The sequence below is a fragment of the Clostridium sp. E02 genome (assembly GCF_003833015.1).
GTDB lineage: Bacteria > Bacillota > Clostridia > Lachnospirales > Lachnospiraceae > Lacrimispora.
Genome location: NZ_RJLQ01000004.1, coordinates 115,343 through 173,013, shown reverse-complemented (window position 1 = coordinate 173,013; position 57,671 = coordinate 115,343). Strand labels below are relative to the sequence as shown.

The following is a 57,671-nucleotide window of genomic DNA, read 5'->3' as shown; positions in this document are numbered from 1 at the left end:
CTAGTATTCATGGCGAGCGAAAAGCAGAAAGGAATCAGCAAATAAACGCTGATCCCTTTCTTTTTTTAATATCCCAAATGAAAAAATCAAGGAGTTATATCCCTGGCCCGATCTGCTCTGCCTCTGTAGTCTCTGTTTCTGTTTCTGTCTCTGATTCAGTTTCAGGAACTGTTTCAGGGACTGTTTCTTCTGGCATTACTGTGGTATTTCTCTGGATTATGGCAGGTTTTCCTTTGTAACTACTATTATGAAGGGGTTCTTCCTTTATGATGGTATCTCCCTTTCTGGTGATGCGGTAACTTTTATACACACTTCCTGTTGATCCTTTATGAATCACTTTTTCTGTTCCATATAAAAGGGCAGGATTTTCTTCGTAAACAGGAGGCAGTGGATCTGCATCTCTTACTTTTTTTGAAACAATCTCCACCTTCTGGCCCTGATCCAATAGAGGGATGCCTACAAGCGAGAGGTTCAGTTTATTTCCTTTCAATGCCGCTCTTACGACGATATTATCCTGGCTGGTATTGATAAATTTAAGATCCGGGCCTGCATATCCATCAAAACTCACCATGGCATCTTGTCCTTTTTTTACATAAGATGGAGCAAAGCTATGGGAATTGCGCTCCGTCGTTTTAAATCCACCTTCAATGACTGCATGATATAACGTAGTGGAGACCTGACATACCCCACCCCCAGGCTCTTCAATTAAGACTCCGTTGCGGTAGGCGCCCGCAGGCTGATACCCCTTATCTTTGGTCCGGTTGCCCGTAACATGATTAAACGAAAATTCTTCTCCTGGTTTTACTATAAGACCATTCATTGCGTCCACGGCAAGGCTTATATTTTTGTTTCTATTTTTGTTGTTCGTCGTCGTCGTGGAAAAGGTACCAATTACTTGATATTGTTCTTTCGCCTGTGTCTTCGTTCGTTTGGGCGGAAGTTTTGTAAATTCCGCTGAGATCTCACGTTGAAGATCTTCTTCTTTGACCGCATTCATCACCTGAGCGATTAGCTTTTCCTGATTAAGAACTCGCCCATATTGTTCTTTCGTATAATGATAAACGCCTGTATCCGGATCAAATGAGTCCAGTTGGGAATTTTTTTCTGGCTGATCCCAGCGTTTTGCCAGTTCAGCTACCTGCTTTTTTAACGGCTCTTTAAGAACCAATCGATCAATTGTATATTTTTGCACCTGATCCGGGGGAGTCTGCGTTAGCTGCGTTTGAATCTCCTTTAACTGCCCACTCAAAAGGTTATCAAGACTCACCACTTCCGATCCATCGCTAACTGCCAGCCCCCACTGATACCTCTCTTCAATGGTCTCTTCTGCTTCTTTTATCGTTAACCCCGTAAGATTTGTCTGTTCGATCTTTGCAGAGACAAGCGTCTTATTTTCCGTATTTTCCTCGACACCTGCCTCCGCTTCCATTCCCGTTGCCCCTTTTAAAAAATCGGACGGCGGAGAGGCGAATAGCCGAGAACCAAGTACCCAGACGATTGACAGGGCCGATAACAGCATAACTCCGCTAACAATTCTTCTGTTTCTTTTTCGGATCCGTTCTCTTTTTGCCCTGTATGTTTTCATACGATCAGTTTCTCTCTCCTTTCATCGTTTGTTCAATAATACTTTTCATAGTATCCTCTGAAAGCTGTCCGCTTGCATATCCAAAAACATTCCCATCCCGATCAATCATAAAGGTGGTTGGATAGGAATAAATTCCATATGCTGAAAATAACGCTGCATCGGTATCCATTAAAACCGGATACGTATATTCGTTTTCTTTCAAAAAGTCTTTGATGCCTTGTTCATCTTTTTCATTTCCATAATTAGGCGCTGCAATCCCTAGTACGATTAAACCATCATCCCCATCCGTATCATACGTTTCATATACTTTCTGGATATCCGGCATCTCTGCCCGGCAAGGTGGGCACCAGGTTGCCCAAAAGTTTAGAAAAATTGTCTTTCCTTTATAATCGGAGAGAGTATGGGTCTTTCCAAATTGATCCGTAAGTGTAAAATCAACTGCCGGCAATGGCTCATCTGGATTTTTCTCTTCCGTACTACCTTCTACTTCTGCTGTGGATTCCGGAACCACTACCTCTTGATCCACTGGATCATTCTTTGCATCTTTCTCTTCGTCTTTCGTTTCATTTACGGTAGGATTCGAAATGGAGGACAAATAACCAGTGAAGGCATTCATTTTACCGGTGAACATTAAAAATCCCATGAATATCATTAATATTCCGCCAAGTTTCACTGCATTCTTTGTTACATTCCGATGTTTCTTAAAGAATTCCAAAACCGTTGTAGTAAAGAATCCAACCGCCAGAAATGGAAGAATAAAACCAAGTGTGTACACCCCAATGAGTAAAAATCCCATCATTTTCGTAGAGGCGGATGCTGCCATAATAAGAACGCTTGCAAGCGCTGGTCCCACACACGGTGTCCATGCAAAGCTAAACGTAAATCCCATCAACAAGGCAGTAAACGGTGACATTGCCAGTTTATCAGAGAAATTTAGTCTGCGTTCCTTCGTAAGAAATGAGGAGGTTCCAAAAAAACCCAATTGATACAACCCAAACAAAATAACCAATATTCCACCGATTCTGGCAAACAATAGCTGATTTGAATTAAAGAATCCACCAAGTGCAGAAAAACCAAGTCCAAGCAAAAAGAATGTAAAGCTAATTCCTATTACAAAGCAGATCGTGTGAAGCATTACCTTACTACGCTTATAATAAATCCGTCCATCTTCTCCCCGTTCTCCCGTCCCACCCGACAGATACCCGATATAAAGGGGGATGAGTGGTAACACACAAGGGGAAAAGAAACTAATGATTCCCTGTAAAAACACGGTTAAAACAGGTACACTCACATCAATTGAAAATCCCAAATGAAATACCTCCTTCTAATATAAGTTCTGCTCATACGATAAGCAAATTTCTCATTGATTCTGTACTATTTTTGATTACAGTTTATAGCTGTAACTATACCATTCAGAGAAAAAGGTGTCAAGTGAATAATCCGTGAACAAATGGTTCGTCAAATTTCATTGTTTTTTGGAATGATTATACCATTCTTCGCATAGAATTTATGGTATTCACTGGAAACTTGTATAATATTAAAGGATGCGTGGATAAATTTACATAAATATACTTGTGCGAACTAAGAATTCGTCGTATACTATAGCTTAACACGAACATTTCTAAGGAGGACAAACACATGGATAGGATTAAGATGACGACCCCCATAGTCGAAATGGATGGCGATGAGATGACAAGGATTCTCTGGCAGATGATCAAGGATAATCTTCTTCATCCCTATATTGACTTAAAGACCGAATACTACGATCTGGGATTGGTTTACAGAGATGAAACAGACGATCAGATTACCATTGATTCTGCAAACGCCACAAAAAAATATAAGGTTGCCGTCAAATGCGCTACCATTACCCCCAACGCTGCCCGTGTAAAAGAATACAACTTAAAACAGATGTGGAAAAGTCCAAATGGAACCATCCGCGCACTGTTAGATGGTACGGTATTCCGCGCTCCTATTGTAGTAAAGGGGATCGAACCATGTGTTGCTAACTGGAAAAAACCCATTACAATCGCTCGTCATGCATACGGAGATGTATACAAAGGCGCGGAGATGAAGATTCCCGGTGAAGGAAAAGTAGAACTTGTTTATACGGCTGCCGATGGAACGGAGACCAGGGAACCCATTCATACGTTTGATGGCCCCGGAATCATCCAGGGAATGCATAACTTAAACGGTTCCATTGAAAGCTTTGCAAGGAGCTGCTTTAACTACGCACTAGACACCTGCCAGGATTTATGGTTTGCAACCAAAGATACCATATCCAAACAGTATGACCATACATTTAAAGATATTTTTCAAGATATTTATGATGCAGAATATGAAGATTTATTTTCAAAAGCTGGTATTACATATTTTTATACATTAATAGACGATGCTGTCGCACGTGTTATGAAATCAGAGGGCGGATATATCTGGGCATGTAAAAATTACGATGGAGACGTCATGAGTGATATGATCTCTTCCGCTTTTGGCTCTCTTGCAATGATGACTTCCGTATTAGTCTCTCCAAACGGTGACTATGAATATGAGGCCGCCCACGGTACCGTTCAGCGTCACTATTATAAACACTTAAAGGGAGAAGAAACTTCTACGAACTCCGTAGCCACAATTTTTGCCTGGACTGGAGCTCTAAGAAAACGAGGGGAATTAGACGAAAACCAAGAACTGGCTGATTTTGCGGATCGACTAGAAAAAGCCACTGTGGATACCATTGAGGCAGGTGAGATGACAAAGGACCTTGCGCTCATAACTAGCATAACCAATCCAACCGTATTAAACAGTGAAGAATTTATCAAAGCCATAGCAAAAAGACTGTAATTATAATATAGAACGAACAAAAAGAGAAAGTAGAGATTGTTTGCTTTCTTTTTTTGAATCATAGGAGGCCGGGGATGGAGTTTAAGCAAGTGGAGGTAGTTTTAAAGGACGGAACTCCCTGTTATTTAAGGAGCCCTGGACCCAATGATGGGGCATCTGTACTTCGTCTTTTAAAAAAAGTATCAGGGGAAACCAACTATTTAAGCAGATATCCAGATGAGATTAAAATATCACTCTTTCAGGAAAAACAATTTTTACACTCTCTATTACAAAGTCAGAAAGATTTGATGATCTGTACTTACGTCAGAGGAAGATTAGTGGCAAACGCCGGGATTAATCCGGTCGCAGAACACGAACGGTATGCTCACCGTGCCAATTTTGGAATCTCAATTCTAAGAAGCCATTGGGGACTTGGCATTGGTTCCAATCTTCTATCCGCCATCACAGAGGGGGCAAGGGCTATGAATTATGAGCAACTAGAACTGGAAGTCATTCAGAGCAATGAACGAGGAATCGCACTTTATAAAAAATGGGGATTTGAAATTTACGGGGCAAGAAGACACGGATTTAAGTACCGGGATGGCAGTTACGGGGACGAATACCTCATGATGCTGTCCTTAAAATAACTAAATTTTTTAAAAAAACTTCTGTTCATATCATTATCAAAATGATATAATAAGTATTATGATATAACATTTCAGTAATGGAAGGATCCTACAAATGAATATTAGACATCTTACAATCTTTAAAATGGTGTGTGAAAAAGGAAGTATTACCGGAGCTGGCAAGTCTTTATCTATGACCCAGCCCGCCATCTCACATGCCATCAATGAACTGGAGGAATCCGTTGGTTCTCCTTTGTTTGACCGTGTATCCCGTAAAGTCGTTATGAATGAAAACGGTAAGTTTTATCTCTCCAAAGTCATTCCTCTGTTAGAATTATACCAAGACCTGGAGAATTACTCCGGTCTTTTGCACTTACAAGCCCCATTGCGAATCGGATCCTGTGTCACACTTGCAAGCCATCTGCTTCCGCAGATTGTAACCAAATTTAAAACTACAAATCCCGATATTCAGGTAAACGTCACCGTAGATACATCCGAATCGATTACCACCCAACTACTGAAAAACCAACTAGATATTTGCCTGATTGAAGGTGTGATTCCAGAGGATCAGTTAGAAAGAATTCCTTTTTCTTCTTATCCTATGGCAGTGATCTGCGCGCCTGGGCACCCCTTGAGTAAAAGCAGTAGTCAGCCGGTACCACTGGACCGCTTAATCAAAGAACCTCTGCTCCTACGGGAGAAAGGCTGTACCATACGGGATTCCTTCGACTGTGCTCTGTCACTGAACAATCTAAGTGCAGAACCTCTCTGGATAAGTTCCAGTTCGGATGTCATCATAAAAGCGGTAAAAGAGCAGTTGGGAATCGGCATTATCCCAAGAATCTGGGCCGATGAATCCATAAAAAGAGGAGACGTTATTGAAATAGAAATCAAAGACCTTAATCTTAGCTGTATGAATCATGTTGTATTTCACAAAGATAAATTTCAAACAGAAGCATTTCAGGCATTTATCAATCTGGTCTTATTTGATTCATGAATCGAAAACGCGTTACCCTTCTACAACTTTAAGGGTAACGCGTTATTTTTATTCCCGCTCAGTAAGAAGCTTATCAATGGTTACAATCTTAACACAAAGAGTAAACAGTTCCATGGCTAGTCTCAAATCAGCAAGTGTGGGATAAGATGGTGCAATCCGAATGTTACTATCATGAGGATCTTTGCCATATGGATACGTAGCTCCAGCCCCAGTCATTACAAGACCTGCTTTTTTACATCTTGCCACAATGGCTTTTGCACAACCATCATTGGAATCAAAGGAGATAAAGTAACCGCCTTTGGGGCAGGTCCACTGCCCGATGCCAAGACTTCCAAGTTCCCGATCAAGTATTTCAATAACAGCTTCAAATTTCGGTCTCATGATGTCCGCATGTTTTCTCATATGCTCTACCATTCCATGAATGTTATGGAAGAATCGTACATGGCGAAGCTGGTTCACTTTATCGTGACCAATGGTCTGCATTTTTAACTGTTTCATAATATCTGAAAGGTTGTTCTGGCTAGCCGCTATGGCTGCAATCCCAGATCCCGGAAAACTTACTTTTGAAGTAGAAGCAAACTTAAACACCATATCAGGATTGCCAGCCCGCTTACATTCTGCAAGGATTTCAATCAGATGATCCTGATCATGGTCATATAAGTGATGAATGGTATACGCATTATCCCAGTAGATTCTAAAATCACTGGCAGCTGGTTTTAGACGGGCAAACCGGCGAACCGTCTCATCAGAATAAGAAATCCCCTGAGGATTGGAATACTTGGGTACGCACCAGATTCCCTTAATGCTATCATCGTTTGCAACCAGTTCTTCCACCAGATCCATATCCGGTCCTGACGGTGTCATCGGAACATTGATCATCTCAATTCCAAAATACTCACTTACGGAAAAATGTCTGTCGTATCCTGGTACTGGACAAAGGAATTTCACCTTATCAAGCTTACACCAGGGTGTGTTTCCCATAACACCTTGAGTCATGGAACGGGATACCGTATCATACATAACATTCAAGCTAGAATTTCCATAAATAATGATGTGATCCGAAGCAACTTCCATCATATCTGCAAGGAGTTCTTTCGCTTCTTTGATTCCGGCAAGTACTCCATAATTTCTGCAGTCGGTGCCATCTTCACAGGTCAAATCATCGTTGCTGCTTAACACATCCATCATTCCCATAGAAATATCAAGTTGCTCGGTACTGGGTTTTCCTCTGGACATATCAAGCTTTAGATCCTTACCCTGAAATTCCTTATATTGGGCGGAAAGTTCTTTTTTGTGTTCCAGTAATTCTTCCTTTGTCATCTCTGCATACGATTTCATCGATTTCTTCCTCCTCATATAAACTCCTTTAACCTAACAGTTCTTTCACTATCCTGTTAACTGCCCCAGGGTCGGCTTTCCCTTTCATCTTACGCATGGTCTGACCAACGAGAAAGCCCATCGCCTTCTCTTTTCCGCTGTGGTAATCACTGACTGATTGTGGATTCGCGGCAATGATTTCTTCAATCACCCCACGGAGTTCCCCTTCGTCACTCACTACCTTTAAACCCTTTTCTTCTACGTACTGTTCTGGATCCACATCCTCAGCAAAAATTTGTTCGAAAACTTCTTTCCCCACGGTTCTGTTAATGGTACCATTATCCACTAAATCAATCAATTTTGCAAGATTTTCTGGAGAAAATGTCATTTTTTCCGGTTCCATCTCATGTTCTTTTAACAGTCTCATGGCTTCTACCATTAGCCAGTTAGCGGCTTCTTTTGGTCTTTTGCAAATCTCTGTGACTGCTTCAAACACATCCGCCATATGTTTGGACCCAGTAATAATATCTGCATCATATGCAGAAAGATGATACTCTTGCTGGTACCGAGTCATTTTTTCTGTTTTTAGTTCCGGTTGATTTTCTCTGATCCTCTTAATCCATTCATCCGAGATCTCAACTGGCGGTAGGTCTGGGTCTGGAAAATAGCGGTAATCTTTGGCATCTTCCTTGGAACGCATGGCATGAGAGGCTTCTTTGTTGTCATCCCATCTCCTGGTTTCCTGTACAATTTGTTTGCCTTCCTCAATCAGTTCAATTTGGCGTTTTCTCTCCCCTTCAATGGCACGTGCAATCGCCTTAAAGGAGTTTAAGTTCTTCATCTCTGTTCTGGTACCAAATTCCTCTGCCCCCACCTCACAGACAGACAGGTTTACATCTGCTCTCATGGACCCTTCTTGAAGTTTGCAGTCGGAAGCCCCCAGATACTGAATCATCAGCCTTAATTTTTCCAGATAAGTAATTACTTCCTCTGCACTTCGCATATCCGGCTCTGAAACAATTTCAATCAATGGTACTCCACTCCGGTTAAAATCAACCAAAGAACAATCTTCCCATTCATCGTGAATTAGTTTCCCTGCATCCTCTTCCATATGAATTTCATGAATTCTAATTTTCTTCTTTCCCGACGCTACATCAATCTCCACATACCCATCATGACAGATCGGAAGATAGAGCTGAGAAATCTGGTAATTTTGGGGGTTATCTGGATAGAAATAATTCTTCCGGTCAAATTTACAGGACTGATTGATCTCACAGTTGGCCGCAAGCCCAACGGTAAGCGCATATTCCACCACCTGTTTGTTCAGAACAGGAAGAGAACCTGGCATCCCGGTACAGACCGGACACGTATGGGTGTTAGGTGCTCCACCAAATTCAGTGGAACAGGAACAGAAAATCTTTGTATTCGTGGCTAGCTCCACATGTACTTCCAAACCGATTACTGTCTCATACTGTTTGCTCATTTATTTCTCCTCCCTTCCTAAGATCGCGTCCTTTGCAAGTGCCGGCATCTGGTACCCCCGGCTTTGTTCCATAGCATATCCTGCTTTTAATATATGCTTCTCCTGAAACCAGCCACCGATAAACTGAACTCCAATTGGAAGTCCTGTCTCACTAAATCCCCAAGGGACCGTAAGCGCAGGAAGTCCAGCCAGATTAACTGAGATGGTGTAGATATCTCCCAGATACATCTTTAAAGGATCCTTTAAACTTTCTCCAAGCTTTGGAGCCGGTGCTGGAGCTGCTGGTGCCAGAATCACATCATAACGAGAAAATGCTTCGTCAAATGCCTGTTTAATCAATGCTTTTGTTTTCAATGCTTTTAGATAATAGGCATCGTAATACCCAGAGCTTAACACAAAAGAACCAAGCATGATTCTCCGTTTAACCTCCGGACCAAATCCTTCCGATCGGCTTTTTTTATACATGCCATGAAGTCCTTCGTATTCTTTTGCCCGATGGCCGTATTTCACCCCGTCAAAACGAGAAAGATTGGAACTGGCTTCTGCCGAAGCAATTACATAATAGGCAGGAATCGCATAATCCACCATTCCAAGATCAAACATTTCAACAACCGCACCTTTTTGTTTTAAAATCTCAACCGTATCCAATACTGCTTTCTTAACCGAAGGATCAATCCCTTCCACCAGGTAGTCGTTTGGTACTCCGATCCTTAAACCTTTTACCTCACCAGTAAGTGCTTCCATAAAGCTGCTATCATCTCTTTCAACTGAAGTACTGTCTTTCTCATCGTAAGAAGACAAGATCTCGAAAAGAGCTGCGCAATCGGTTACGTCCTTTGCCACTGGTCCGATCTGATCTAGGGACGATCCGTAAGCAACCAGTCCATAACGGGAGATGGATCCATACGTAGGTTTTAAACCAGTGACTCCGCAAAACGAAGCCGGCTGCCGAATCGAACCACCGGTATCGGAACCAAGCGCACAAAAACATTCTGCAGCCGCTACTGCCGCACAGGAACCACCAGAAGAGCCACCAGGCGCATGATCCAGATTCCATGGATTCTTTGTAACACCAAAAGCAGAAGTCTCGGTTGTGCTTCCCATGGCGAATTCATCCATATTTGTTTTTCCTATGATTACTGCACCTGCCTTTTTTAGGTTCTCCACTGCAGTGGCTGAATAGGTAGGAATAAAATTGGAAAGGATCTTTGAACTGCAAGTGGTTTTTACCCCTTCTGTGCAGATATTATCTTTTACCGCTATTGGCACACCTGCCAGATTTCCTGTCAGTTCCCCTGCTTCGATCTTTTTTTGTATCTGCTCCGCTTGTTTGAGGGCATCCTCTTCCTCTATCGTTACATAGCTGTTAAGAACTGGCTCCAATGTCTTTATCTGATCCAGCACGGCTCTTACCGCCTCTACTGAGGTCACTTCTTCTTCTTTTATCTTTTTCCCTAACTCTACTGCAGTAAGGGATAATATTTCTTTTGCTGTCATCTGACTCCTCCCTATTCCACCGTCTTTGGCACCTGAAACGCTCCGTCTTTGCTTTTCGGGGCATTCTTTAAGATCTGATCTCTGTCATCTCCATTTTTTACCACGTCTTCACGAAACACGTTGTGGTAAGGGAACGCATGTGACATAGGCTTTACTTCGTCTGTATCAAGCTCATTTAATTTATCAATATAATCCAGCATGCGGCCCATATCCTTCTTGGCTTGTTCTTTCTCTTTCTCATCCAGGAAAAGTTGAGCTAAAACTCCTACATACTCGATTGTCTCATCATCTATAATGTGCGCCATATCGTTTTCTCCTCTCTTTCTTTATGGTTCCAGTCTAGATACATCTCTTGGAAAGAGAGTCGTCTCTCTCACATTGGATTCATCCAAAAGACGCATGGTTAGACGTTCCAGACCGATTCCAAGTCCTCCATGAGGAGGCATTCCATATTTAAATATCATTAAATAAGAAGAAATATCGTCTGGATTCATCCCTCTTTCTTCCATCTTCTTCATAATTGCGCCATAATCATGGATACGCTGACCACCAGTGGTGATTTCAAGCCCTTTAAATAGCAGATCAAAACTTAGTGTGTACTTGGGATCTGCTGGATCATCCATGGCATAGAAAGGACGTTTCTTAGAAGGATAGTGGGTTACGAATACAAAATCACTGCCATATTCCTCTTTAAAATAACGACCGATTAAAACCTCTTCTTCCGGTTCCAAATCATAAGGATTTTTAATTTTTCGATTGTATTTTTCTGATACAAGTTTTTTTGCTTCTGCAAAATGCACTTTAGGGATGCTGGTTACTTGTGGAAGTGTGACCTTTAACATCTCTAATTCCTGTGCATACTCCTCACAGAGAAGTAAAAACGTATACTGGAGCATAGCGGTCTCCATATCCATAATATCCTCAAATCCATCAATGTATCCCATCTCAAAATCCATGCTGGTATACTCATTCAAATGTCTTGTGGTATTATGTTTTTCTGCCCGGAACACAGGTGCAACTTCAAACACCCGGTCATATACACCAACCATGGTCTGTTTATAAAACTGAGGACTCTGCCCTAATTCTGCTTTCTTATTAAAATAATCCAGTTTAAATACGTTGGAACCACCTTCTGCACCGCGAGCTACAATCTTAGGGGTGCGAATTTCCGTAAAGCTTTGAGAATGGAGAAAGTCACGGAATCCTCTTACGATTCCTTCCTGAATGCGAAACTTAGCACGCTCCAATGGATTTCTTAACGTAATGGGGCGAAGTGCCAGTTTTGTTTCTAACGATGTGTTAAGTTTCCATTTACTAATTGCAATAGGAAGTATTTCTGCTGGTTCTGAGAGAACCGTAATTTCCAGTAGACGAATTTCGAATCCGTGAGGTGCTCTCTCTTCCATCGACACCACACCAGTGATTTTAACCGCAGACTCTTCTTTTAACTGACTTAATAAAAAGTTCGTGGTTCCCTGCTCATATACGCACTGTACCAATCCCTCTGCGTTTCTTAAAATTACGAATGCAACTTCTCCCATCTTCCGGATGGTATGGACGCTGCCTTCCATCTTTATGGTTTCCCCTGCATAGGAACCTGATTCAACATCCTTGATTCCCTTTGTTTCTTTCTGCTTCACACCACTGATAAATTCCATATTTTTCTCTCCTTACCTAAATGTAATTGCTTTGATTCCGATCAAGAATTAAAATAAAAAAATCCCGTCTCGGAATACAGTTACATATTCCGGGACGGGATTTATATGGCTATAAGCTCCCGCGGTACCACCCGCATTGAGACATTAATTCTATCTCCACTCTTACATTTAACGCATGCATACGGATAAGTCTACTCAATCTGCCAGAATCTGTTCTCATTCTGGTCGCTTCGACTTACCGGCTCCGGAGTGTTCCCATAGCCAAGTCCCACATGACGGCGCTCTCAGTCGGTGACGCCCTCTTCCTGTCGAGGTCCATAGGCCAGAGTCTCTTTCTCTGCCTTTTTAATATCATTTTTTACTCTTGTAGCTTCATGATTCCCTATTTATTTCTATTATAAACAATTTATCGCTTCACTACAATGAATTTTCCTAATAATATCATAATCTTTTTTATGATGCAAGAATTATTTGAAACAAATTTATTATTTATTCTAAATCAATTAATTATATACCCACAAAAGAAGACTCTTTATGTTAACTGACCTCTTGACAAAAGTCACACTCATCCCTTAGAATAGACGGAAGATAAGGGAGTAGTCAGCACCAATTGGGTCAAATTGGTGCCTGCAAAATCAACATGCTGACAGAGAGGGTTCTGTCTGGTTTTGCTAATTTTGCCAAGTTGCAAAAAGATGAGACTTATCTGTGTGTTTTTCGTACACACAGATAAGCCTCATCTTTTTTTGTCTACTCTGGAATCAAAAAATATGAAATACGTTTCACACAGGAGGAATTTCACATGTCGTTACCAGAATTATTCATCATTGCAGTCTGTCTGTCTATGGATGCCTTTGCTGTCTCTATTTGCAAGGGACTCTGTCTTTCCAAAATGAACTGGAAAATCGCAGGCATTACAGGGCTCTACTTTGGAGGATTTCAGATGGGAATGCCACTGATCGGTTACCTTTTAGGTTACCAGTTTAAAGATGCCATCGCCTCATTTGATCATTGGATCGCCTTTCTCCTTCTTGGAATCATCGGACTTAATATGATTCGGGAATCCTTTGAACCCAAAGAAGAAGAGTGCACACACTGTTCGCTGGATCCCAAAAACATGATTCTGCTCTCCCTCGCAACCAGCATTGATGCCATGGCAGTCGGCGTCACTCTAGCCTTTTTGCAGGTGCAAATCCTACCAGCCGTATCCTTAATTGGGGTCACAACCTTATGTCTTTCCATGGCAGGTGTAAAAGTTGGCCACGTATTTGGAAGCCGTTTTCAGTCCAAAGCAGAGTTTTTTGGAGGTATGATCCTTGTTTTAATGGGAATCAAGATCCTCATAGAACATCTATTGGGAGCATAAGCACATCGTTCCTCCCCCGATCTCCATCCTCTTTTCATTGATACTGATCCATACTGGAAGGGACGAGGGATTATACACCCGATCACCATCTACCGTAATTTGCAGGGAGGTGGCTGCTCTCATATAGTCCACGATTTCAATGTTTGTTGCATACCAGATATCATCTTTCCCTCCTGCCATTTCACAAAAAGTTTCCATAAGATCCCAGTTATCATCTCGTGGAAACTCGTAACTATGTCCCCATACATACATCATATAAAGATACTGCGTCTTCGTTAGATTTATAAATTTTCTTCCATTTTCCAAAAGGTTATGATTATGATGACAAGTTGCTTTCCACTCTAGAAAATCAGAGGGCATGGAAAAATCATCGGTGCTTCCTACCACTCTGGAGTATTCAATTCCAAGACCTGGAAGGAGATCCATGATTTCCTTTGAATAGGACCCGTTCGGGTAAGACATTCCCCGAACAGGATATCCTACGGCACGCTCCAATGCTCTTCTGTCCTCTAAGACTTGAAGCGCAACCTGAGGAAGAGGACATCTGGCAATGGTAGGGTGAAGTACTGTATGGCAGGAAACCTCATGCCCCTGATATAACTCCTTCCATTCCACCGGCTTAATTCGATCCTCGCCCTCTGAAAGTCCTGAATTTAAATGAAACGTTCCCTTTATTCCATGACGGTTAAAGATAGTAACCAGTTTTCGGTCTTCCAATCTTCCATCATCATAGCTCATCGTCAAAACCTTGTTCCTTCCTCCCGGAAAACAAATATAAATATTATTTAACTCATTCTTCATAACGCTCCATCCCCCATTCCATTGTTATAATTAAGAACTGCTGCAAAGAATGCCAAAGCCATGCCCTGTCCCCAGCCCTGAATCCACTTTTTTGATATCTTCTTGTATCCATCCCGGTCCTTCATAACAGCCGTACCCCCCGAAACATCCATAAGTCTTCCATCTGGAGCCACATGGGATAATACACCCTCAATGGATTTTTCTATGTATTTAATATGGAGAGGGTTTCCCTTTAACGTCATAGCCGCAGCAATTCCTGCAGAAGCAGATAGTTCTTCATAGGATTCCTCATCATCAAGAATGGTCCTCCAAAGCCCCTCTTCTGTCTGTAAAAGCTTGAAAGCAGAAAGCTGCTCATTTAAGCTTCCCACAATTTCTAAATACTGTGGATAAAGATAGCACTCCGGTAATATCAGCCCCACCTTACTCATTGTATAGGCAGCCCAGCAGTTGGCTCTTCCCCAGTAAAAGCCTGACATATGATCCTTTGTAATATTGTTATACCCATGATACCACAGCCCAGTGTTATCATCCTGAAGGTACTGGATATGCCAGTAATATTGATCCAAAGCATCGCCAATCAATTCCTCATCCTTTGTCATCACGCCTACTCTTAACAGAAAGAATGCGGCCATAAATAAAGTATCTGCCCAACACTGCTCTGGAAAATCATTGTTGGAAGAAACCGTATGCTGGAGCACATGGTCCCCAAACCGCAAGGCATCTTTTCTCAAATACTCTACCTTAGACTGAATGATATCCTTATACTTCTCTTCTCCCGTCGCCTGATAGAGCGTAATCAGGCAATGGCCCATGGCACAGGTATTCACAGTCCACTCTGGAAGCCCTAGTTCTATTAGTTCATCAACTCGTTCCTTTAAAAATCCCAGATAACCTTCCTTTTTTGTAACCGTATACGCTTCAGCAATTCCATAATAAGCCACCCCACAGGGCCAGTCCCAAGACATATCCATCCGCTTTGTCCGTTCCACAATACGGTCCATGGCTTCTTCTAATTTATCTCTGTCATACTGTAGATTCCCCATATAAATCGTCTCCTTTTTCTTCTAGTATAAATGCTTTTACTTCACTTGCCAATAATTTAGCAAAACAATCAGCTCCTTTTCTGGATAAATGCACCAAATCCGGTACGAAAAGTTCTCTTGCTTCCTTTTCTTCCATACTTTTGCAATATTCTTTCGTCAGGTGATTCATATCTACAAAGAAAACGCCTTCTTTTTCTGCGAATTCTTTCATCTTACGGCTGTATTCCGGCAAAAGCACACCAATTTTTTTATTTTCCCCTTCCTCATTCTCTTTACAGGGGCATAAGCAAACTGGAGAAATAAGAACTGGAGTCGCTCCCCGTTTTCTGGCAGCCTCCACATACAATCTTAAATACTGGGGAAATTCACGCACTGGCACATAACGTTCTGCCTTAGCCGCATACGCATCATTATGTCCAAAACATATAAAAAGAAAATCCCCCTCTTTGATGTGTTCTTTTATATCCTCAAGACGCTCCTCATTTAGAAATGACTTCGTTGACCGCCCTGCCATGGCACAGTTATCCACGATTAAATGGCGGGTTTCATAACGCATTTCCTGTTTAAATCTGCAATCGTCTCTTGGATCTATTTGATAGCAGTTTCCTTCCTCTAAATAATCCAAAAGACGTTCTCCTAACCCGTATTTTGGTCTTTCTCCTCCTCCATAGGACTGAGTGATGGAATCTCCAGCCAGATAAATCACCGGCTTTTGCTTCATATATGGGAGCACCTGACCAAAATTCATATCCGAGCCATAGTAAAACCTGGGATAGCAGGGCTGATTGTAACAGTTATTCTGCCAGGCTACCCCACACCGGTATTGTGGATCGTGCATCAGAGTAAATAGTTTATAATTGGTTAATTCTGTATTGGTGTAAATACGGATTGCAGAGCTATCTTCGGTTCGCAAAAGAATCTCTTCCCGAAAATCCCCAAAGATATCAGCAACCAGACATGGATTTCCTTTGGTTCCATTATTGGTCCTTGTATTTTCAGGACAAAGCATCCTTCCATGGGTAAAATCATGAATTGCTCCAGTAGGTTGTTGGTTTAAATAGTCCGCTCCGTCTGTAATCTGTGTGGTTAAATCTCCTGCCCAGCGAATGGACATATTGGATCCCAATGTATCTTTCTTTAGAAGTGTTCCATGACAATCATAAGTTCCAACCCCATTGACCCAGCATTGCAGCCCTCTCACACCTGGAACCACATCTCCAATCATACAGCGGCCAAGATCCTTCTCTGCATATTCACCGAATATAACATCTCCTGTCTCCCCATCCCGAAGTGCATAACCATAGGGCGCATGGTCCGCACCTTCAAATACGTTAAATATTTCATAGCCAGGCCGGTCTGGATCAATATCCGCCACATGCATGGCATCCCCGTGACCTAGTTTTGCCTCCCGACCATCGGGAAGCTTATCCCTAGAACTGTACAGTAACGATCCATCGTGGTCGATACAGGCAGCCCCATAGACAATTTCCATAAACCCATCCCCATCTACGTCACAAGCCGCCAGAGAATGATTCCCCTGCCCTGCCAGGTCCCCATAGACCGGATTGGTTCCTTTTCCATCATGGGGATGGTCACAAAAGGGATTCTTCATGGGCACAAACCCACTGTCTGCCGACCAGATCTGTTCCCATTTATCTTCTCTAAAATCATAGGCTGCGATAGCGGTTCTGGTATAATATCCCCGGCAGACTACAAGGGATGGATGCGTTCCGTCAAGATAGGCGACTCCAGACAGAAAACGGTCTGAACGGTTACAAGGTTCGATCCGATTCATGGCATAGTCTCCCCACAAAAGTCCATCATCCACACGCTTAAATGGAAACGGTATGGTACTTAGTTCTCTTCCATCTCCTCCAAACATCGTTAAGTATTCCGGCCCCTCAAAGATAAATCCTTCCAATTCCCGAAGCTTATTTTTCGCACTTCTAGAAGGTGCATATTCATCTAAAAAATAATCCACTAGCTTTGTGGCATCTTCCTCACTCAAAGGGTAAGAGTAAATATTAGAAATTCCAAAGCACTGTTCCAGCGTATTTGGCCAGTGACGCGCTTTTACCTCTTCCTGTTCGGTCCAAGACTGAAATAATTTAACTAAATGCTTCCGATAATCCTCTGAACTGCATACATAAGAATCTTCATGACTATATCCATGCTTTAAGTCCTCCTCTGGCATGGTGACAAAGAATTCTTCCCTCTGCTCTCCCTGTTCACGATAGCACGTCATATGCGTTCCCGGAGCAGTCTTCACTGCCATTTCTGCCTTTCCGTCTCCGTTAAAATCGTAGCACATAAACTGGGTATAATGTGCTCCTGCCCGAATATTAGGGCCCATATCAAGACGCCAAAGAAGAGTTCCGTCAAGCTTATAGCAATCTAGAATGCAACGGCCTGTATACCCTTTTATGGAAACATCTTGGGAATTGGAGGGGTCCCATTTGACTATGTATTCATATTCCCCATCTCCATCCACATCTGCCACGGACATATCATTGGCAGAATAGTAAAATGTCTCCCCGCTCTGTGTCACACCTGGTTCCGGTTTGTTTAGCGGAATGTCGAAATAATCCTTCTCCCACACCTTCACGGAAGAACAACAATCATATTCCACTCCATTTATGATAGGCGCCACCCCATACTTTGACTTTTGCATTCCTTCCTTGTCAACAAAATTAGTACTGTCTGTTACCGTTGCAATTGGTACCCCGTCCCGGTAAACGATAAAATCCATTCCCGTCATACCAGTCTCATCATATCCAGTTACCTCAGAAAGGAACAGCCTCCAGCTTAAAAATATCCCTGTCTTAGTTTTAACTGCAATCAACCCACGGTTCAATCGTTCCAACTGTTCTCTCTTAATAAAATGAACGGGGGTATTATATTTCTCCATCGATAGAACTGTACCATCCTTCATAACGGAACATACATAGAAATAATGAGGGACACACGTAGATTTATGGAGTGTAAACTGCTGGCTGTCCTTTGCCGGGATTTCCTTCATAAAACGGTAATTTTCCTGTTTTCCCTCCCGGTCAGACCAGTATATCCGGGTGGTTTTGGCCCCCTTTATACGGTCCCAGGTAATGGTTACTTGATTGTTATAAATGTTCAATATCCGTATCATGTTTTCTCCAATCTGTTAAAATTATGCCTTGCGAAAACGATCCAAAGACATATCCGCCACTAATTCATCCGCCCCCTCCAAGCTTTTTGGAAGTTGATTCCGGATAAACTCCATGGCACAAATAACATTTAAACACCATTGAGCCGTAAAGTTGGTCGAAATCCAGGGGATTTCCACAAGGTCTTCCCTGTTTCCTTTCTCCGATAGCCTTACATCTTGAAAACCTTCATGATTTCCCTGACAAAGGATGGCATTCAGTAGATGGCGCCAGGTGGTTTTTGCCAGTTCCTCATCCTGTCTATACCAGGCCCCATAAGCGCCCATAGACGCGGCCATAAATGGAAGAGAAAATTGCCTTTCCCCAATGATTCCGCCAGACTCTTTTAACTGTTCTTTCCTCGAAAGATAATAGAACCTTCCATACGCTGCCAGCATTTCCTTCCATTCTTCATCCTCTAGCAAATCTGCCATCTCCATCCATACCTGCGGCGCTCCCATACAGATCTGCAGATGGGTACCGCCTGCGGCCTGTTCCCCAATATAACGCAAATGAACCGTGGCAGGGTCAAATTCAAAATCCGGACCAGACACCAGTTTTAATGGAGCTTTCTTAATATCCTCTATACCGATGGCAATTTTTTCCCGATAATGCCCATCGTTAAACCGTTCCCACTGGGTCATCCAATTGGCACAAAGAGAGGACCAGTCAGGACCACTTCTGGCATGACTTTTATAAACCATTTCTTCCTTTTCGTAAAAATCTCCAAGAGGGTCCCGGTTTAAGAAGGTCTGCTCATTGTCCTTTAGCTCGGAAAAGATATCTTCCAATCTGTAATCTCCGGTCATATAATAGTAAAACCGATGGTGAGCCGCCATGGCAATCCGGGCTTCCTTACAAGGACAGCCCCAATGACGCACATTGTGACGGGAACCAAGGCCCTTGTATTTCCCTATATGATATACATCCACTTCGGATGCATGCCTTGTCAGCTTTTCCGCCAAGGTAAATATCTCCGGCCGGCCTGACCTTAAAAATGCAAGCCACAGCCACAAAGTGGGAACCAATTCTGTGTTATCCCAGGCATAGCCCCCCATGTCATAACGCCACTGGTGCCGCTCCTTGTCATAGGTGTGCATAAAATCCCCATAATTAAAAAGCCCATACCAGTTTCTCTGTTTTACTTCTCCCTCATAGAAAGCGACTGCCCGGTCAAGCTGTTCCTCCAGCCACAGCTCCATTTCACTCTCCCTTTTTGGCAGGGACCAGTATCCAAAAGCCTTCCTCTCATGATAAAATTCCGGGGTTCCTACATACTGGGGTGGCTGATTTACTTCTTTGGAAAATCCCTTTAATTCTTCCTCAGAAGGGATTACCGCATCATAAAATCCTATGGAATATTCACTGGTAGAGGCAATCCCATAAGGGGTTGCTCCTTTATAGTCATAGCCTTCGTAGTACACCTGATTATATCCTCTGTCCGTGTAATGCCTGAAATCCATGGCCTCTGCCTCTGGGCTGTAAAGCCAGATAACCGCCTCTGCCTCATTTTTCGTAAGACTTCGGAATGTATAACCGGAAGGATACGTCTGCCAAAAGTCCCGAAGAGAAAAAGCCACACTTCCATTTTCGCTTCCAAAAGCAGCCGCTCCACTTGTTTTTATTCCATGGAGGCAATCCAGGAAACAGCAATTGGGGATAGCCGTTTTCTTTTTTATCTTAAAATGGGTTGGACTGTCCTGGCTAAAGTCATATTCATCCCAAAAAGGCATGTCAGAAAGGACCTTGTCAATGTTCTCTTTATCCGTTCCCTGTGGATGGAGCTGCTCTCCCTTCATCTGAGCCGCGTAAATAGAATCCGCTATCTTAGGTCTCCAAGTTAAAAGCTCCGCCATGGCTTCATGAAATACACCATAATCCCCTTCAAACATCACATGCCGATTGTAAAGGGCTCCCTCTAATGGTACCGATACAGACAATCCAATTCCTTTTAGAAAATCTTTTTCTTCCTCCCCATCATAAAGAAAGGTATGGGTAAACGTAAGATTCCGGCTTTCTACCCCCACACACATACGGATAAGAAAAGGAAGTTTTTTCTCCCCCGACTCCGAGACATGAATTCCCTTGTATTGAATCACCACCCGAAGGGGGCCCTCTTCTTCCAAAGTCACCTCTTCCACCACTCCAGCGTAAGGCTTTTCAATTTTCCCCTCAAGCCCATCTTTGTTTATCGGCTCTTCTAATAAAAGAACGGGGTGGGCTTTCCCGCCTCTTACAATACCATTGATCTCAAGCGTATCGAATAGATACTGACCGGACTCTGGCACATAAAAACTTAGTACTTCTGTTTCCACAATAAAGCCATCTTTTGCCTTTACTACCCGGATCGCAGAACCTGACGGTTCCTCCATACATCCATCTGCTTCTACTGGAAGCACTTCAATTTCATCCGTAAGTTTATTGGCACATGCGGTATGGGCGGTCCATTTCACCGAACCATCTGGCCAGTACGCTGTGATTCTGGACTGCATAGCGACTCTTTCATGGTCTGCATTGGTAAGAGAATATCCAGTCTCTTTTCCACATACTCCCTGCTTCCACATGCATCCCCATGTGGTATATCCTGTTTTCTTTCTATTTTCCAGATTATGCAGTTTCACGTCTTCCTCCATCTACGAAGCGGCACAGCTCTATAAGAGTGCGCCGCCTTTTTTTAACTACTTAGAAGTATCCTGCTGATACAACTCGTTGATCTCTTTTACCAGTCTGTCTCCACCCCGGTCTAGCCATTGTTTTGCTGCTGCGTCAAGACCTTTTTCATCTATCTGTCCACAGATATACTGGGTTCTGGCATCGTCAATAATCTGTTCAATATCCGTACCTACTTCTGCATTGACACCGGAATTAGCCAGATATCCAAGCGCTGGATTGTAAATAGCAACTTTTTCATTTCTTACATACGCTTCTTCCTGAGCTAAGGTAGGTTCCTCTTTTTTCAGGGCAGGTACCGTAGACGCTAATTTAGGAATATAGCAAATCCCCTGGTTTAATCCCATGCTTGGTCCCTGTTGGATATCCAGATCATTTCTTAAAACAACCTCTCCGGCATCATCAAAATCATAAGTGATTCCCTCCAAACCATAATCTGCAAGAGCCATCATCTCATCATCACACATTTTATCTAGGAAATGTAGACATTTCTTTACATCTTCTTCGCTCTTGGCTCCTGCCTTGGTAATCAGATAGTACCCATTAAATCCACTGGTTGCCAGAGTTTTTCCGTTCATCGGTCCCACCAAAGTCATGGAAGCAAACTTAGACGGATCGGTTACTGATTTCACATCATTTCTCTCATAATATCTCCAAATTCTCTTTGCCCCATCCATGACATCAATAAACGCTCCTGCTTCCCCTTTCTTACATGCATCCGCAAACGTTCCAGAATCCACGGTTGCCCAGTCCTTACGAATAAGACCGTCGTCATACATTTTTTTAATCCATTTTAACGCTTCTAAATATTCCTGTGTCTGATGGACTGGAACCATTTTCCCGTCCTGCTCTACCCATTCATTTCCACATCCAAACCACGTCTGTATAATATCAATTGGCCCTACATACTTCGTCATTTCCAGTCCAACTGTATCGTCTTTCCCATCCCCATCTGGGTCATTATAAGTGAATTTATAAAGCATGTCGTAAACATCTTCTGCTGTCTTTGGATCTTCGGTTATGCCAACCGCCTCTGCCCAGTCCGTCCGATAGGAGAAACCATAACGTCCGATTTCTCTTGCCCGGTAAATACCAATTACCTTACCGTCCACAGTCATTGCCTTTAACACCCTTCCATCTGCCTTTGACAGATTGGGATAACTGTCTGTATCTTTTAAAAACTCACTCAAATCCCAAAAAGCACCTTTCTTGGCTGCTTCTACCACATTGGCTGTTAAGGAATCCCCCTTTCCAGTAACAATCATAGGCATATTATCCTTATCCATTAAAGTAAGCCCGATTTTTTCTTTGTACGTATCATTATTTTCCCAATGCCAATCCACATGGGTACCCGTGTAATCTTCATATTTCTTGGTTACCTCATCTGAATGTTCGTTCTTTAAATCCGTTCCATAATACGATGGTGCCATAAATGTAATCGTTGGTTTTCCATCTGTTGTTACATTAGCGGCTTCCTTTTGTGCTGTTTTTTTTGAACCACCGCAAGCAGTTAAAGACAATGCCACCGCCCCAAATAATGATACTGTTAATGCTCGTTTCCAAGTTTTTTTCATGATACACTTCTCCTTTTCTAATATTAATATGATTGCTTCAGCCCTTAACCGAGCCGATCATAACCCCCTGTGTAAAGTACTTCTGTATAAATGGATAAACCACTAAGATTGGAATCGTAGCAATGACAGTCGTCGCCATCTTGACTGCTTTTTCCGGCGGCATTCCCCAAACTCCCCAATCAAATCCACTTTCCGTTGCCACAGAAGAGGTCATAAAAATAATTCTTCTTAGCACGATCTGAATCACTTCTTTGTTTTTATCCGAAATAAACATCATTGCATCGAAGTAAGCATTCCAACGGGCGACTGCATAAAATAGCGAGACACTTGCAATTACGGGCTTGGAAAGTGGTAGGATTATTTTTAAGAAAATCTGTAAATCATTCCCGCCATCCATTCTGGCTGCCTCTTCTAGTTCCACGGGAAGCCCCTGAAAATAACTCTTTATTATTATCATATTAAATGCATTCACTGCTCCAGGAAGCCATAATGACCAAAATGTATTTCTCAAATGCAATACGTTAGAAACCAGCATGTAAGTGGGAACCATCCCACCGGAAAACAGCATGGTGATAATGACCATATTGGTGAAAAATCTCCTGCCTTTAAAATAGGACCTGGAAAGGGGATAGGCTAGGGTACAGGAAAGGATCATGTTGATAAACACACCTATAATTGTTACAAACAGGGAATTAAATAGTCCATGTATGGTATCACCCGTCTTAAATATATACTGATACGCATTCAACGACAATGTATGAGGAAAAAGGAAGAATGCTCGTTCTGTCAGTTCTCTTTCCGTTGCAAAGGAACCTGCTACGATATATACAAATGGAAGCAGGGTGATTACGGCAAACACTCCGATAAAAAGGTAGATGAGAACCTGAACCAGCTGATCTGCTGGTTTTCGCTTGATTTTTATATGCTTTGTTCTTGCCATTGTTTTTTCTCCTTTTTAATAGAATCCAGACTCTCCGAAGGCTTTTGCCAACTTATTTGCTCCTAAAACCATGATCATACTGACGATTGATTTAAACATACCTGCTGCCGTTGCCAGAGAATAATCACCATTTACGACACCTCTCGTATAAATATAGGTATCAAATACATCGGAAACTGCCCGGTTCATGGAATTCTGCATCAAAAATATCTGCTCATAGCTTGTATTTAAGATTGTACCAATCTTTAAAATCAGCATGATGACAATGGTTGATCGAATGGCAGGTAAGGTAATGTGCCACATTTTATGCCATCGGTTGGCACCATCTACCTCTGCTGCTTCATAGAGCTGAACATCAACACCAGAAAGGGCTGCCAAAAAAATGATGGTGCCATATCCGGTCTCCTTCCACATACTCTGCCCTACAATCATCTGAACGAACAGCTTGGGATTGGACATGATATCCGGTGCATTCGCCTTTCCAAATAGCTCAACCAATGAGTGATAGACCAATCCATCTGTGGTGCTAAAAAGCTGGGCAGTCAGTGCTGCCACAATGACCATAGAAATAAAATGAGGAATATATACCATCGTCTGTGTAATACGCTTAAACGCTACATTCTTTACCTCATTCAAAAAAAGTGCCAGAATAATTGGAGCAGGAAAGAAAAAAATCAAACTGGCTATGGATATCGATAAGGTATTCCTAAGAACCCGCCAAAAATCTGGCCCCATAACAAATTTTTCAAAAATGCTCAATCCTACAAATGGACTATGTAAAAACGCTCCTAACATGGTATCTCCATTATAGGGACTGAAATTCTGGAACCCCATAATCAGACCACCCATGGGCAAATACCGAAATACCACCATGTAAATCACACCAGGTATAATCATGATGTACAACCACTTATGTACAGACAGGGCATGCTTCCAGGTTCCAGCCCTTGGCTTATTGCTTTGACTCTTTTCCATATGCTCTCCTTTTCATTTCTGCTCCAACCTGTCACCATTGGTAATTATGTCAGTTTTTTTAAATTTGAAGCACTGCTTTATGAGCATAGTTTATATCAATCTGCTTGTTTTTGTAAACAATCATTTTGTGACTCATTTTTATATTAAAAAACGCCTCATAATCCGCATATACTAACGGTTTTATGAGGCATAATAACTATAATTATCACTTTATTCCTTACTTGCGGTGTTCTTTGCGAAAGGATGCCGGGGTAAATCCTACTTGATTTTTGAAAAATCTTATGAAATTTTGTACATTGTGATACATTAACTTTTCTGAAATCTCAGCTACAGAATATTCTGTAGTCAAAAGCATGTATTTAGCCTGTTTCAATTTTTCTTCATTGGCCATGTCGGTAAAGGTAACTCCCTTTTCCTTCTTTAGAATCTTGCTTAAGTAGTTTGCATGATAAGACAATTGATCTGCACAATGATTTAGACTTATATTTCCCTTGCTGTCCTTGATCAGAGCCACCACCTTTTTTACGATTTCGGATTCCTTTCCTTCCTCCCTTTTTTTCTTCAATGCAGCAATCATAGGGTGGATGATCTCTTCTGTAATCGCTGATACAATTTTTTTCTTATCATAAATCTGTGGAAGAATGTTTAGTACATTATATTGTTCGCTTTCAAATACATCAGAAAGAGAGATATCAAAAGCCGAAGGAATATTGAGCATAGCAGTCAAAAGTCTGGTCAAGTAAAAACTACGTTCGATTCCAACTACATTTTTTATTTCCATCCGTTTGATAATAAGCTCCAGCAGACATGCCGTCTCTTCTTCCTTCCCGCTGATAATGGACTGAATCAACTCGTTTTCCATAATCATGTCATATACATTCCCCACTTGAGTCTTGAGCAAATAATCATCGTACAAAACCAAAGACGAGTTATTCGGGTCTTCCTGATTCGATTTATTATAAAGTGCCTCTGCACATTCCCCATATGCACGCCGCACATGATACAGCTTATGAAATGGCTGGCTGATTCCCGATGCAATAAAAAATCCATAAACTTCCCCAATATGATCTTTTAAACCTTTATAGAAAACCGCTGTCTTAGAATCCAATTCCACATCATTTTCTTCCCCTATTATGAAGATCATCTTCTCCCGGTAATATACAGGTGCAATAAAAATGTCGTTTATAATTTTCTCTGGTAAATTAGAAAGAATCCCAGCATAGCTGTCCTTCATTTTTTCCTGTTCTGATTGATCAATTTTACAAGTTATAACAATCATGCGGTAAGCAGGCCAGGAGACAATCTCCGATTTCTTTAATGCTTCCTCCCTGTTCTTCTCGTTCAATTCACCCTCAATGAGATTGGAAACCAAAAGCCGTTTCATCTGTTGCTTCTGATCTTCCACATATTGTTCCAAACTCTTAAGTGGTTTGGAAAATGCCACTGCAGTCAGCCGTACCACAAACAAAAGCAAAGCAAAACCTGCCAATACAGCAAAGGAAGCCAATACGAATACAAAAGCACCTTTCTTTACATTTTCTTCATTATAACCCACCAGATACTTAAGACCGGTTATCTCTTCTGCCTGCACACGGATATGATAGGTATCTCCCTGTCTGCTCTTAAAGACTCCAGAAGCTTCCCTTCCACTGTTTAAATAGGCATCGGTCATCTTGGCATCAGTCTCCATCAACACATTTTCTCTTCCAATGATTGCTACATCATATCCCATCTTTTTATAACTATATGACATTTGCTTTAACTTGTTTTCATCAAGCTTGATGGTAAGAAGCCAGGATAAATCGCCTATCCCCTGCTCTTTCTTTAAAACCAGGCGAAGGCCGGAGGTATCCACTGATTTGGAAGTCCGCATATTTCCCTCCATCGGCGCAGGAATGTGTGAACGATTCAACCAGTACACGGACAACAACATTTTATCCTGTTTATCCAAGAAATCTTTTGTATCCTCCTGGTTTTTCAACTGATCCATTGGAAACAGACCATAATCATTAAAGACCCAGCCATATTTTACATTTATGAGTTCATAGTCCGCGATGTATTTTTCCAAAAAATAATTTCCTTCAATGATTTTTTGGACTTTCTTTAGATTACTGTAACTGGAAAATGGCGGTGATTCCTGCCGTACCACCCAACGCACCTCCTCTCCATTTACTGCTTCAATATAATATTCTTTTAAGGATGACAAAATATTTTCGTATTCCCGGGAGATTTCATCACTGTAGGAATCCAAAGCCATCTGGTTCTTGATTTTTTCCCCTTTCATATAGAGATTGCACGACACAATTCCCATAACAATGAGCGGCAGCGTCACCAACCCCAACAATTTTAGAAACATCTGCTTTTCATAAGTCAATGAACTGATGCTCTTTAACATAATTCGTACACCTTTAAGTTCCTGTATTCAGCAACAAGTGGTGCCAATTGACGAAATCCGATTTTGCCGCCTTTTAAAACCTCTCCGTAAGTTTCTCCATCGTCATTGAATTCAAATATAAATAAATCATTCACAAAAAACTTGATTTCGTTGTGGTATTTTCGAATACATATCTTATAAAAACCATTGGCATCCGCTGCATCTGGAAGAGGATCTGCCCCCTGAGACACCAGATGAAACCCATAGCTTTTTCTTAAATTGCAGGTATGAAAAGCCCTCTCATCCGGCTCCTTTCGTCTGAAATAAGAAATATGAAAGCCATTCATATCCCCACTATGATACTGCGGATATTCCCCCGTACGTTTTAAAAGAGACGGATCAAATAAGTCCTTTCCATCCCGACCAGCAGCCGCAAAGAACAGAATGCATAATCCCTGATCGGTCACAGGCTTAAATTCCCATGTTATTTTTACATTCTCCGGAAAATCCTTAGGACACCATAAAACATAATTCGCCTTTTGCCCCAAATCATGATCCAGTGCATTTTCCAAGCACATACAGTCTTCGAAAAAGCTGATCTTCGCATTCCCTTCCATAATAAATCCATCAATATCTTCCTTTTTTGATAACGGATTCTCATAGATTAACTTTTCCTGAATCATTTTAATGTAACTGCCCGTATTCCTGTTCATTATATTCCCCTCCATAAAATATCCTTCCCTTGTACCCACAACGATACCATTATACATGTGCCCCAAACGATTCTCAACCGCTTTCCTATCTCCTCCATTTAAAATCTCCCAAACGCACAACTATATTTCTTCCTCAACTTTCCTTCTCTGTTATAATATGGTAAACTATTTTTCAGAAATACAAAGGAGGATTACCAAAGAAAATGTTGTATACTAAAAGCATAAATAATAAAAGTGTTCTCGGAATTATCCGACGCTTCTGCAATTACATTGACCCAAGACTTACCGAACACGGTTCCCATGTAGCTTACCTTGTCTTTCGCATGCTAGGTAAAACAGGGGAGTACTCAAAACCGGAACTTCGCAATATCTGTTTTGCTGCCCAGCTGCATGATATTGGTGCTTATAAGACAGAAGAGATTTCAAGAATGCTTCAATTCGAAACCAATGATGTATGGGACCATTCTTTTTACGGCTACCTTTTCATCCGGTATTTCTCTCCACTTCATGAGTTTGCTCCGGCTGTGCTTCTTCACCATACTGCATGGAAATACTTAGAACAAGAAGAAGCACTCAGTCCAAAATTAAAGAATTTATGTCAAGCGATCCATATCGCTGACCGCATTGATGTTTCCATGTCAGTGGAAAAGCATTCCTTAGTTGAGACACTTCAGTCGCTGAATAACGGAACTGGAACCATCTTTGCACCACATATGTTAGATTTGGCAAACAAACTTAATTTTAAAGAATCCATTGAAGAAGAATGGAGAAAAGATGAGGAATATTTTGACTTTTTATCAAAGCTTCCACTGTCTAGTAACGAGATAACCGAATATTTTAAAATGCTTGTCTTTATTATTGATTTTCGAAGCCATTACACGGTAACCCATACCATAGCAACCACCAGCATAAGTTATGAATTAGGACTACTGCTTTCATTAAGCGAAGAGAGCTTAAATCAAGTTCTCTGCGGTTCTCTGCTTCACGATTTGGGGAAAATAGCCATACCAGTGGAGATATTGGAATATCCGGGAAAGTTAAGTACACAGGCTATGACTATCATGCGGACTCATGTCAATCTGACCGAAAAAATATTCGGTGGGAACATTGACGAAACGATTCAAAGGATTGCCCTCCGTCACCATGAGAAATTGAATGGAACCGGATATCCCAATCAACTTACTGCGGACGATTTAACCACCGAAGAGCGGTTAGTCGCCATTGCAGATATTATCAGTGCACTAACTGGAACAAGAAGTTATAAGGGCTCATTTCCCAAAGAACGAATAGTATCCATACTCTCAAAAATGAGGGACGATGGGCTCGTAGATCCTTTCATCGTGAATCTAGCGCTCCAAAATTTGGATCATATTCTTGAGATCACGACAATTCGAAGCAAACCATTGCTTGAAATTTACGAGAAGTTAAGATCCGAATACTTATATATCTCCAAATGCAATCGATACCGTGAAAAAATCCGCTATGCCCTTTCCTTAGAACGGCCCAAAAACATGTGCTTATGGCCATAACCCGCAAAAAACCGATTGGTAATTGAAAATTCATTTATTTACCAATCGATTTTTTAAGTATTATTTTGCAACTACCCTTACAAATTTTTTCTTACCGCGTTTTACCACAACGCCTTCTCCTAAAAGCTGTTCTCTCGTAAATACTGCTTTCACATCCCTAACAGCTTCCCCGTCTATGGTTACTCCACCCTGTTCTACATTGCGTCTTCCTTCTGAACGTGTTGGCGCAAGACCAGATCTTTGGAGTATCGTTAGAATGTCAACCATTCCATCCGTGAAATCCCCTTCTTCCAATTCAATGGTGGGCATATTTACAGCATTTCCGCCAGAAAACAACTCTCGTGCTCCTTTTTTCGCTTTTTCTGCCTCTTCCTCTCCATGTACCAGTTTGGTCAATTCATAGGCAAGGATTTCCTTCGCCTGATTTAACTCACTGCCTTCCCACTGATCCATCTCATCAATTTGCGGAAGGGGAAGGAAGGTAAGCATCCGCAGGCATTTTAATACATCCCCATCTCCAACATTTCTCCAGTACTGGAAGAAATCAAACGGAGAGGTCTTTTCCGGATCCAGCCAAACTGCTCCTGACTGTGTTTTCCCCATCTTCTTTCCTTCGGAGTTTAACAAAAGGGTGATGGTCATGGCATGTGCATCTTTTCCAAGTTTTCTCCGAATCAGTTCTGTTCCTCCAAGCATATTGCTCCACTGATCATCACCACCAAACTGCATGTTACAGCCATAACGATTGAATAACTCATAAAAATCGTAACTTTGCATGATCATATAATTAAACTCCAAAAAGCTAAGTCCTTTTTCCATGCGCTGTTTATAACATTCAGCCGTAAGCATGCGATTAACTGAAAAGTGGGGACCAATCTCACGAAGGAAATCAATGTAGTTTAATTCCATCAGCCATTCCGCATTGTTTACCATAAGGGCTTTCCCTTCGGAAAAGTCAATGAATCGGCTCATCTGCTCTTTAAAACAATCACAGTTATGCTGAATCCGTTCCGTTGTCATCATCTGACGCATATCACTTCTTCCAGAAGGATCCCCAACCATACCAGTACCGCCACCAAGGAGAGCTATTGGCTTATTCCCCGCTTCCTGCAGACGTTTCATTAAACACAACGCCATAAAATGTCCCACGTGTAAACTATCTGCAGTGGGATCAAAGCCAATGTAAAAGATTGCTTTCCCTTCATTGACCATTTTACTGATCTCTTCTTCATTGGTTACCTGAGCAATCAGTCCCCGTGCCTTTAATTCTTCATAAATTTTCATTCTATTTTCTCCTTATCTAAGAACTAGTCTACGTACTTTCCTAAGATATAATCATAACCACCCGTTGAACGGGTGGTTTGCTCTACCCCTATAAGGGGTTATTACCGACGTTGGAGCCTAAAGGCTCTTTGAAAAAAATCCACAGCCGCACAAACATTTATCTACTGAGCCCAACAGGGCTCATTTTATTTGCTTTGTTTTACCGGCTCACCCGTGAACGGGTCTATGTATTCTTTTAACGTCATTTGATCATATTCTAAATCTTCTTTTAATTGATTTAGAATATATTCTTGTATCTTCTTTGCATTCTTTCCCACTGTATCTACATAATATCCACGACACCAAAAATGTCTGTTTCCATATTTGTATTTCAAATTTGCATGTCTCTCAAATATCATAAGCGTACTCTTCCCTTTTAAATATCCCATAAAACTTGATACGCTGATATTTGGTGGTATTCTCACTAACATATGAACATGATCTGGACATATTTCTGCTTCTACTATTTCCACACCTTTTCGTTTACATAACATGCTTAGAACATTTGCTATATCCTGCTTTAATTCTCCGTACGCTACCTTTCTGCGATATTTTGGCGCAAAAACTATGTGATACTTACAATTCCATTTTGAATGTGATAAACTACTTATATCCATTTGGATAACCTCCTTTGATGTGCTTGTGTGGCTGCGAACCAACACTATTATATCACTGGAGGTTTTTTACCTGAAGCTAAAGCTGCTGTGGTCACACCTGCATAGCAGGTGGTTTATTAAAAGACTGCCATACAAAAATAAACCCCGTCCTATCAAAAGGACGAGGTTATAATCTCGTGTTACCACCTTAAGTTTATAAACAGCTCACACTGTTTATCTCTTCAAGTACCCTTGGGATACTCTAGCACAATAACGGGTGCAGGAATCCGTTGCTGCCTACTGGGGACAATCCGTTCGGAGCAAAGCTCAAAGATGTATTCACAATCACGTTCCATGCGCCTCTCATCAGCCGGCTGCTTTCTGTATGGTGTAGGGACTGCTACTTCTTCTTATCATAGCATTTCACTTTGTATGAAGTTAAAAGTAGTATATGAGGTTTTTAAATATTTGTCAAGACCTTCTACTTGTTCCTTCTTACTGCGCTTTTTCTAATGCCATTGAAATTGCTTCAATCATACCTTTCGATGAGTTGGTTGCCCCAGTAACTCCATCCACATCCGTGGTCTGCTTCTTAATTACATCTGCAGTGACTGATTTTTCTGCCGTTTCATAAATTCCAGGGGTTTCCTTATGATCCGTTAAGGCAATGGAAACCACATTACCATCGGCTACCGTCACTTCTACCGTCATATCCCCATTGTTTCCTTTTCCGGTTCCCGTATAGGTTCCATCTTTATAATTCCCTTTTTCTTCCGGTTCAACCGCTTCTTCCATCTTTGATACTTTCATGGTTCGTTCCGTAAATCCACCATTCTTTTCTACATAACTTGCCGCCGAGCTTCCTGCCAAACGTCCAAACACAACGATGTCCGTCACTGCATTGCCACCGAGCCGGTTTGCACCGTGCACTCCGCCAACAACTTCACCGGCTGCAAACAATCCAGATATACCAGTCCCATCTTCCATTAAAACCTGCGTTTCTGTGTTGATTTTCACCCCACCCATGGTGTGATGAACGGCAGGTGCACACAATCCTGCATAATAAGGTGCATTGGTTAAAGGCAGTTCCATACTCTCTCTCTGAAACTCCAAATCTTCTCCATTCTCCTGATAAGATTTGTACTGTTTAAACGTTTGAGTAAGTCCCTCCTCGTCTACTGAAATGGCTTTTGCCAGTTCCTCTGGCGTATCTGCTTTTACAATAATCCCCTGATCGATGTACTTCTCAATTGCAGCAAGGCTATCTCTTACCGACTGGTCAAACACCAGATAACATTGACCACCTTCCTGATTCAAGATTGCTTCTGATACCACATCTCTGGTTTCCAGTTCATTAACAAAACGCGTTCCAAGACGGTTTATTAAAATTGCACCATTTCCGCGCACACCTTCTGTATACATGGTCGTTGTTTCTGGGTTTACCGTAGGGTGGGTTTGAATCTGATCCATGTCGACAAGCCCCGCTTTTATTTCTTCCGCCATATCGATGCCTTCCCCTGTAGCTCCCGAGTGATTGGTCGTGCAAAATCCGTTTAAATCTTCCCGGTATCGGATTACCATCTCCTGATTCGCTCCAAACCCTCCGGTCGCTAAAATTACGGCTTTGCAATTGATGGTATAAGGCTCGCCACCTCTGGTAGCTGCCAAGACACCACAAACCGCACCATTCTCATCAAGAATAATATGGTTTGCTTCTGTTTCCAGAAAAACTGGAATCTCAAGTTCTTCAAATTTAGCATTTAATGTTTTCACCAGCATCGGACCAACGGCAGAGGTATCCGATGGGCGGTGGATTCTTTTTACACTGGCACCGCCAAACTGACCCACTACAGACAAATCTCCTCCCATATCATTGACCCAGGAGACCGCATCTTTGGAATTCTCTGCAAGAATCTGAACCAATTTTTTATCGTTTCGGTTCTTTCCGCCTTTCATGGTATCTTCAATAAACAACTCCACGGAATCTTCAATTCCATCTTCCTTTTGATAAGAGGTTTCCGCCGCATTAAGTCCTCCGGTGGCACGAATGGTATTGCCGCCTGTTATCGGCATCTTTTCTAAAACGACTACATTAGAAGCTCCATTTATAGTGGCTTCTATGGCTGCCGTCATACCGGCTCCTCCTGCTCCGATGATCACGATATCCGCTTTCTGTACCTCTTTTTTTGTTTCTTTCAAATTATCATAAACTGGATTCGAACATGCTATGACTGCGATAGATGCAAGAACCATTGCCCCAAAACCGGTTAGATTTTTTTTCAAACCTCTTTGTAAATTACCATTCCTTTTCTTCATATCATTCTCCTCACTTATCCGCTGCTTGATACAGTTTTTTGGCACTACTGAAACTAAGTTCCAGTTTTGATAATAATTTATCATACTCAGTGGATTGTGAAAAGTTTAGCAACTTAAAAATTACCTTATGTAACTAAAAAAAACAGAATACCATCAAATAGTACTTTTATTTTCTCTCATTCGGGATTTGTAGCGATACATAATTTCGTCCGCGTCAAGAATCGTCTTCTGTATGTCATCTCCCATATGGTATTCTGCAATCCCATAAGCAAAGGAAAGTGATATTTCATTTAATGCTTCGCATCGTATCAATGCTTCCTTTAAGACTTTTCTTATCTCTTCTTCACACAGGCGGTTGCTCAAAAGAATAAATTCATCTCCACCATACCGGTAAATCTGCATATGCCTAGATTTGGATTTTAAGATAGATTCAGTCACTTTGCAAATGGCAGCATCTCCACTAGAATGCCCAAACTCATCATTTAGTTTCTTCAGATTATTAAGATCAATCATGGCAACGGTACAAAAGGATCGGTAATTTAATTTTTCCAGTCTTCTTTCATAGGCCAGGCGGCTATAAGACCCTGTCATGGAGTCATATAAAATCTTCTGTGTGGTTAAAAGTAAGAAATATAAGATTACGCATATTGTGGATACACACCATACGATAAAGTTTAGATGAAGTAAATTCTCTATGACAATAGCAATGATAATAATTACAAGAACAGCCGTCAAAAATACAGTTTCTTCCTTGCGGTTTGGTTTGTCCTTCTGTTTTGCTGCAAAAAAAATAAGAGTTGATAAATAGAAAACCGATACCAGCATTGGCATTAGAGACAATGGACCTTTCCCTGTTAATCCAGGATTTATGATATAAAATATCCACCCGCTCCGAATGCTGATCATACAAAAGAGCAGATTGAGGATAACAGGTAGATAAAACAAGCCTTTCAATCCTCTGATTTCTTCTGTGTCGTAGATCAAAACAAGAATAATAGGGGGGATCGGTGCAAAAGCCATACTTAGAAATGTCGTGGCTGTTTTTAACTTCCAATCCAGTTCTCCCCAGGGTGTCGCCATAAGGCATTGATCCAGCCATGTAATGGCTATCATAAAAAGTATAGTCCCTATTTCCAATAGAATTAATTGCTTGATCCGTCTTGTAAACAACTTGTCCATTAAAATCATTGCTCCAAAAACAAACAAAGTCATAATAGGAGCGTAATAGGATTGAAGTGCATTTAAAAACAATAATTTCACCTTAATATACCTCCAGAACGAAGGATGTGTACATTTACATAGCTATTTTACTTCCAATATTAGAAATAAACAAGGACATTTTACTTTTTTTTAATAATTCAACAATTATTGTATGGTTACGTGATTCTTTATCCATTTTATCGTGTTTTTTCGCGTTTTTTCATCATTTTTCTCACTAAATGTCGATGATTTTTGCAACCTAGTTTCCCATCGTCTCGAAGTAAAACAGAAACTAAACAATCTTTAAGATAGTATTTCAGAACTGGTTAAGATTCTATGGATATAATCGAACCAATACCATATAAGGAGGCAGATTATGATTGATGAAATTGTAAAATACAACGATAGCTTTGTTAACAGTGGTTTTTACAAACCGTTTGATTCGAATAAATATCCCAGGAAAAGGATTGCCATATTGACCTGTATGGACACCAGACTGGTAGAACTTCTGCCTGCCGCTTTGGGAATCCATAACGGGGATGTGAAACTAATTAAAAATGCAGGTGGTTTGATCTTAGATCCTTACGACAATACCATCCGAAGTCTTCTAATCGCCATCTTAGAGTTTGGTGTGGAGGAAGTTATGGTCATTGGACATACCGATTGTGACACAGCGGCCATAAGTGCGGACAGTATTATTACACACTTAATTCAGCGTGGAATTAAAAGAGAAACCATCCAGAACTTAAAAGAACAGGGCTTTGACTTAAAGAACTGGTTTCAGGGATTTGACGACACAAAATCTTCGGTTCACAAATCAGTTGCGATTCTAAAAGAACACCCACTCATCCCTGCTGGTGTAAAAATTCGTGGATTTGTTATGGACATATCATGTGGACGCTTAAATCCGGTTGCTTAATCTTTTATTGCATAGAAAAAACGCTTGAGATTTCTCTCAAGCATTTTTTCTATTTGGATTTATTCTTAGGATTCTATTAGATAACTAGTACGCCAAGGATTAAACCAGCAACCATACAAACTAAGCTGACGCCCCATACCCACATAAAGGAGTGTTTGATATGATCTTTGATTTGTACTCCAGCCAAACCAACACCAAGGAAAGTTGCTGGTACGACCGGGCTAATATAGGTTGCACAGTTACGGCATACAACCATAGCAATTGCCGTATGGATAGGATCAACACCAAAGCTGTTTCCTACGCTGATCAGAACTGGAAGAACTCCATAGAAATAGGAATCCGTACAGAACATTAATGTCAATGGTACAGACAGCACTCCGATGATCAGAGGGAGGAAATGTCCCATAGACTGCGGAATAAACTGAGCCAATATCGTTGCCATATGATTCATGATTTCGCTTTCTTCCAATACACCAAGGAAAACACCAGCGGCAAGGATCGTAGATGCCATCATGAGAGCAGGACCCGCATGAGACTTAATAATCTTGTTCTGCAGCTTTGCTCCTGAATAATTAACCAGTAACGAAACAACACAACCAAACATAAAGGTAAAATAAGCTGGTACCGGCAAGAATATAAGACAAACGATAATAAACAGTGTTAAAAGTATATTAAATGCAAATAATTTTGGTCTAGCCAGTTCTGCTTTTTGTTCTGCTGTTGGAGTATCCTCAAGGCCCATCGAATCATCTTCAATAACAAGATCGCTATCAATTCCAGCGCCACGTTTCTTCTCAACCATACCCCAGAAAAAAGCGGTGAATAATGCAATTACAATACCAACCAGCTGCATTGGTAAAATTCTCATCCAGAGAATATTTGCATCAATTCCTAGAACAGAAGCGGCACGCATGGTAGGTCCTCCCCAAGGGAGCAGATTCATAACACCCATGGATGTAACAATAATAAGAAGTAACGTAGTCGGTCGCATCTTTAATTTCTTATATACCGGTAGCATAGCTGGTATGGTAATTAAAAACGTAGAGGCACCGCCTCCATCCAGATGACCAATCATCGCAATGATACAGGTCATGACAGCCACACCAACGACATTATGTCCCACTTTTTTCATTAACGCATCAATAATCCGGTCAAACATACCTGCATCTGTCATAATTCCGAAAAACAGCACGGAAAAGATAAACAGAGCCGCTGTAGAATGTACCCCTGAAACCCCTTTTTTTATAAAATCCCCAACTTCACTGACTGTAAACGTTCCGGTAAGCACCAAAATCAATGCACTGACACTGGATACACCAATAAATGCCAAAGCCGGAACTGTAACATTTTTCAGCAATAAAACAATGATCATGATAATGGTTGCAAATCCTAATAATGCAAGCATTGTCTCATTCATGTTTTTTCCTCCTCTTGTTTTAATTTATGTACATAGTATAAAAGCCAAACCTTACAACCTCCTGTTTTCTCCCTTTCATTTTCTTAAGAGAAAAATGAATAATTGTTAAGATTCGGCTTTTATATCCACTTATTTCTTCCGATTTTTGATTGCGTTTAATATAGCGGCATCTGAAACTGGTTTATCAATGTAATTGTCAATAATTTTTCTTCGTTTCGCTTCAACCACTTCTTTGGTCACCCGATCCGTCATAATGATCCGTACAAGACCCGGATACAAGCCTGGAAGGGACATACAAAAATCCAGTCCACTCTTACCACTTACGTACTGTTCTGTCACGATGGCATCCACATTCTCCACTTTTAAGTACTTTCTGGCTTCCTCAAAATCCATACAATAGATACTTGGAACGTTTCGTTTGCTAAAGCTTTTCTCTAAAAGGCGAAGTACTTTCGGATTGTCATCAATGATCAAAATCCGCAGTGAATCCAAGTTTTTTCCTTCGACTATTTTATCTTCTAACTGCCCCTTTTGCTCATTTACAGGCAGGAAAATATGGAACGTACTCCCTTTCCCCTGAATGCTGTCTGCAAAAATATATCCTTTGTGAGAATGAATGATTTGTTCGACCAAAGAAAGCCCAAGGCCCGTTCCACTTCCATTTTTCTTTGTGGTAAAAAACGGATCAAAGATCTGTTTTGCTACCTCTTCATTCATTCCCTCTCCATTGTCTTCAATATCAATCCGAATAAAATGGCTCCATTCCTCTGGTACAGAAGAAAGCTTGTACTTCTTAAGTTCTATGGGGAGAACCTTTTGTACTGAGATAGAAATGATTCCTTCCTTATGTCCGATTGCATGTATGGAGTTGACACAGATATTTAAGATTACCTGATTCATCTGCGTCTCATTTCCAAGAATACATAATTTAGTTCCACTCCCCTCACTCGTCAAACGAACATGGGGAGGGCAAACCGAACTCACCATTTTTATAGCTCGTTTCAACATCTTATCCACTTGAATATTTTTAAATGCAGTTTCCAAGTTTTTTCTGCTTAAAGAAGAAATCTGCTGAATGATCTCTTTTGCCTTTGCAGAGGCTTCATATATTTCAGATGCACTGTCATAATTATTCGATTTAATTGGCAAATCTATCATCAAAAGCTCTGCATATCCCATAATAGGCGTAAGCAGATTATTAAATTCATGCGCAATTCCCCCAGTCATGGTTCCCATAACCTGCAATCTCTGTTGGTGAGCAATGGTTTCTTCACTCTGATGCAATTCCTCTAATATCTTATTCAATTCCCATAAATACGCAATCTCTTCCGAATCTTTTTTCTTCTGTACCCGTAGATCACCAATATAAAATACCATGCCAAATACCACTGCCACGATACCGAAAAAGACAAGACCCAATTTGAAAAAACCAGTTGCTACTGGAATATAAATGTCATTGTAATCGATAACGGCACTGACCACTAAAAAATCTTCTCCAATATAGGCAGGAGAATAGGAACTGATTTTTTTTACTTCCGGTACTCCCGGATCCAGCCACCAGTAAGAATAATACTCAGAGACTCCCTCTTCTCCCCGATTCTGTTTGTCAATCATCTGTTCTAAGCTTGTTAGATCCGTATTGGGAAACATTTCCTTTCTTCCGGAAATCACATTAATTCCCCACTGACTTTTCTGGGGATGAGCAAGAATAATTCCCTTTGAATCCTTAATAACCACATACCCATTGGTTCCCAGACGAATATTGGAAACCATAGATTGATAATAATTCACTTCATTGATTATAATGGAGATTGATTCCCCTTTGGGCAGTTCCTTTTTTAGAACCAGATAGATTTCTCCATTCTCCAGTTTACACTGCCGAAAACTTTCCACATTATTAATTTTCGTTATCGAGTACGTTTTTTTTACCCCATACCCATGTATGCTTTTAATCAAATGCCCCAACTCATTCTCCAGGATGACATCGTATACAAACCGGCTGTGATTTGTAACATAATCCGAAAGAATACTCCAGTCTTTGACACCAGTCTGATGATATTTTTTTTCTTCAATATCACAAATCGTATTCAAATCTGCCTGATAGCCTTCAATAAAGACCTTTAAATTCTCTCCCATGCTCTTGGTGGTTAAAACCATCTGATTTTTCTGGTTATCAATAATGGCCTCTTTGTATTCCTTCCAGATTCCAAATACTAGGAAGCTAAATATAATTAGAAGAGCAGCCATGGTGCCACAGATGAAAATTCCAGTATATTTCTTATATTCACTTGTTTTAACCCTCATTTGTCCGTTCCTCATTGACTTGTACTCCTGTTGATATTATAATAACAATTATGATCTTTTGATATGTTTTTACATAAATTATAATTGGGGGAAGCTATGTCTGATAAAGTATTAATTGTAGATGATGATCCAGCAATCTGTAAGCTGCTAGAAAAAGTCATGCACAGCAATGATCTAGAAACAACTGTGGCAGACAGCGGACTCGCCGCTCTGAATTACTTAAAAAATCACAACTATGATATGATCTTGATGGATGTTATGTTAGGCGATATGGAAGGCTTTGAGGTGATTAAGCGTCTGCGCAGTCAAGGCATTCAGACTCCTGTCATGATTGTAAGCGGTCGAAACGAAGATTACGATTCGCTCTATGGTCTATCTTTGGGAGCCGATGATTATATTACGAAACCATTCCGGCCATTGGTTTTAGGTGCGAAAGTGAAAGCTTTGATCCGTCGTAACAAAAACCAAATTCTTGACAGTTCCGATCTATTGGAATGTGGGCCTTTTACTTATAATACATCCACCATGCGTTTCTATAAAGGGGAGGCGGAGATTATCCTCTCTTCAAAAGAAAGCAGCTTGATGCTCCTTTTCTTAAAACACCCGAATCAGGTATTTACCAAAGAGATGATTTATGAGCACGTATGGGGGAATAGTGTTGCGGTAGATGATAATGCAATTATGGTCTATATCAACCGTCTAAGGGGTAAAATCGAAGAAGACCGGCAAAAGCCGGTCCATATCATAACAGTCAGAGGTTTGGGATACCGGTTTATCCCTTAGACCTCTGGCTTTTCTTATTTATCAGGTAATCGTATGTGGTTTGTGGTACCATTCCCTTTATTCGTTCAAAGTCATCCGTTTCATAGCAATTCCGTACAATCGAAGCACTAATGGCATCCGCCTGAAACTTTTTTCTCTCGATCTCTGTTACCAAAATACCAAAATCTGGAAGAATTCGTTTCATCTCCAAATTATACTGCCCTGTAACGTTACACATTGGCTCTGTCCCCACAAAGCGCCGGGTGATTCCCAGTTCAGGTGCAATTTTTTGGGCAAACAGCAATAGATCCAGACGACAATTTGCCTTTTCTGCCTGTGCTTTCTCCTTAAAAAAATAAGTCGGAAAAGTAGCAGCAGAAATCACGAAGTCGGATGCACGATGAACGATGATCCGGGATAAATCACTCACTCCACTTTTTACAAGCTGATAACGTTCCTCGGCTTCAAATAGACTGCGGTTGTCTGTAAGAACCAGCACATGCACATAATCACAGCAAGACTGGGCCTGTTCCATCAAATAACGGTGCCCATTGGTAAAAGGATTGCAGTTTACCACAATCGAACCAATTACTTTTGATGGATCTAGCGCCTCGGGTGGTGTTTCTTTCAGCAGACGCTTTATAAACTCTTTCAATCCGTTCTTTTTATTCTCCATAAAAAGAACTTCATCAGTTTTAAGAACCGTATAGAAACCAAGGTCCTCAAACATCTCCTGATTTTGGGGTTTGGTATACATGAGGATATGTGTTCTTCCATTCTCAAACTCATACTGAACCAGACTGGATAAGATCGTTGCGGATAATCCTTCTCCTCTTACGCTTTCATCCACCGCAATGCACTTTAGCACATTAAGCTGAGCAGAACCAACCGCCACGATCTTGTAATCCTCATCAAGAAGGCAAACACTGTATTCGATTCCCTCATCATAGTCCAGATGATTCCGGTGTAAAAAATCTTTTAGTCTCTCCAGATCTTTTCCTTTTAAAGGTCTTCCTTCCAGTTTGAAAAACTCCATAGATCCTCCTTATTCCTACCCGTTTATCAGTCTAGCAAGAAATATAGTTACAGCCAAAAGATCCGCACTCCCACCTGAACTTATATTCCTTTTTATAAATGCTTCATCCATTTCCTCTAGCCATTTGATGCTGTCTGGGTGATATGCCCCTCCGGAATCTAAAAATTCCTGTGCCTGCTGTTTTACATCGATTAGAACTTGAGGATTGTGCCTGGCAATTATATTAGAATCCTCCACTTGGCTCATTAGATGAAAAAGAGTTTGAAGCTTAACCAAGTTCCAATCTTTTTTCTCCTTAATGCCTTCTAATAGCACTGGTAGTGAATACAAACAAACGGAGGAATATCCACTTATGGCTTCTCCTCTTGCTCCCAAGCTTCCATAAAGGGTTAAGTTTTTCTCTCCACCCGTGGTGAATCCTTCCATCTGTTTCAATTCTTTGGTTAGTATCTCCCGTACCATCACCTGTTCAAATCCCAACAGCTGTTCCAGATTTATCCCTTGGTAGGCACGTATGCATGCGCCGGAAGCAGCACATAAAATACCAAGATTAAAAATCAGCCCCTTATGAGTATTAACTCCTTCGGTTGCCTGATACATAGCACGTTCTGCCAGAATCCCGATCCGCCTGATTCTCTCAAACAATAGGGGCGGCGCCTCCCATGTACGGAACCCTTCCAGTGCCATCGTGACAAAATAAGGTTTTAAGGCCGACGCACTTTTTTCAAAGGTATTCACATCCATATCTGTATGAGCACCATTGGAATAGGGATCCACCAGACCAGGCTTTGGGGAGGTATAAACCTCCTCCAAAAGTGCCTGGTATGCCAGATTTCCGATATAAAGTGCTGATTCTTCTGCTTGTTTTGCGGTATTCATACATGAACTGCTCCCCATGCTTTATTCTCCTAAAAACTCAAACTTTTTGATTTTGCGAACTACATCCATAATGCTTCCATCCCGGCTTTCGATAACCCCAACAACCTGATCATCAAATTGTACCCGTTCTGGCTCTCCTACGATTGAAAATGCAATATCTCTTAACTCTTCAATGGTTTTAAACGGCAGATCTACATCCTTCATACATGCAATTAAATCCTGTCTTCTGGGATTAATTGCAATTCCATAATCAGTAATAACAACATCAATGGACTCTCCCGGTGTGGTAACCGTAGTCACGTCGGTACATATCGCCGGAATTCTCCCCTGTAACAAGGGCGCAATCACGATGGTGCACTTAGCTCCTGCTGCTGTATCTGGGTGTCCACCCTGGGCTCCAGTAATCACACCGTCAGACCCTACCACTACGTTACAGTTAAAGTTTATATCCACTTCAAGAGCAGCAAGGATTACAAAATCTAACTTATTCACAACCGCACCCTTATTAAACGGATCAGCGTATTCCCCTGCACTGATTCTAAAATGTTTGGGATTCTGCACAGAAACCACCGCATTTAAATCAAAATCCTGTGTATCCAAAAGTGCATCTACCTGACCATTTTCCAAAAGATCACACATGGGTTTGGTCAATCCTCCTACACCAAAACGCATACGTACATTCCGTTCTTTCATGATCTTTGCCAATGAAACGGTAGAAGCAATCGATGCACCGCCCACACCCGTTTGATAAGAAAACCCATCCTTGAAATAAGGAGTGTTTACTACAAAATTGGTACAATAGTCTGCCATCTTAAGCTTTCTCATATCCGTGGTGGGTTTTGCAGCACCCGTTGCGATCTTATCTGGATTTCCAATTTGATCCACAACCACTACATAATCAACCTTAGTCATAGAAATATGGGCTGGAAAATTAGGAAATGGCACCAGACAATCTGTTAATGCCACAACTTTATCTGCATAATCTGCATCTACCATAGAATAGGATAGCACACCACAGTTTGATTTTCCACCGATTCCCCGGCAATTTCCATAATCATCGCAGGTAGGAGCACCAATAAATGCAATATCAATTCTTACTTCCCCTGTCTCGATGGCACGGACTCTTCCGCCGTGAGAACGCATAATGGCAAGCCCTTTTAATTTTCCTTCGGAGATTGCCTGTCCAATTTTTCCTCTTACCCCAGAAGACTGAATTCCGGTTATGGTTCCATCTTCGATGTAATCCACCAGTTGATCCTGGGCTTTTCCAAGGGAACTGGCACAAATGATAATGTCTTTAATCCCCATCTTGTGAATCTCTTCCATTACCATATTTACAACATAATCACCTTCTCTGAAATGATGGTGAAATCCTAACGTCATCCCATCACGGATTCCGCATTTTACAAGTACATCATGAATATTCTCCACCTGTTTGCTGCCTTCAGAATTAATCACGCATTTGGTGGTGGGACCATCTTTTTTATATTCGTATCCATCATAATGATGGACTCCTTTAAAAGGTTCTTTTCCTGTTCGATTTAATATTTCTTCTGGAATTTCTCTCCCTACTGCATTTTTCATATTACAAATCTCCTTTGTAGACACCGGAGGCCTTCGCCAGTTCTATGGTTCTTCTTGCTCCGTCATAGAAAGCAATATCAATCATCTTACCGTCAACGGTAAATACGCCGATCCCCAATTCTTTTTTCTCATCGATTTCTTTTACTACCTTTTCAGCAAAAGTAATGTCTTTTTGTGTCGGGGTAAAGATATCGTGAACAACAGAAATCTGACGAGGATTGACAATGGATTTTCCATCAAATCCCATTAAATGGATGTTTTCTACATCCTTTTGGAATCCATCCATATCATCAAGATCCGTATAAACGGTGTCAAAACACTGGACTTTCGCAGCTCTTGCGGCAATGATTAAATTCTGTCTTGCTCCCATAAGCTCAATTCCAGTTCCTGAAATGTGCGTCTGCAAATCTTTTGTATAATCACCACCAGATAATGCAATTCCAAAAAGGCGTTCCGATGATTCACTAATATCCAGAGCTTTCATCACCCCTCTGGCAGATTCAATGGCACACATAATAAGAGTTCTTCCCTCTGGAATCCCAAATTGTTTCTCAACTGATAAAATTTCTTCTTCCACTGCATGAACCTCTGAGGGACGCTCTGTCTTAGGGATACGAATGGCATCGCAGCCACCAGCAACAGCACAGCGGATATCTTCTTTCCAATATGGAGTATCCAGACCATTGATTCGAACCACTTTCTCACAGCCTCTATAATCAATTTCTTTTAATGCATGATAGAGTGAGAATCTGGCTACATCCTTCTGGTTTTCTGCAACCGCATCTTCCAGATCCAGAATTAGACTGTCAGGCTTATAAATATAAGGATCTTTGATCAGTCCAGGTTTCTGAGCATTTAAAAACATCATGGTTCTTCTGAGTCGTTTCTTATTTGCATTTATCATAATTCCACGCCTCCCCAAAGAATATTCTTAAACGAATCCGTGGAACGGGATAACGCTCCTTCGACACGAGCCCGAATGGTACAATCAAGCGCTCCCTTGTCAATCACCGTAATCTTAACATCATCCACTTCCATTTTTGTCAGTGTTTCCATTACCACTTTTTTAATCTGGTTTCCATATTGGTTGATAACCGCACTCTCTAACGCAAAGTCGATTTTACCATCTCCAGGCTCTACGGTCACCTGACAGTCACTAGACTCTAAAGTGCCGGCCATGGCTGGTTTTATTATCTCCATTTTGCTTGATGCCTCCCTTTTGTTTTGTATACTACCATTGTATAGGGAGAATCTTAACCCGTGAAAAATAGTACCTTAAAAATTATTAAGAATGGAATAAATTCTTCCAGGAATTTATGATAGTACCAATGCGGCTTGAAAGTTCCGAAACAGAGTGATTCCTGCTTCGTCCACATATCTTGGCATCTTTGTCACAGATCAAGCAGGTTCTTCTTCTCCCACCTACCATCAGGCGGCTTATGCCCTTCCCATCCTCACCATAAACATCTATATCATAAAGTCGTCCCAGGGGATGAGTTTCTTCCAAATGAACCGTTAATCCTTTCACCAAAACAGGATCCTTGCAATCCACTGCATATAGTTTTAGATATCCCCCTTTGTCTGTTACTGTAACCCTTTCCTTTAATAGAAGAGTTTCTTTTGATAAAAGAGTTTCAAGAGCCGTTGTTCCCTCTGTAAAAGCCAGATAAATATCCGGAGATGTTTTTTGTGGTCCTGGAATGTTCATTGCCAGGGCAACAATGGTACACCCCTTGTATTTTAGATGTAGTTCTTCCTGTATCCGAACCTTTTTATCTCGAAACTCCAGAATATCTTCCACTGTCACATTGTTTGTTAAAACCATGCTTTATCCCTTTCTCTTATAAAACTCATTCCATTAACCATATCCGTTGATGGTGTCATATTGAAAAATCTTCAAATCCAGGAATTATGGGATAAGGGGCTATATCGTTAATTGGAGCTGTCACAGTTCCTTTTATATAAGAACTAAACTCCGGACGGTAAAAATTAACTTTCGTCCGGTTCTTAATCAATCTGTCGTTTCTTCCAAGTTCTCCGATGTAATGTCCATGTCTATCGTACAGTTCTTTTCCATAAAATTTACCAAGAACCGTACCATCACAACCCACCAGATAATCTTTTTGTCTGACTCCGATGTAACGTCCACCCCAGTTCCAATATTTTAACATTCTTCCAACACCTTTCCTGTTTTCATTGGTATAATCATACACCATTTTTTTAAAAAAAGGAACACTTCACCAGACACAATGCCAAAATTTAAATGTTAACTGGATTTTTCTTTCATTTTGTTATATAATCAACTGCAAAATACGAAACAGACAAAGACACAGGAGGATATCATGGGATTTGAATATGTAAACAAACTGCCAAGCCCGGAGGAAATGAAGGAACAATTCCCCCTTCCGGCTAACCTAAACGTCATAAAAAAGGAACGGGATCAGGCAATTAGCGATGTACTTACTGGAAAAAGTGACAAATTTCTTGTTATTATTGGTCCCTGTTCTGCTGACAATGAAGATTCTGTCTGTGAGTATGTAAATCGTCTCTTAACGATTCAGGAAAAAACCAAAGATCGTCTGATTCTGATTCCCAGAATCTATACCAACAAGCCGAGAACCACTGGGGAAGGCTACAAGGGAATGTTCCACCAACCTGATCCGGAGAAGAAACCGGACATGCTAGAAGGTCTGACCGCCATTCGGAAACTGCATATGAAAGTAATGGAACAGACTGGGTTGTCCACTGCAGATGAGATGCTTTATCCTGAGAATTTAAGCTATTTAGATGATATTATTTCTTATATTGCCATAGGCGCCCGCTCCGTGGAGAATCAGCAGCATCGTCTGACTTCCAGTGCCTGTGATGTTGCAGTTGGGATGAAGAACCCCACCAGCGGAGATCTTTCTGTTATGTTAAATTCCGTGGTTGCTGCGCAACAGGCACATGATTTTACTTATCGTGGATTTGAGGTAAGAAGTCAAGGAAACCCACTGGCACACACCATTCTTCGTGGCGCTGTTAACAAACATAGTCAGTGTATCCCCAATTATCATTTTGAAGATCTTTTCCTGCTCAATGAATTGTATGCAAAACGGAACTTACAAAATCCGGCCTGCATCGTAGATGCCAATCATTCCAATTCCAACAAGAAATTCAGAGAACAAATTCGTATCTCCAAGGAAGTTCTACACAGTAGAAAATACGCTCCGGAAATCCGCACTCTGGTCAAAGGACTGATGATCGAAAGCTATTTAGAACCAGGAAATCAGAAAGTAGGAGACGGCTGTTATGGAAAATCCATCACAGACCCTTGCCTTGGCTGGGAAGATTCTGAACAGCTGATTTATGAAATTGCGGAAAATGTATAAAAATAACCAGACATGATAGCAGTATAAAGGCACAGGAAAAAATCCCTGTGCCTTTATACTGCTATCCTTGAAGAAGAGCTGAGATACAAAAATACGCAATTACGATAACACCAAGTATGATTCGGTAATAACCAAAAAATTTGAAATCATGCTGCCTGATATAACCCATTAAGAATTTGATGGAATAGATGGATACAAGAAAAGCAACGATCATCCCAAAAATAAGATAAAAAATCTGTACTCCAGTAAAATTCATCCCATACTTTACAATTTTTAATAGACTGGCTCCAAACATAACTGGAATTCCGAGAAAAAAAGAAAATTCCGCAGACGCGGTTCTAGAACAACCCAGGATCATAGCGCCTAGTATCGTAGAACCAGACCGGGAAGTTCCTGGTATCATAGCAAGACACTGAAACAAACCAATGTATAATGCAGTCCGATAGGAAATTTCCCCTACTTTTTGTACCTCAAAGATCCGGTAATGATTTTTGTTTTCGATCAGTATAAACAAAACGCCATAAATAATCAAAGCAGCCGATACAACATAGGCATTCATGGTGTACTTTTCGATTAAATCGTTAAGCAAAAGTCCAATGATGGCTGCCGGCAAACAAGCAATCACAATTTTACTCCATAAAATCATAGTGTCTTTCTTCTGTTCCATCTTTTTTCTGGAAGAAAATGGATTCAACTTTTCAAAATACAAAACAACAACAGCAAGTATGGCTCCTAGCTGTATTACCACCATAAACATATCTTTGTAAGACTGGGGTTGGTTTAGACGAATGACCTGGTCAACTAAAATCATGTGTCCAGTACTACTGATGGGAAGCCATTCCGTAAACCCCTCTACAATGCCCAGTACGATTACTTTTAAAAATTCGATGAGATTCATTTTGATTCCTCTGTTTCATTCATATTTTCTATCTGCCAGTCTATGGGCTCCACTCCATGAGACACTAAAAATGCATTTGTCTTACTAAAATGCCGGCATCCAAAAAATCCCCGGTATGCCGAAAGTGGACTCGGATGTGGAGCTTCTAAAATCAGGTGCTTGGGATTCGTAAGCATGGTCTTTTTTCTCTGCGCTGGACGTCCCCATAACAGAAAGACCATTGGGCGATCTTCTTCATTGAGAATCCGGATGGCGGCATCCGTAAATGTTTCCCACCCAATCCCTTGATGAGAATTGGCTGCGTGAGCACGTACTGTCAAAACGGTATTTAGTAACATGACTCCCTGATCTGCCCATTTTTTTAAATACCCATGACTTGGGATCTCACATCCCAAATCATCACTTAGTTCCCGATAAATGTTAACTAAAGAAGGTGGGATATCCACTTCCGGTTTTACCGAAAAGCAAAGGCCATGTGCCTGCCCTGTGTTATGATAAGGATCCTGCCCTATAATAACCACCTTTACTTTAGAAAGAGGGGTAAATAAAAATGCATTGAATATGTCATTCGAATCTGGAAATACCACATTCGTTTCGTATTCTTTCTTTACTTTTTCATAAAGTTCTCTATAATATGACTTTTTAAACTCTTCACTCAAAGGGTTCTGCCAATCGTTATCAATTGCTCCCATTGTATCTCTCCTTTGTATCATCCCGGATTTTCCCGGTTTAAATTCGTACAGGCACTCCTTTGTCTTCTAAGTACCGTTTAACCTCTATAATCTCCAGTTCCTTATAATGAAACAAAGAGGCTGCAAGAGCCGCATCTGCTCCACCTTTTGTCAGTGTTTGATAAAAATGTTCCTTGGATCCTGCTCCTCCAGAAGCAATCACTGGTACGGATACGGAATCTGAGATGAGACGGGTTAGTTCATTGTCATAACCGGATTTTGTTCCATCGCAGTCCATACTGGTCAATAAAATCTCGCCTGCCCCAAGGCGATCTGCTTCCATTGCCCATGTAAGGGCATCCAGACCAGTATCCACCCGACCTCCATTTTTAAATACGGAAAAGCCACTGCCGTCTGCTTTCCTTCTGGCATCAATCGCCACCACCACGCATTGACGTCCAAATTTATCTGCTGCTTCCCGTATCAGATCCGGAGTATTGATCGCAGAAGAATTAATCGCTATTTTATCTGCGCCTTCTCTTAGCAGCAATTTAAAATCTTGAACGGTACGGATGCCTCCTCCAACGGTAAACGGAATAAATACCTTTTCAGCCACCCGTCTTACCATATCCACCACCGTGTTCCTCTGATCAGAGGAAGCCGTGATATCAAGAAATACCAGTTCATCTGCACCAGCCTTGTCATATGCCTCTGCAATCGCAACTGGATCACCTGCATCTTTTAAGTTTACAAAATTTACACCTTTCACAACTCTGCCGTTATGTACATCCAGGCATGGAATAATTCTTTTTGTCAGCATCCGGTCCCTCCTCTAAGTCATCTGAATAAAATTCTTTAAAATTGCAAGACCTGTATCCCCGCTTTTTTCCGGATGAAACTGACAAGCAAAAAGATTTTCTCGTTCCACAGAGGCACCAATGGTCACTCCATATTCCGCAGTGGCTGCCACATCTTCTGCTACGTCTGCCTCTAAATAATATGAATGGACAAAATAGACATATGCACCAGAATCCACTCCTTTAAAAAGTCTAGCCCCTGGTTTCATGTTCAAACGGTTCCAGCCCATATGAGGTACTTTAAGTCCTAATGTATCCGGAAATTTTACAATCTTCCCAGGAAGAAGTGAAAGTCCCTTTACTCCTTGGCATTCCTCACTGCTTTCAAACAGAAGCTGAAGTCCAAGACAAATTCCAAGAAAAGGAGTTCCTCTTGATACAATCTGCAAAATCACATCTTCTAGTTGATAGTGATGGAGTTTTTCCATCGCATCTCCAAAGGAACCCACCCCTGGTAAAATGACCTTATCAGCAGATAGTAAAACATCTGGATCTCTGCTTACCACCGGTTCTTCTCCCAATGCGATCAGTGCTTTTTCTACGCTTTTTAGATTTCCAGCATCGTAGTCGATTATTCCAATCATGGCAGACACCTCTTTTCGCCTTTTCTCAACATTTTAACATATCAAGCTAGAATGTACAACGCACAATCCTCTTATAAATTCCGGAAGAATTCCACTGAATTTTCAGAAATCGACTCGGCTCTCCCCTGCAGCCCTTCTGTCAGCTGAGGATACGTCTCATGTATCCGATATAACATGGCCTTCTTATGAACAGACACTGTTTTCTCAAATGGCCATCGGATGACCGTTGGTGTTTGAAATCCTACTCCCAATTCCAAAACAAGCAGCCTTTTATTTAATGTTTTTGCAAGCCATTCCGTGTATGCCTTCCATTGGGGAAGATATCCTTCTTCAATATAGTCTTCTGCTTCTATGGTATTGCCTATTAAAGGAGCCTTACAGTGGGGACAGATATCGTCTGGGATTTCACCTTGTTCCCAGATATCCTTGGTACAGGATTTTTGGCACTGTCTCCATGTCTGATTGCCGCAAGGAGCTACAATCTTACTTGACTCTAGGGATGAAGTAAAGATGGTTCCATCTGTCACCGTAGTTATGATAAAATAGTCTTTTTTCCCGATGATCTTGTTCATCTTTTCATAAAGCCTGGGAAGATCTGGAACCAACTCAGTCTTCCACTCTTCCCCGATCCCGATTAAAAGCTTTTCGCAACTTTCTATTTCCTCTATTAACTGTACTTTATCAATCATTTGTTCTTCCTTTCTTTTTTCAATCCTAATCTATTATACAACACAGAAATATTTAAGAAAAGATGGAAATTCCAGCCTTGCGGCTTTCCTCTTATTTATGCTATACTAAATTTGCATTTGAATAAAAATAAAGGAAAACATAGATATGAAACATTTTAAAAGGCTTTCTCCCTTTTTAGGAGGGTGTGCAGCCATTGCTGTCCTGGCACTTTTGTTGGTGATTTATTCCTTTACCAAACCCGTTCCCATGGCAGGAACCAAAACCATCACCATTGATGTGATGTATGAAGATGGCACCAACGATCATTATCAGTTAACAACCGAAGCCCAGTATCTATTCGAGGCAGTGAGTGCTACCCCTAATTTAAAAATAGATGGTACTTCATCGGAAGAGTATGGACTTATGATTGATACCATTAACGGGAAAAGGGCCGATTATCAAAAAGATGGGGCATATTGGGGCATCCTTTGTGATGGAGAGCCATGCAGCTACGGAGTCAGCAAACAAGCAATTAAGGATGGAGAGAGTTATACGTTTCAATATACTCCGGTAGATAAAAACTCATGAGTTCCTTACCAAAGTTCTCTCCAAAAGATCTGGCTGTGGATGCACTGCTGTCTGCAATCCTATTCATAAGCCAGCTCGGTTTATCCTGGCTTCCAAACATAGAACTGGTATCTTTGTTTTTAATCCTATACACACTGGTATTTGAGAAACACGTATGGATGATCCTGTACGTGTTTGTTGTGATGGAAGGATTCATTTGGGGGATTGGTCTTTGGTGGTTTCCTTATCTATATGTATGGGCCATTCTTCCTGCTTGTGTGAAATTTCTATTTAAAAACAGAAAGCCCTCTGCCTACTTAGCCGCTACCGTTAGTGGGATCTTTGGTATGCTGTTTGGATTCTTTTGCTCATTGACTTATATTCTGACAGGAGGCTTACCTGCTGCATTTATCTGGTGGACGGCAGGAATTCCTTTTGACATTGTTCACGGGATCAGCAATTTTATCCTTACCCTTATCTTATTTCACCCCCTTTATCATGTACTCACTGCATTAAAACAATCTTAACGAAACAACAAAGGAGCATCTATGGAATCAGCAACCGTAAGAATCAAAAAAGGAGAAGGCCGTGCCTTAAAAGCAGGCGGCCTATGGATCTATGACAATGAGATCGATATCATAAACGGAGAGTTTAAAAATGGAGATATGGTCTTCATAGAGGATTATGATGGTTATCCACTGGGTCATGGTTTTATCAATACCAACTCTAAGATCATCATTCGAATGATGTCTCGAAAAAAAGATGCTATCATCGATGAAGCATTTATAGAAATGAGGGTCCGCAATGCCTGGGACTACCGGAAACGTACAGTTGATACCAGCTCCTGCCGGATTCTTTTTGGAGAAGCCGACTTTCTTCCCGGATTGATTATAGACAAGTTCTCTGATGTCTTAGTCGTGGAATCTCTTGCTCTTGGAATTGATCAAATGAAATCTCTGATCCTTGACAAGCTAACTATGATTTTAAAGGAAGACGGAATTATCATCCGTGGAATCTATGAGCGCAGTGATGCAAAAGTCCGACTCCAAGAAGGCATGGAACGAATAAAGGGCTTTCTTTCCGAACCCTTTGATCCAAAAGTGGAAATCGTAGAGAACGGAGTCCGTTATTATGTGAATGTTGAAGATGGACAGAAAACCGGTTTTTTTCTGGATCAAAAGTATAATCGCCTTGCCATTGGGCGCCTTTGCAAAGGCAAACGTGTCTTAGACTGTTTCACTCATACCGGTTCCTTTGCTTTAAATGCCGGAATCGCCGGGGCAAAGGAAGTACTCGGTGTGGATGCATCGGAACTTGGTATCTCTCAGGCAAGAGAAAATGCAGCACTAAATGATCTTTCCGATCAGGTCACCTTCCAATGTGCCGATGTTTTTGACCTTCTTCCTGAGTTGGAAAAAAACGGGGAAACCTTTGACGTGGTCATTCTGGATCCTCCTGCCTTTACCAAATCCAGAAACTCTGTAAAAAATGCAGTGAAGGGATACAGAGAGATTAATCTTCGTGGCTTGAAGCTGGTAAAAGACGGGGGCTACTTAGCGACCTGTTCCTGCTCTCATTTTATGACTCCTGATCTGTTTAGCAAAACCATACGGGAAGCTGCGAAAAGCGCTCACAAACGCCTCCGTCAGGTAGAGTTTCGCACCCAGTCCGCCGATCATCCCATTCTCTGGAGTGGAGATGAAACGTCCTATTATTTAAAATTCTATATTTTTCAGGTATGTGATGAGAAATAGTAAGTGAGACTAATATGTTGAATTATAGATTAAAATTGGAACTGAATTTAAAGAATAAGATGTTGTTTGCTGTAGAATACCAGTCACGTGATATCGCACTCATCTTATTTGAAGATCACCATCGCCCAGGAGAATTAATGAGGGATTTTAGTACGTTTTATCCAAATTACTATACTTCAGAAGCCGAATGGGATGATGATAGAAACTTAATTTCTACGCTTATTTTAATTTTAGAAAAGGAGACAATGAATCCGGAAATAAAGGATGATCTTGTGTGCCTTGCGGATTCGATGATTGAATATAAACCTGCTGTTAATACAAAAGTAACTTTTAGTTACGATCCAAAAGTAAATCAATATTACAGTGAAAGAAACGAACATAGGGAGCAATTTTTGCACTTTATATTATCTTTCTGTGAAAATAATGAAACCCTTCACTTTAATGAAGAATCCCTGAACCATCTCAGTCAATAAACACAGGTTGCAACATACAAAAAGGAAGCCTGCATATTCCTTCTCTGGAATACGCAGGCTTCCTTTTACGTTACGGATTAAACTGGGAGTAAACACCTCCAGGAACAACTCCACCCCGATACTTTGCCATCTCACTTACCGTAACCAACTGATACCCAGCTTCTGTTAATCTTTTTATGATTTCTGTAGCAGCTGCGCCGCTTTGCGGATAAAGTTCATGCATAAGTACGATATCGCCGTCCTTTACTCTTCCCATAACCGCCTGTATGGTCTTATCTGCATTTCTTGTCTTCCAGTCCAAAGTGTCAATGCTCCACATAATCATAGGGGCATGTACATTCCTTAACACCTTTTTATTTTTCAACCCTCCCGGAAGTCGAACAAGGGACGGTCTTACTCCACAGACAGCTTGTACTGCATCGTTGCATCGATCGATCTGACTTACGATCTGTGCATCGCTTAATTTGGTTAAATACTTGTGTTCGTATGTATGATTCCCTATCTCATGGCCTTCTGATACCATACGCCTTAATTCCGTCTTATAATAGTGCGCTCGGTTTCCTACCACAAAGAAAGTTGCCTTGCCTCCATATTGAGCCAGACTGTCCATAATCTGGTTGCCCACTGGGGCATAAGGCCCGTCATCAAACGTAAGTGCCACCATTGGTTTTGCAGGATCAACCTCATTTAATACCTCCTGTTTCCCCGTATCCACATCCCCTTCTCCCTTGGCTTCTGAGCTAGTCGCTATGTCTGGCTGTGTTTCTGCCTGTGTTTCTGCCTGCGTTTCTGGCACTTCCACATCTTTTCCAGGCTGATCGGCCACATTTCCGTTTTCATCTACCCACCTTGCTACTCCAGGTCCCAGGTCTTCATCTATCCAGCCGCTTCGTATCATAATTTCATCCTCTACTGGCGCCGGCTCTTCCGCCATGGAAGATAACGGTGCCGCAGGTACGAACGCTGTCACAAGTGCAATGGCTATAACGCCAATACTTAACTGTAATAATTTTTTCATAGACCATCTCTCCTTTCTAGTTACTACCTACTACTATACTAGAATTAAGGCATTTTGGAAAGGAGAAACGTAATTCGCACAAAAAAAGAAGCCGAACACCAGTTGATTGAATTAGCCGGTGTAACAGCCCCTTTTAATTAGATATGGTTTGCTACTTCAAATGCATCCCAAATCGCATACATAATATTAGAAACCTTTTTCGCATCTCCAAGAAGATAAATTTCAGGAACTTCGAATTCCAACTGGCGATAAAGAGAATCTTCCTCTTTGTAACCAACTGCCAGAATCACACTGTCACAGGAAAGTTTCATCACTTTGCCGTCAACAGTCACAGAAAGTTTTCCATCTTTAAATCCTTCTACTTTGGCACTGGTCAATACCTCTACGCCTTTATAAGGAACCAGCTTCTCCAACATATCCCTGTTGGCATGACACAGAGGTCCATTGACCGCCAACAGTTTATCAAGGGCTTCAATTAATGTCACTTTCTTTCCTTGCTGTGCCAGCCAAAGAGCCAATTCACAGCCGACCAAGCCTCCGCCGATAACAGCCGTTGATTCTCCACAGTCTTTTTCCTTTAATAGAACATCAACTGCTGTATAGACGCGTTCATCATCTCCAAGAGAGAATCCCTTTGGTTTGGATCCAGTTGCTACAATCACCGTATCATAACCGCCAGATAATGCATCCTCTTTCGTCACCTCCGTATTCATGTGAACCGGAATTCTTAACAAATCCATCTGGTTCTGGTACCAATTTGCCAGAGCGATATCATCTTCCTTAAAGTCCGGTGCACCTCCCGGTATTAAATTTCCACCCAGGCGATTCCCTTTCTCAAATAATTCCGGTTTGTGGCCTCTTAATGCCAGCACTCTTGCTGCTTCACAACCAGCCACACCGCCTCCAATGATCATAACTTTCTTAGGAGCAAGAATTGGTTCATATGCCATTATACGTTCTCTTGCTGCCTGAGGGTTCACCGCACAGTTAATCATGGAGTATTCCTGAATTCTTCCCATGCAACCTTCCTGACAGGAAATACAGGGGCGGATTTCTGCTCCCCTACTACGACGAAGTTTGTTCACATAGTCCGGATCCGCAAGTAAAGGTCGTCCCAGACTGATGATGTCACATTCTCCCTGATCCACGGATTCGGAGGCCATCTCAGGATTGTCCATACGACCAGCACAAAGAACTGGAACATCTACCACTTCTTTTACCATCTTACAGTATGGACGGTAAAGGCCTTTCTTTTGATACATCGGCGGATGATTCCACCACCATGCATCATAGGTTCCTACATCCGTATCCAATGCATCGTAACCATACTGAACTAAAAGTTTAGCCGCTTCCAAACCTTCTTCGATGTCACGACCTTTTTCTTCAAATTCTTCTCCTGGCAGTGCACCATCTCTCCAGTCCTTGATCATACTCTTTAAGCTGAATCGAAGGGCAACAGGGAAATCTTCCCCACAGCGGGATTTGATCTCTTCTACCACTTCCTTTGCAAATCTCAGACGATTTTCCAAAGAGCCGCCATATTCATCGGTTCTCTGATTAAACATAGAGATAGCAAACTGATCAAGGAGGTATCCTTCATGAACCGCATGAACTTCAATTCCATCAAATCCACCTCGTTTTGCATTGTAAGCTCCGTCTCCGAATGATTTTATAATGCTTTTGATTTCCTCTTTTGTCAATGGACGACACATCTTGTCCAACCATCGATGTGGGATTTTAGATGGTGCAACTGGTGGAAACTCACCTAGATTCGTAGGTATGGTCACCCGGCCAAAACCGGCAGACATCATAAGAAATATTTTACTTCCATACGCATGGACACGTTCTGTCATCTCTTTGCTGGTTCTGACAAAATGAACTGAATTATACGTGGAGTTAGGACAGTTTGGCATACTTGCCACCTCAACCTTACAGTCAGAGAAAGTTACACCCGTAATAATCAGTCCAGTGCCGCCTTTCGCTCGTTCCGTATAATAATCAATTCCTCTCTGGTTAAACCCACCATTTTCATCAGAAAGTCCAAGAGGTCCCATCGGTGCCAGTGCAAACCGGTTTTTCAACTCAACGGAACCTATTTTAATTGGTGTGAATAAATTCTTGTACTTCATGTGACCCTCCTTGTAACTTATTTCGCATATAATTTGATTCTACTTCTAATCTGTCCCAAAATGCTAGAAACCACTCATTGTCCATTCACAACTTATATTTTCTCAGAAAAAACAGCCAATTACCCCTTCCGGACTTAATACTTCCACTTCTAGCACATCATCTGGTTCCTTTATATCTCCCAGTCTATGAGCATCAGAATTAGAAAGAGCTAGACAGTGATTTAAATACGGATGGAGCTTCTTTATAGAAGAAAGATTTTCCTTCTCCTTTATTTCAAATACCTGGAACTTACTGTCTGGTGGTATGAAGCCAAGATTTGATAACAAACTGTTGGAAGATTTGTCCACATGTGCAGGAAACATAACCCCACCATAAGTACGAATCAAGTCCCATAATCCATCAAATGATACATCCGTCCGGTTAATCAATAGATTTTCTACCTTTCCACAGTAGTGATCCTCCAGATCACAGATCAACTGATTCCCAAATAGTTCTTCCTTATTGGGAAATGGCATCATTCTTTTTTCCATATATCGGTCAAATTCCATGGTCTGATTCAGCGTCGGAAACAGACAGACCACGTGCACTTCTTCAAGTGTACATAATTCCATCCCTGTAAGAGCAAGAATCCCATACTCTTTTGCAAAATGGTGAAAAGCTGGTGCATTCTTGCTGGAATTATGGTCCGTGAGAGCAATTACATCAAGCCCCTTTAACGCAGCCATACCAACGATGTTAGCAGGAGTCATGTCATCCTCTCCACAAGGGGATAAGCAGGAGTGAATGTGAAGATCATAAGCTAGCTTCATTCTGCTCCAACCATGTTTCAACCATACGGGCGGCTTGATAGATGGGGAGAGCGGTTTTAAGTACCGATATCCCTTGCTCTTTTGCCTTTTTTACTCCCTGTTCATCAAGCAGCACTCCTTCTGCTAAGATCACACAGGCGGCCTCTGTTAATGATGCGACAGCAAGGGTATTCATGTTCCCCATCACCGTTACCCACGCACAGCCCTTTGGTGCTTTGCCCATGGCAATGCTTAACAAATCACAGCAAAATGGCTGAGTAATGGTTTCACTGGCATCTCCAATATTCACTGTCTCAAACAAATCACTTTCCATCAATTTCTTTACTGTCATATGGATTCCTCCCTTCCTTTTGATCCAACTGGTTCATCTCTTGAGAAATTCGCTGAATG

The 57,671-nt window shown here is 41.3% G+C and carries 51 protein-coding genes and 1 other annotated feature (1 of these 52 cut by a window edge); of the genes, 12 read left to right on the top strand and 39 right to left on the bottom strand.

Going from position 1 to position 57,671, the window contains the following annotated elements; all coding sequences use genetic code 11:
• Positions 1–94: 94 nt before the first annotated feature.
• Positions 95–1,585, bottom strand: a complete 1,491-nt coding sequence (locus tag EFT72_RS04250; protein WP_124065665.1) for a VanW family protein — start codon at positions 1,583–1,585, stop codon at positions 95–97.
• A gap of 4 nt (positions 1,586–1,589) precedes the next feature.
• Positions 1,590–2,894, bottom strand: coding sequence for a cytochrome c biogenesis protein/redoxin (locus EFT72_RS04245; protein ID WP_124065664.1), 1,305 nt, complete (start codon positions 2,892–2,894; stop codon positions 1,590–1,592).
• A 329-nt stretch (positions 2,895–3,223) separates the two neighbouring features.
• Here EFT72_RS04245 and EFT72_RS04240 point away from each other — a divergent pair, with 329 nt between their 5' ends.
• The 3 genes from EFT72_RS04240 (at position 3,224) to EFT72_RS04230 (ending at position 6,022) form a co-directional block, all read left to right on the top strand.
• Entirely contained in the window at positions 3,224–4,420 is a 1,197-nt protein-coding gene (locus tag EFT72_RS04240) for an NADP-dependent isocitrate dehydrogenase (RefSeq protein WP_124065663.1), read from the top strand.
• A gap of 74 nt (positions 4,421–4,494) precedes the next feature.
• Complete coding sequence (locus tag EFT72_RS04235; RefSeq protein ID WP_124065662.1) at positions 4,495–5,046, top strand: GNAT family N-acetyltransferase; 552 nt, start codon at positions 4,495–4,497, stop codon at positions 5,044–5,046.
• A gap of 94 nt (positions 5,047–5,140) precedes the next feature.
• A complete protein-coding gene (locus EFT72_RS04230) occupies positions 5,141–6,022 on the top strand; it encodes a LysR family transcriptional regulator (protein WP_124065661.1) in 882 nt (293 codons plus the stop codon).
• Positions 6,023–6,070: 48 nt separating this feature from the next.
• On the opposite strand, the gene EFT72_RS04225 is transcribed toward EFT72_RS04230, so the two are convergent.
• The 5 genes from EFT72_RS04225 to aspS are packed head-to-tail and all read right to left on the bottom strand — an operon-like array spanning position 6,071 to position 11,977.
• Positions 6,071–7,360 (bottom strand): aminotransferase, encoded by a 1,290-nt coding sequence (locus EFT72_RS04225; protein ID WP_124065660.1) that lies wholly within the window; start codon positions 7,358–7,360, stop codon positions 6,071–6,073.
• Positions 7,361–7,388: 28 nt separating this feature from the next.
• Positions 7,389–8,822 (bottom strand): Asp-tRNA(Asn)/Glu-tRNA(Gln) amidotransferase subunit GatB, encoded by a 1,434-nt coding sequence (gene gatB, locus EFT72_RS04220; protein WP_124065659.1) that lies wholly within the window; start codon positions 8,820–8,822, stop codon positions 7,389–7,391.
• Positions 8,823–10,319, bottom strand: a complete 1,497-nt coding sequence (gene gatA / locus EFT72_RS04215; protein ID WP_124065658.1) for an Asp-tRNA(Asn)/Glu-tRNA(Gln) amidotransferase subunit GatA — start codon at positions 10,317–10,319, stop codon at positions 8,823–8,825.
• A gap of 11 nt (positions 10,320–10,330) precedes the next feature.
• Positions 10,331–10,624, bottom strand: coding sequence for an Asp-tRNA(Asn)/Glu-tRNA(Gln) amidotransferase subunit GatC (gene gatC, locus EFT72_RS04210; RefSeq protein WP_124065657.1), 294 nt, complete (start codon positions 10,622–10,624; stop codon positions 10,331–10,333).
• A gap of 21 nt (positions 10,625–10,645) precedes the next feature.
• Positions 10,646–11,977 carry an aspartate--tRNA(Asn) ligase gene (aspS, locus tag EFT72_RS04205; protein ID WP_124065656.1) on the bottom strand — a complete coding sequence of 444 codons (1,332 nt, stop codon included), beginning with the start codon at positions 11,975–11,977 and terminating at the stop codon, positions 10,646–10,648.
• A gap of 802 nt (positions 11,978–12,779) precedes the next feature.
• On the opposite strand from aspS, the gene EFT72_RS04200 reads away from it, so the two are divergent.
• Positions 12,780–13,343: a manganese efflux pump MntP family protein gene (locus tag EFT72_RS04200; protein ID WP_124065655.1), complete on the top strand. Its 564-nt coding sequence runs from the start codon at positions 12,780–12,782 to the stop codon at positions 13,341–13,343.
• On the opposite strand, the gene EFT72_RS04195 is transcribed toward EFT72_RS04200, so the two are convergent.
• The 9 genes from EFT72_RS04195 to EFT72_RS04155 all read right to left on the bottom strand — a co-directional run bounded on the left by EFT72_RS04195 (position 13,329) and on the right by EFT72_RS04155 (position 27,615).
• Entirely contained in the window at positions 13,329–14,144 is an 816-nt protein-coding gene (locus tag EFT72_RS04195) for a polysaccharide deacetylase family protein (RefSeq protein WP_124065654.1), read from the bottom strand. The genes EFT72_RS04200 and EFT72_RS04195 overlap by 15 nt on opposite strands.
• On the bottom strand, positions 14,141–15,190 hold the full coding sequence (locus EFT72_RS04190) for a glycoside hydrolase family 88 protein (RefSeq protein WP_124065653.1): 1,050 nt from the start codon (positions 15,188–15,190) through the stop codon (positions 14,141–14,143). Before EFT72_RS04190 ends, EFT72_RS04195 begins: the two co-directional genes overlap by 4 nt.
• On the bottom strand, positions 15,171–18,332 hold the full coding sequence (locus tag EFT72_RS04185; protein WP_124065652.1) for an SGNH/GDSL hydrolase family protein: 3,162 nt from the start codon (positions 18,330–18,332) through the stop codon (positions 15,171–15,173). The genes EFT72_RS04190 and EFT72_RS04185 overlap by 20 nt, the downstream gene beginning before the upstream one ends.
• Before the next feature lie 21 nt (positions 18,333–18,353).
• Positions 18,354–20,990: a hypothetical protein gene (locus EFT72_RS04180; protein WP_124065651.1), complete on the bottom strand. Its 2,637-nt coding sequence runs from the start codon at positions 20,988–20,990 to the stop codon at positions 18,354–18,356.
• Between the two features lie 57 nt (positions 20,991–21,047).
• Positions 21,048–22,613: an extracellular solute-binding protein gene (locus EFT72_RS04175; protein ID WP_124065650.1), complete on the bottom strand. Its 1,566-nt coding sequence runs from the start codon at positions 22,611–22,613 to the stop codon at positions 21,048–21,050.
• A 37-nt stretch (positions 22,614–22,650) separates the two neighbouring features.
• Positions 22,651–23,553 carry a carbohydrate ABC transporter permease gene (locus EFT72_RS04170; protein WP_124065649.1) on the bottom strand — a complete coding sequence of 301 codons (903 nt, stop codon included), beginning with the start codon at positions 23,551–23,553 and terminating at the stop codon, positions 22,651–22,653.
• Between the two features lie 15 nt (positions 23,554–23,568).
• A complete protein-coding gene (locus EFT72_RS04165) occupies positions 23,569–24,528 on the bottom strand; it encodes an ABC transporter permease subunit (RefSeq protein WP_124065648.1) in 960 nt (319 codons plus the stop codon).
• Between the two features lie 217 nt (positions 24,529–24,745).
• Complete coding sequence (locus EFT72_RS04160; RefSeq protein WP_124065647.1) at positions 24,746–26,923, bottom strand: helix-turn-helix transcriptional regulator; 2,178 nt, start codon at positions 26,921–26,923, stop codon at positions 24,746–24,748.
• On the bottom strand, positions 26,917–27,615 hold the full coding sequence (locus tag EFT72_RS04155; RefSeq protein WP_243109942.1) for a DUF1961 family protein: 699 nt from the start codon (positions 27,613–27,615) through the stop codon (positions 26,917–26,919). Before EFT72_RS04155 ends, EFT72_RS04160 begins: the two co-directional genes overlap by 7 nt.
• 203 nt (positions 27,616–27,818) lie before the next feature.
• Here EFT72_RS04155 and EFT72_RS04150 point away from each other — a divergent pair, with 203 nt between their 5' ends.
• On the top strand, positions 27,819–29,144 hold the full coding sequence (locus tag EFT72_RS04150) for an HD domain-containing phosphohydrolase (RefSeq protein ID WP_124065646.1): 1,326 nt from the start codon (positions 27,819–27,821) through the stop codon (positions 29,142–29,144).
• Positions 29,145–29,204: 60 nt separating this feature from the next.
• Here the strand turns inward: EFT72_RS04150 and tyrS are convergent, their stop codons facing one another.
• The 4 genes from tyrS to EFT72_RS04130 form a co-directional block, all read right to left on the bottom strand.
• Positions 29,205–30,428: a tyrosine--tRNA ligase gene (gene tyrS / locus EFT72_RS04145; RefSeq protein ID WP_124065645.1), complete on the bottom strand. Its 1,224-nt coding sequence runs from the start codon at positions 30,426–30,428 to the stop codon at positions 29,205–29,207.
• A 185-nt stretch (positions 30,429–30,613) separates the two neighbouring features.
• A complete protein-coding gene (gene tnpA, locus EFT72_RS04140) occupies positions 30,614–31,084 on the bottom strand; it encodes an IS200/IS605 family transposase (protein ID WP_124065644.1) in 471 nt (156 codons plus the stop codon).
• Positions 31,085–31,237: 153 nt separating this feature from the next.
• Positions 31,238–31,489 (bottom strand) — a binding site (T-box leader).
• A gap of 69 nt (positions 31,490–31,558) precedes the next feature.
• Positions 31,559–33,379: a flavocytochrome c gene (locus tag EFT72_RS04135; RefSeq protein WP_243109941.1), complete on the bottom strand. Its 1,821-nt coding sequence runs from the start codon at positions 33,377–33,379 to the stop codon at positions 31,559–31,561.
• Between the two features lie 153 nt (positions 33,380–33,532).
• Positions 33,533–34,639 (bottom strand): GGDEF domain-containing protein, encoded by a 1,107-nt coding sequence (locus tag EFT72_RS04130; protein WP_124065643.1) that lies wholly within the window; start codon positions 34,637–34,639, stop codon positions 33,533–33,535.
• Between the two features lie 316 nt (positions 34,640–34,955).
• Here EFT72_RS04130 and EFT72_RS04125 point away from each other — a divergent pair, with 316 nt between their 5' ends.
• Entirely contained in the window at positions 34,956–35,498 is a 543-nt protein-coding gene (locus tag EFT72_RS04125) for a carbonic anhydrase (RefSeq protein ID WP_124065642.1), read from the top strand.
• A 76-nt stretch (positions 35,499–35,574) separates the two neighbouring features.
• On the opposite strand, the gene EFT72_RS04120 is transcribed toward EFT72_RS04125, so the two are convergent.
• Entirely contained in the window at positions 35,575–36,915 is a 1,341-nt protein-coding gene (locus EFT72_RS04120; RefSeq protein ID WP_124065641.1) for a citrate:proton symporter, read from the bottom strand.
• 129 nt (positions 36,916–37,044) lie between these two features.
• Positions 37,045–39,234 (bottom strand): ATP-binding protein, encoded by a 2,190-nt coding sequence (locus EFT72_RS04115; RefSeq protein ID WP_243109940.1) that lies wholly within the window; start codon positions 39,232–39,234, stop codon positions 37,045–37,047.
• 81 nt (positions 39,235–39,315) lie between these two features.
• Here EFT72_RS04115 and EFT72_RS04110 point away from each other — a divergent pair, with 81 nt between their 5' ends.
• Entirely contained in the window at positions 39,316–40,002 is a 687-nt protein-coding gene (locus EFT72_RS04110; protein ID WP_124065640.1) for a response regulator transcription factor, read from the top strand.
• On the opposite strand, the gene citC is transcribed toward EFT72_RS04110, so the two are convergent.
• From citC to EFT72_RS04075, 7 genes are all read right to left on the bottom strand, one after another.
• A complete protein-coding gene (gene citC, locus EFT72_RS04105) occupies positions 39,992–41,017 on the bottom strand; it encodes a [citrate (pro-3S)-lyase] ligase (protein WP_124065639.1) in 1,026 nt (341 codons plus the stop codon). The genes EFT72_RS04110 and citC overlap by 11 nt on opposite strands.
• A 15-nt stretch (positions 41,018–41,032) precedes the next feature.
• Positions 41,033–41,914: a triphosphoribosyl-dephospho-CoA synthase CitG gene (gene citG / locus EFT72_RS04100; RefSeq protein WP_124065638.1), complete on the bottom strand. Its 882-nt coding sequence runs from the start codon at positions 41,912–41,914 to the stop codon at positions 41,033–41,035.
• Positions 41,915–41,917: 3 nt separating this feature from the next.
• Complete coding sequence (gene citF, locus EFT72_RS04095) at positions 41,918–43,480, bottom strand: citrate lyase subunit alpha (RefSeq protein WP_124065637.1); 1,563 nt, start codon at positions 43,478–43,480, stop codon at positions 41,918–41,920.
• A 1-nt stretch (position 43,481) separates the two neighbouring features.
• Positions 43,482–44,384, bottom strand: coding sequence for an aldolase/citrate lyase family protein (locus EFT72_RS04090; RefSeq protein ID WP_124065636.1), 903 nt, complete (start codon positions 44,382–44,384; stop codon positions 43,482–43,484).
• Complete coding sequence (gene citD, locus EFT72_RS04085) at positions 44,381–44,680, bottom strand: citrate lyase acyl carrier protein (RefSeq protein ID WP_124065635.1); 300 nt, start codon at positions 44,678–44,680, stop codon at positions 44,381–44,383. Before citD ends, EFT72_RS04090 begins: the two co-directional genes overlap by 4 nt.
• An 85-nt stretch (positions 44,681–44,765) precedes the next feature.
• Positions 44,766–45,305 (bottom strand): citrate lyase holo-[acyl-carrier protein] synthase, encoded by a 540-nt coding sequence (citX, locus tag EFT72_RS04080; RefSeq protein ID WP_124065634.1) that lies wholly within the window; start codon positions 45,303–45,305, stop codon positions 44,766–44,768.
• Between the two features lie 55 nt (positions 45,306–45,360).
• Entirely contained in the window at positions 45,361–45,651 is a 291-nt protein-coding gene (locus EFT72_RS04075; RefSeq protein WP_124065633.1) for a hypothetical protein, read from the bottom strand.
• A 171-nt stretch (positions 45,652–45,822) separates the two neighbouring features.
• On the opposite strand from EFT72_RS04075, the gene EFT72_RS04070 reads away from it, so the two are divergent.
• A complete protein-coding gene (locus EFT72_RS04070; RefSeq protein WP_124065632.1) occupies positions 45,823–46,851 on the top strand; it encodes a 3-deoxy-7-phosphoheptulonate synthase in 1,029 nt (342 codons plus the stop codon).
• 61 nt (positions 46,852–46,912) lie between these two features.
• On the opposite strand, the gene EFT72_RS04065 is transcribed toward EFT72_RS04070, so the two are convergent.
• The 5 genes from EFT72_RS04065 to EFT72_RS04045 form a co-directional block, all read right to left on the bottom strand.
• Positions 46,913–47,749, bottom strand: coding sequence for an undecaprenyl-diphosphate phosphatase (locus EFT72_RS04065; RefSeq protein WP_124065631.1), 837 nt, complete (start codon positions 47,747–47,749; stop codon positions 46,913–46,915).
• Complete coding sequence (gene ung / locus EFT72_RS04060; protein WP_124065630.1) at positions 47,746–48,441, bottom strand: uracil-DNA glycosylase; 696 nt, start codon at positions 48,439–48,441, stop codon at positions 47,746–47,748. Before ung ends, EFT72_RS04065 begins: the two co-directional genes overlap by 4 nt.
• Before the next feature lie 37 nt (positions 48,442–48,478).
• Positions 48,479–49,240, bottom strand: coding sequence for an imidazole glycerol phosphate synthase subunit HisF (hisF, locus tag EFT72_RS04055; protein WP_124065629.1), 762 nt, complete (start codon positions 49,238–49,240; stop codon positions 48,479–48,481).
• A gap of 12 nt (positions 49,241–49,252) precedes the next feature.
• Positions 49,253–49,861 carry an imidazole glycerol phosphate synthase subunit HisH gene (gene hisH, locus EFT72_RS04050; RefSeq protein ID WP_124065628.1) on the bottom strand — a complete coding sequence of 203 codons (609 nt, stop codon included), beginning with the start codon at positions 49,859–49,861 and terminating at the stop codon, positions 49,253–49,255.
• A gap of 71 nt (positions 49,862–49,932) precedes the next feature.
• Positions 49,933–50,550 carry a hypothetical protein gene (locus EFT72_RS04045; RefSeq protein WP_124065627.1) on the bottom strand — a complete coding sequence of 206 codons (618 nt, stop codon included), beginning with the start codon at positions 50,548–50,550 and terminating at the stop codon, positions 49,933–49,935.
• Between the two features lie 145 nt (positions 50,551–50,695).
• Here EFT72_RS04045 and EFT72_RS04040 point away from each other — a divergent pair, with 145 nt between their 5' ends.
• The 4 genes from EFT72_RS04040 to EFT72_RS04025 are packed head-to-tail and all read left to right on the top strand — an operon-like array spanning position 50,696 to position 53,324.
• The gene (locus EFT72_RS04040) at positions 50,696–51,118 is read left to right on the top strand and encodes a DUF4430 domain-containing protein (protein ID WP_124065626.1); all 423 of its coding nucleotides are present in this window, start codon (positions 50,696–50,698) and stop codon (positions 51,116–51,118) included.
• Positions 51,115–51,624, top strand: coding sequence for a hypothetical protein (locus EFT72_RS04035; RefSeq protein WP_124065625.1), 510 nt, complete (start codon positions 51,115–51,117; stop codon positions 51,622–51,624). The genes EFT72_RS04040 and EFT72_RS04035 overlap by 4 nt, the downstream gene beginning before the upstream one ends.
• A gap of 21 nt (positions 51,625–51,645) precedes the next feature.
• A complete protein-coding gene (locus EFT72_RS04030) occupies positions 51,646–52,851 on the top strand; it encodes a class I SAM-dependent rRNA methyltransferase (protein ID WP_124065624.1) in 1,206 nt (401 codons plus the stop codon).
• A 14-nt stretch (positions 52,852–52,865) separates the two neighbouring features.
• Positions 52,866–53,324: a hypothetical protein gene (locus EFT72_RS04025; protein WP_124065623.1), complete on the top strand. Its 459-nt coding sequence runs from the start codon at positions 52,866–52,868 to the stop codon at positions 53,322–53,324.
• Positions 53,325–53,394: 70 nt separating this feature from the next.
• Here EFT72_RS04025 and EFT72_RS04020 read toward each other — a convergent pair whose 3' ends face one another.
• The 5 genes from EFT72_RS04020 to EFT72_RS04000 form a co-directional block, all read right to left on the bottom strand.
• Positions 53,395–54,342 carry a polysaccharide deacetylase family protein gene (locus tag EFT72_RS04020; RefSeq protein ID WP_124065622.1) on the bottom strand — a complete coding sequence of 316 codons (948 nt, stop codon included), beginning with the start codon at positions 54,340–54,342 and terminating at the stop codon, positions 53,395–53,397.
• 137 nt (positions 54,343–54,479) lie between these two features.
• Entirely contained in the window at positions 54,480–56,471 is a 1,992-nt protein-coding gene (locus EFT72_RS04015) for an FAD-dependent oxidoreductase (protein ID WP_124065621.1), read from the bottom strand.
• Between the two features lie 102 nt (positions 56,472–56,573).
• Entirely contained in the window at positions 56,574–57,281 is a 708-nt protein-coding gene (locus tag EFT72_RS04010; protein ID WP_124065620.1) for a PHP domain-containing protein, read from the bottom strand.
• Positions 57,265–57,612, bottom strand: a complete 348-nt coding sequence (locus EFT72_RS04005; RefSeq protein ID WP_124065619.1) for a hypothetical protein — start codon at positions 57,610–57,612, stop codon at positions 57,265–57,267. Before EFT72_RS04005 ends, EFT72_RS04010 begins: the two co-directional genes overlap by 17 nt.
• A protein-coding gene (locus EFT72_RS04000) for a [Fe-Fe] hydrogenase large subunit C-terminal domain-containing protein (protein ID WP_124065618.1) crosses the window boundary here: on the bottom strand, positions 57,584–57,671 show its end. 1,331 nt of this gene lie beyond the right edge of the window; the window shows 88 of its 1,419 coding nt (coding positions 1,332–1,419); the start codon falls outside the window, past its right edge; its stop codon occupies positions 57,584–57,586. The genes EFT72_RS04005 and EFT72_RS04000 overlap by 29 nt, the downstream gene beginning before the upstream one ends.

Excerpts from the sequence above, each read along its gene's own strand:
- EFT72_RS04250 (WP_124065665.1), bottom strand. The coding sequence starts at position 1,585 with ATGAAAACATACAGGGCAAAAAGAGAACGGATCCGAAAAAGAAACAGA.
- EFT72_RS04240 (WP_124065663.1), top strand. The coding sequence starts at position 3,224 with ATGGATAGGATTAAGATGACGACCCCCATAGTCGAAATGGATGGCGAT.
- EFT72_RS04235 (WP_124065662.1), top strand. The coding sequence starts at position 4,495 with ATGGAGTTTAAGCAAGTGGAGGTAGTTTTAAAGGACGGAACTCCCTGT.
- EFT72_RS04230 (WP_124065661.1), top strand. The coding sequence starts at position 5,141 with ATGAATATTAGACATCTTACAATCTTTAAAATGGTGTGTGAAAAAGGA.
- EFT72_RS04225 (WP_124065660.1), bottom strand. The coding sequence starts at position 7,360 with ATGAAATCGTATGCAGAGATGACAAAGGAAGAATTACTGGAACACAAA.
- gatB (WP_124065659.1), bottom strand. The coding sequence starts at position 8,822 with ATGAGCAAACAGTATGAGACAGTAATCGGTTTGGAAGTACATGTGGAG.
- gatA (WP_124065658.1), bottom strand. The coding sequence starts at position 10,319 with ATGACAGCAAAAGAAATATTATCCCTTACTGCAGTAGAGTTAGGGAAA.
- gatC (WP_124065657.1), bottom strand. The coding sequence starts at position 10,624 with ATGGCGCACATTATAGATGATGAGACAATCGAGTATGTAGGAGTTTTA.
- aspS (WP_124065656.1), bottom strand. The coding sequence starts at position 11,977 with ATGGAATTTATCAGTGGTGTGAAGCAGAAAGAAACAAAGGGAATCAAG.
- EFT72_RS04200 (WP_124065655.1), top strand. The coding sequence starts at position 12,780 with ATGTCGTTACCAGAATTATTCATCATTGCAGTCTGTCTGTCTATGGAT.
- EFT72_RS04195 (WP_124065654.1), bottom strand. The coding sequence starts at position 14,144 with ATGAAGAATGAGTTAAATAATATTTATATTTGTTTTCCGGGAGGAAGG.
- EFT72_RS04190 (WP_124065653.1), bottom strand. The coding sequence starts at position 15,190 with ATGGGGAATCTACAGTATGACAGAGATAAATTAGAAGAAGCCATGGAC.
- EFT72_RS04185 (WP_124065652.1), bottom strand. The coding sequence starts at position 18,332 with ATGATACGGATATTGAACATTTATAACAATCAAGTAACCATTACCTGG.
- EFT72_RS04175 (WP_124065650.1), bottom strand. The coding sequence starts at position 22,613 with ATGAAAAAAACTTGGAAACGAGCATTAACAGTATCATTATTTGGGGCG.
- EFT72_RS04170 (WP_124065649.1), bottom strand. The coding sequence starts at position 23,553 with ATGGCAAGAACAAAGCATATAAAAATCAAGCGAAAACCAGCAGATCAG.
- EFT72_RS04165 (WP_124065648.1), bottom strand. The coding sequence starts at position 24,528 with ATGGAAAAGAGTCAAAGCAATAAGCCAAGGGCTGGAACCTGGAAGCAT.
- EFT72_RS04160 (WP_124065647.1), bottom strand. The coding sequence starts at position 26,923 with ATGTTAAAGAGCATCAGTTCATTGACTTATGAAAAGCAGATGTTTCTA.
- EFT72_RS04155 (WP_243109942.1), bottom strand. The coding sequence starts at position 27,615 with ATGAACAGGAATACGGGCAGTTACATTAAAATGATTCAGGAAAAGTTA.
- EFT72_RS04150 (WP_124065646.1), top strand. The coding sequence starts at position 27,819 with ATGTTGTATACTAAAAGCATAAATAATAAAAGTGTTCTCGGAATTATC.
- tyrS (WP_124065645.1), bottom strand. The coding sequence starts at position 30,428 with ATGAAAATTTATGAAGAATTAAAGGCACGGGGACTGATTGCTCAGGTA.
- tnpA (WP_124065644.1), bottom strand. The coding sequence starts at position 31,084 with ATGGATATAAGTAGTTTATCACATTCAAAATGGAATTGTAAGTATCAC.
- EFT72_RS04135 (WP_243109941.1), bottom strand. The coding sequence starts at position 33,379 with ATGAAGAAAAGGAATGGTAATTTACAAAGAGGTTTGAAAAAAAATCTA.
- EFT72_RS04125 (WP_124065642.1), top strand. The coding sequence starts at position 34,956 with ATGATTGATGAAATTGTAAAATACAACGATAGCTTTGTTAACAGTGGT.
- EFT72_RS04120 (WP_124065641.1), bottom strand. The coding sequence starts at position 36,915 with ATGAATGAGACAATGCTTGCATTATTAGGATTTGCAACCATTATCATG.
- EFT72_RS04115 (WP_243109940.1), bottom strand. The coding sequence starts at position 39,234 with ATGAGGAACGGACAAATGAGGGTTAAAACAAGTGAATATAAGAAATAT.
- EFT72_RS04110 (WP_124065640.1), top strand. The coding sequence starts at position 39,316 with ATGTCTGATAAAGTATTAATTGTAGATGATGATCCAGCAATCTGTAAG.
- citC (WP_124065639.1), bottom strand. The coding sequence starts at position 41,017 with ATGGAGTTTTTCAAACTGGAAGGAAGACCTTTAAAAGGAAAAGATCTG.
- citG (WP_124065638.1), bottom strand. The coding sequence starts at position 41,914 with ATGGGGAGCAGTTCATGTATGAATACCGCAAAACAAGCAGAAGAATCA.
- citF (WP_124065637.1), bottom strand. The coding sequence starts at position 43,480 with ATGAAAAATGCAGTAGGGAGAGAAATTCCAGAAGAAATATTAAATCGA.
- EFT72_RS04090 (WP_124065636.1), bottom strand. The coding sequence starts at position 44,384 with ATGATAAATGCAAATAAGAAACGACTCAGAAGAACCATGATGTTTTTA.
- citD (WP_124065635.1), bottom strand. The coding sequence starts at position 44,680 with ATGGAGATAATAAAACCAGCCATGGCCGGCACTTTAGAGTCTAGTGAC.
- citX (WP_124065634.1), bottom strand. The coding sequence starts at position 45,305 with ATGGTTTTAACAAACAATGTGACAGTGGAAGATATTCTGGAGTTTCGA.
- EFT72_RS04075 (WP_124065633.1), bottom strand. The coding sequence starts at position 45,651 with ATGTTAAAATATTGGAACTGGGGTGGACGTTACATCGGAGTCAGACAA.
- EFT72_RS04070 (WP_124065632.1), top strand. The coding sequence starts at position 45,823 with ATGGGATTTGAATATGTAAACAAACTGCCAAGCCCGGAGGAAATGAAG.
- EFT72_RS04065 (WP_124065631.1), bottom strand. The coding sequence starts at position 47,749 with ATGAATCTCATCGAATTTTTAAAAGTAATCGTACTGGGCATTGTAGAG.
- ung (WP_124065630.1), bottom strand. The coding sequence starts at position 48,441 with ATGGGAGCAATTGATAACGATTGGCAGAACCCTTTGAGTGAAGAGTTT.
- hisF (WP_124065629.1), bottom strand. The coding sequence starts at position 49,240 with ATGCTGACAAAAAGAATTATTCCATGCCTGGATGTACATAACGGCAGA.
- hisH (WP_124065628.1), bottom strand. The coding sequence starts at position 49,861 with ATGATTGGAATAATCGACTACGATGCTGGAAATCTAAAAAGCGTAGAA.
- EFT72_RS04045 (WP_124065627.1), bottom strand. The coding sequence starts at position 50,550 with ATGATTGATAAAGTACAGTTAATAGAGGAAATAGAAAGTTGCGAAAAG.
- EFT72_RS04040 (WP_124065626.1), top strand. The coding sequence starts at position 50,696 with ATGAAACATTTTAAAAGGCTTTCTCCCTTTTTAGGAGGGTGTGCAGCC.
- EFT72_RS04035 (WP_124065625.1), top strand. The coding sequence starts at position 51,115 with ATGAGTTCCTTACCAAAGTTCTCTCCAAAAGATCTGGCTGTGGATGCA.
- EFT72_RS04030 (WP_124065624.1), top strand. The coding sequence starts at position 51,646 with ATGGAATCAGCAACCGTAAGAATCAAAAAAGGAGAAGGCCGTGCCTTA.
- EFT72_RS04025 (WP_124065623.1), top strand. The coding sequence starts at position 52,866 with ATGTTGAATTATAGATTAAAATTGGAACTGAATTTAAAGAATAAGATG.
- EFT72_RS04020 (WP_124065622.1), bottom strand. The coding sequence starts at position 54,342 with ATGAAAAAATTATTACAGTTAAGTATTGGCGTTATAGCCATTGCACTT.
- EFT72_RS04015 (WP_124065621.1), bottom strand. The coding sequence starts at position 56,471 with ATGAAGTACAAGAATTTATTCACACCAATTAAAATAGGTTCCGTTGAG.
- EFT72_RS04010 (WP_124065620.1), bottom strand. The coding sequence starts at position 57,281 with ATGAAGCTAGCTTATGATCTTCACATTCACTCCTGCTTATCCCCTTGT.
- EFT72_RS04005 (WP_124065619.1), bottom strand. The coding sequence starts at position 57,612 with ATGACAGTAAAGAAATTGATGGAAAGTGATTTGTTTGAGACAGTGAAT.